The 53,827-nt window shown below is 44.9% G+C and carries 43 protein-coding genes, 5 tRNA genes and 1 pseudogene; 10 read left to right on the top strand and 39 right to left on the bottom strand.

Annotated features, from left to right (window positions below):
• Positions 1–59: 59 nt before the first annotated feature.
• The 5 genes from KUL49_RS17855 to KUL49_RS17835 all read right to left on the bottom strand — a co-directional run bounded on the left by KUL49_RS17855 (position 60) and on the right by KUL49_RS17835 (position 612).
• Positions 60–136 (bottom strand) — tRNA-Pro (locus KUL49_RS17855).
• Positions 137–178: 42 nt separating this feature from the next.
• Positions 179–263, bottom strand: a tRNA-Leu gene (locus KUL49_RS17850).
• A 7-nt stretch (positions 264–270) separates the two neighbouring features.
• Positions 271–346, bottom strand: a tRNA-His gene (locus KUL49_RS17845).
• 88 nt (positions 347–434) lie between these two features.
• Positions 435–511 (bottom strand) — tRNA-Arg (locus KUL49_RS17840).
• A 24-nt stretch (positions 512–535) separates the two neighbouring features.
• Positions 536–612 (bottom strand) — tRNA-Pro (locus KUL49_RS17835).
• A 346-nt stretch (positions 613–958) separates the two neighbouring features.
• On the opposite strand from KUL49_RS17835, the gene folD reads away from it, so the two are divergent.
• The 6 genes from folD (at position 959) to KUL49_RS17805 (ending at position 7,287) form a co-directional block, all read left to right on the top strand.
• On the top strand, positions 959–1,813 hold the full coding sequence (gene folD / locus KUL49_RS17830; protein ID WP_014950149.1) for a bifunctional methylenetetrahydrofolate dehydrogenase/methenyltetrahydrofolate cyclohydrolase FolD: 855 nt from the start codon (positions 959–961) through the stop codon (positions 1,811–1,813).
• Positions 1,814–1,919: 106 nt separating this feature from the next.
• Positions 1,920–2,498 carry a DUF1415 domain-containing protein gene (locus tag KUL49_RS17825; protein ID WP_039228338.1) on the top strand — a complete coding sequence of 193 codons (579 nt, stop codon included), beginning with the start codon at positions 1,920–1,922 and terminating at the stop codon, positions 2,496–2,498.
• 236 nt (positions 2,499–2,734) lie between these two features.
• Positions 2,735–3,454 carry a tRNA (N6-threonylcarbamoyladenosine(37)-N6)-methyltransferase TrmO gene (tsaA, locus tag KUL49_RS17820; RefSeq protein ID WP_131138152.1) on the top strand — a complete coding sequence of 240 codons (720 nt, stop codon included), beginning with the start codon at positions 2,735–2,737 and terminating at the stop codon, positions 3,452–3,454.
• Positions 3,455–3,636: 182 nt separating this feature from the next.
• Positions 3,637–5,355 (top strand): proline--tRNA ligase, encoded by a 1,719-nt coding sequence (locus KUL49_RS17815; RefSeq protein ID WP_131138151.1) that lies wholly within the window; start codon positions 3,637–3,639, stop codon positions 5,353–5,355.
• Between the two features lie 37 nt (positions 5,356–5,392).
• The gene (locus KUL49_RS17810) at positions 5,393–6,235 is read left to right on the top strand and encodes an MBL fold metallo-hydrolase (protein WP_131138150.1); all 843 of its coding nucleotides are present in this window, start codon (positions 5,393–5,395) and stop codon (positions 6,233–6,235) included.
• Between the two features lie 35 nt (positions 6,236–6,270).
• The gene (locus tag KUL49_RS17805; protein WP_075177065.1) at positions 6,271–7,287 is read left to right on the top strand and encodes a phospholipase A; all 1,017 of its coding nucleotides are present in this window, start codon (positions 6,271–6,273) and stop codon (positions 7,285–7,287) included.
• A gap of 82 nt (positions 7,288–7,369) precedes the next feature.
• On the opposite strand, the gene KUL49_RS17800 is transcribed toward KUL49_RS17805, so the two are convergent.
• From KUL49_RS17800 to guaB, 4 genes are all read right to left on the bottom strand, one after another.
• Complete coding sequence (locus tag KUL49_RS17800) at positions 7,370–8,272, bottom strand: histone deacetylase (protein ID WP_131138149.1); 903 nt, start codon at positions 8,270–8,272, stop codon at positions 7,370–7,372.
• Between the two features lie 109 nt (positions 8,273–8,381).
• Positions 8,382–10,004 (bottom strand): methyl-accepting chemotaxis protein, encoded by a 1,623-nt coding sequence (locus KUL49_RS17795; RefSeq protein ID WP_131138148.1) that lies wholly within the window; start codon positions 10,002–10,004, stop codon positions 8,382–8,384.
• 213 nt (positions 10,005–10,217) lie between these two features.
• The gene (guaA, locus tag KUL49_RS17790; RefSeq protein WP_014950157.1) at positions 10,218–11,795 is read right to left on the bottom strand and encodes a glutamine-hydrolyzing GMP synthase; all 1,578 of its coding nucleotides are present in this window, start codon (positions 11,793–11,795) and stop codon (positions 10,218–10,220) included.
• 69 nt (positions 11,796–11,864) lie between these two features.
• Positions 11,865–13,334, bottom strand: a complete 1,470-nt coding sequence (gene guaB / locus KUL49_RS17785; protein ID WP_014950158.1) for an IMP dehydrogenase — start codon at positions 13,332–13,334, stop codon at positions 11,865–11,867.
• 100 nt (positions 13,335–13,434) lie between these two features.
• Between guaB and xseA the strand changes: the two are divergent.
• Together xseA and KUL49_RS17775 are read left to right on the top strand one after the other, a co-directional pair.
• Positions 13,435–14,786, top strand: a pseudogene (gene xseA / locus KUL49_RS17780) (exodeoxyribonuclease VII large subunit).
• A gap of 147 nt (positions 14,787–14,933) precedes the next feature.
• Complete coding sequence (locus tag KUL49_RS17775; protein ID WP_242633887.1) at positions 14,934–15,959, top strand: hypothetical protein; 1,026 nt, start codon at positions 14,934–14,936, stop codon at positions 15,957–15,959.
• Here KUL49_RS17775 and KUL49_RS17770 read toward each other — a convergent pair.
• The 29 genes from KUL49_RS17770 to trmJ form a co-directional block, all read right to left on the bottom strand.
• The gene (locus KUL49_RS17770) at positions 15,956–16,147 is read right to left on the bottom strand and encodes an exodeoxyribonuclease VII large subunit (RefSeq protein ID WP_242633886.1); all 192 of its coding nucleotides are present in this window, start codon (positions 16,145–16,147) and stop codon (positions 15,956–15,958) included. The two genes, KUL49_RS17775 and KUL49_RS17770, sit on opposite strands and share 4 nt — an antisense overlap.
• A gap of 345 nt (positions 16,148–16,492) precedes the next feature.
• Positions 16,493–17,938, bottom strand: a complete 1,446-nt coding sequence (gene der, locus KUL49_RS17765; protein ID WP_014979823.1) for a ribosome biogenesis GTPase Der — start codon at positions 17,936–17,938, stop codon at positions 16,493–16,495.
• Between the two features lie 290 nt (positions 17,939–18,228).
• Positions 18,229–19,488 carry an outer membrane protein assembly factor BamB gene (gene bamB, locus KUL49_RS17760; RefSeq protein ID WP_080752359.1) on the bottom strand — a complete coding sequence of 420 codons (1,260 nt, stop codon included), beginning with the start codon at positions 19,486–19,488 and terminating at the stop codon, positions 18,229–18,231.
• 44 nt (positions 19,489–19,532) lie between these two features.
• Positions 19,533–20,153, bottom strand: a complete 621-nt coding sequence (locus KUL49_RS17755; RefSeq protein WP_014977028.1) for a tetratricopeptide repeat protein — start codon at positions 20,151–20,153, stop codon at positions 19,533–19,535.
• A 12-nt stretch (positions 20,154–20,165) separates the two neighbouring features.
• Positions 20,166–21,449: a histidine--tRNA ligase gene (gene hisS, locus KUL49_RS17750; protein ID WP_014979825.1), complete on the bottom strand. Its 1,284-nt coding sequence runs from the start codon at positions 21,447–21,449 to the stop codon at positions 20,166–20,168.
• An 82-nt stretch (positions 21,450–21,531) separates the two neighbouring features.
• The gene (ispG, locus tag KUL49_RS17745; protein ID WP_014950167.1) at positions 21,532–22,650 is read right to left on the bottom strand and encodes a flavodoxin-dependent (E)-4-hydroxy-3-methylbut-2-enyl-diphosphate synthase; all 1,119 of its coding nucleotides are present in this window, start codon (positions 22,648–22,650) and stop codon (positions 21,532–21,534) included.
• An 8-nt stretch (positions 22,651–22,658) separates the two neighbouring features.
• On the bottom strand, positions 22,659–23,696 hold the full coding sequence (locus KUL49_RS17740) for a RodZ domain-containing protein (RefSeq protein ID WP_131138146.1): 1,038 nt from the start codon (positions 23,694–23,696) through the stop codon (positions 22,659–22,661).
• A gap of 6 nt (positions 23,697–23,702) precedes the next feature.
• Positions 23,703–24,893, bottom strand: coding sequence for a type IV pilus biogenesis/stability protein PilW (gene pilW, locus KUL49_RS17735; RefSeq protein ID WP_131138145.1), 1,191 nt, complete (start codon positions 24,891–24,893; stop codon positions 23,703–23,705).
• 24 nt (positions 24,894–24,917) lie between these two features.
• Complete coding sequence (locus KUL49_RS17730) at positions 24,918–26,036, bottom strand: bifunctional tRNA (adenosine(37)-C2)-methyltransferase TrmG/ribosomal RNA large subunit methyltransferase RlmN (RefSeq protein WP_014977032.1); 1,119 nt, start codon at positions 26,034–26,036, stop codon at positions 24,918–24,920.
• Positions 26,037–26,349: 313 nt separating this feature from the next.
• Positions 26,350–26,781, bottom strand: coding sequence for a nucleoside-diphosphate kinase (ndk, locus tag KUL49_RS17725; protein ID WP_012519000.1), 432 nt, complete (start codon positions 26,779–26,781; stop codon positions 26,350–26,352).
• Positions 26,782–27,050: 269 nt separating this feature from the next.
• Positions 27,051–27,461, bottom strand: coding sequence for a SufE family protein (locus KUL49_RS17720; RefSeq protein WP_014950170.1), 411 nt, complete (start codon positions 27,459–27,461; stop codon positions 27,051–27,053).
• 59 nt (positions 27,462–27,520) lie between these two features.
• Positions 27,521–28,054, bottom strand: a complete 534-nt coding sequence (sufT, locus tag KUL49_RS17715; protein WP_014977033.1) for a putative Fe-S cluster assembly protein SufT — start codon at positions 28,052–28,054, stop codon at positions 27,521–27,523.
• 50 nt (positions 28,055–28,104) lie between these two features.
• A complete protein-coding gene (locus tag KUL49_RS17710; RefSeq protein WP_014979828.1) occupies positions 28,105–28,461 on the bottom strand; it encodes an iron-sulfur cluster assembly accessory protein in 357 nt (118 codons plus the stop codon).
• A 9-nt stretch (positions 28,462–28,470) separates the two neighbouring features.
• Positions 28,471–29,688 (bottom strand): aminotransferase class V-fold PLP-dependent enzyme, encoded by a 1,218-nt coding sequence (locus KUL49_RS17705; protein ID WP_131138144.1) that lies wholly within the window; start codon positions 29,686–29,688, stop codon positions 28,471–28,473.
• Positions 29,685–30,941: a Fe-S cluster assembly protein SufD gene (sufD, locus tag KUL49_RS17700; RefSeq protein ID WP_131138143.1), complete on the bottom strand. Its 1,257-nt coding sequence runs from the start codon at positions 30,939–30,941 to the stop codon at positions 29,685–29,687. The genes KUL49_RS17705 and sufD overlap by 4 nt, the downstream gene beginning before the upstream one ends.
• Positions 30,938–31,699 (bottom strand): Fe-S cluster assembly ATPase SufC, encoded by a 762-nt coding sequence (sufC, locus tag KUL49_RS17695; RefSeq protein ID WP_014979831.1) that lies wholly within the window; start codon positions 31,697–31,699, stop codon positions 30,938–30,940. Before sufC ends, sufD begins: the two co-directional genes overlap by 4 nt.
• 3 nt (positions 31,700–31,702) lie before the next feature.
• Positions 31,703–33,139, bottom strand: a complete 1,437-nt coding sequence (sufB, locus tag KUL49_RS17690; RefSeq protein WP_014950176.1) for a Fe-S cluster assembly protein SufB — start codon at positions 33,137–33,139, stop codon at positions 31,703–31,705.
• 394 nt (positions 33,140–33,533) lie between these two features.
• Positions 33,534–34,700, bottom strand: a complete 1,167-nt coding sequence (locus tag KUL49_RS17685) for an IscS subfamily cysteine desulfurase (protein WP_131138142.1) — start codon at positions 34,698–34,700, stop codon at positions 33,534–33,536.
• Between the two features lie 18 nt (positions 34,701–34,718).
• Positions 34,719–35,204, bottom strand: coding sequence for a Fe-S cluster assembly transcriptional regulator IscR (gene iscR / locus KUL49_RS17680; protein WP_014950178.1), 486 nt, complete (start codon positions 35,202–35,204; stop codon positions 34,719–34,721).
• Between the two features lie 491 nt (positions 35,205–35,695).
• Positions 35,696–36,658 carry a beta-agarase gene (locus KUL49_RS17675; protein ID WP_131138141.1) on the bottom strand — a complete coding sequence of 321 codons (963 nt, stop codon included), beginning with the start codon at positions 36,656–36,658 and terminating at the stop codon, positions 35,696–35,698.
• 381 nt (positions 36,659–37,039) lie between these two features.
• Positions 37,040–39,373 carry a beta-galactosidase gene (locus KUL49_RS17670; RefSeq protein ID WP_131138140.1) on the bottom strand — a complete coding sequence of 778 codons (2,334 nt, stop codon included), beginning with the start codon at positions 39,371–39,373 and terminating at the stop codon, positions 37,040–37,042.
• 48 nt (positions 39,374–39,421) lie between these two features.
• On the bottom strand, positions 39,422–41,008 hold the full coding sequence (locus KUL49_RS17665; protein ID WP_131138139.1) for a LamG-like jellyroll fold domain-containing protein: 1,587 nt from the start codon (positions 41,006–41,008) through the stop codon (positions 39,422–39,424).
• Between the two features lies 1 nt (position 41,009).
• Complete coding sequence (locus tag KUL49_RS17660; protein ID WP_131138138.1) at positions 41,010–41,567, bottom strand: RNA polymerase sigma factor; 558 nt, start codon at positions 41,565–41,567, stop codon at positions 41,010–41,012.
• 8 nt (positions 41,568–41,575) lie between these two features.
• Complete coding sequence (locus tag KUL49_RS17655) at positions 41,576–43,861, bottom strand: FAD-dependent oxidoreductase (protein ID WP_131138137.1); 2,286 nt, start codon at positions 43,859–43,861, stop codon at positions 41,576–41,578.
• Entirely contained in the window at positions 43,854–45,059 is a 1,206-nt protein-coding gene (locus tag KUL49_RS17650) for a family 43 glycosylhydrolase (protein ID WP_131138136.1), read from the bottom strand. Before KUL49_RS17650 ends, KUL49_RS17655 begins: the two co-directional genes overlap by 8 nt.
• Positions 45,052–46,740: a sodium:solute symporter family protein gene (locus KUL49_RS17645; RefSeq protein WP_131138135.1), complete on the bottom strand. Its 1,689-nt coding sequence runs from the start codon at positions 46,738–46,740 to the stop codon at positions 45,052–45,054. The genes KUL49_RS17650 and KUL49_RS17645 overlap by 8 nt, the downstream gene beginning before the upstream one ends.
• Before the next feature lie 18 nt (positions 46,741–46,758).
• On the bottom strand, positions 46,759–48,168 hold the full coding sequence (locus tag KUL49_RS17640) for a family 16 glycosylhydrolase (RefSeq protein ID WP_131138134.1): 1,410 nt from the start codon (positions 48,166–48,168) through the stop codon (positions 46,759–46,761).
• Between the two features lie 526 nt (positions 48,169–48,694).
• Positions 48,695–49,519, bottom strand: coding sequence for a serine O-acetyltransferase (gene cysE, locus KUL49_RS17635; protein ID WP_131138133.1), 825 nt, complete (start codon positions 49,517–49,519; stop codon positions 48,695–48,697).
• A 5-nt stretch (positions 49,520–49,524) separates the two neighbouring features.
• A complete protein-coding gene (gene trmJ / locus KUL49_RS17630; RefSeq protein ID WP_131138132.1) occupies positions 49,525–50,289 on the bottom strand; it encodes a tRNA (cytosine(32)/uridine(32)-2'-O)-methyltransferase TrmJ in 765 nt (254 codons plus the stop codon).
• Positions 50,290–50,544: 255 nt separating this feature from the next.
• Between trmJ and suhB the strand changes: the two genes are divergently transcribed.
• Entirely contained in the window at positions 50,545–51,321 is a 777-nt protein-coding gene (suhB, locus tag KUL49_RS17625; RefSeq protein WP_014950183.1) for an inositol-1-monophosphatase, read from the top strand.
• 157 nt (positions 51,322–51,478) lie between these two features.
• Here the strand turns inward: suhB and KUL49_RS17620 are convergent, their stop codons facing one another.
• A complete protein-coding gene (locus KUL49_RS17620; protein ID WP_242633885.1) occupies positions 51,479–52,801 on the bottom strand; it encodes an acyltransferase family protein in 1,323 nt (440 codons plus the stop codon).
• A 100-nt stretch (positions 52,802–52,901) separates the two neighbouring features.
• On the opposite strand from KUL49_RS17620, the gene KUL49_RS17615 reads away from it, so the two are divergent.
• Positions 52,902–53,798, top strand: coding sequence for a LytTR family DNA-binding domain-containing protein (locus KUL49_RS17615; protein WP_131138130.1), 897 nt, complete (start codon positions 52,902–52,904; stop codon positions 53,796–53,798).
• Positions 53,799–53,827: the final 29 nt, after the last annotated feature.

The raw sequence follows: 53,827 nt of genomic DNA, 5'->3' as shown, positions 1-53,827 counted from the left end.
GAACGTTCAAGACATAAATCACTGAACTAGGAATAGCCGCGAAATCGAAAAAGCATAAATGGTCGGTGAGACAGGATTTGAACCTGCGACCCCTTGTACCCAAAACAAGTGCGCTACCAAGCTGCGCCACTCACCGACAGGAATGCTTACTCTAAGCTTTTGATAAAGCTTGAAAATATGGTGCGGAAGGAGAGACTTGAACTCTCACGCCGTGAAGCACTGGAACCTAAATCCAGCGTGTCTACCAATTCCACCACTTCCGCAAAAAAGTGGGGTGGACGATGGGACTTGAACCCACGACAACCGGAATCACAATCCGGGGCTCTACCAACTGAGCTACGCCCACCATAGGGTGTGTTTGCAATTTACACGCTATATTTTAGCAGTGTAAATGTAAAAATTCAGCCTTGCTATCAGGACCTACCTGACTCGCATGGCGCGCCCGGCAGGATTCGAACCTGCGACCCACGGCTTAGAAGGCCGTTGCTCTATCCAGCTGAGCTACGGGCGCTTGGCGAATCTTCGCTGCAAAAAGTGGTCGGTGAGACAGGATTTGAACCTGCGACCCCTTGTACCCAAAACAAGTGCGCTACCAAGCTGCGCCACTCACCGACTGTTGTAGCGACCTAGAAGCATTAGCCTCAGTGCCTTTACGGGGTGCGAATATTACTGACATCCCCCCACCTCGTCAAACACTTTTTTAAATAAAATTATCAACCGCTCACAAAGCATCCATTCTCACGTTTTTTTGAACAATTACCCGTGTAATTGCCTGTCTTTAGCCTAGGTTTGCGCTTCTTTTAAAGGGTAAGCATCAGGCTTTCCATTAACAGTCGTTTACGTTGAACATTTGTGGCGAATAATTGCAGAGTAATAACTACTAGAGTATTAGTCCTATTTTATGAAACAATATAGGGCACTTGTTGACCACCCAACCATATAAGAATCGTACAAGACTATGACCGCCCATCTTATTGACGGCAAACTAATTGCCAAACAAGTTCGCCAACACGTAACCTCCTATGTTGAATCGCTTACGCAAGCAGGTAAAAGACAACCAGGCCTAGCCGTTGTTCTTGTTGGCAGTGATGCAGCTTCTCAAGTTTATGTTTCCAATAAACGTAAAGCGTGCGAAGAAGTGGGGTTCGTTTCTCGCTCTTTCGACCTTCCTTCTGATACCACAGAAGAAACCTTGCTAAATTTAGTGGACGAGCTAAACGAAGATAAAGAGATAGACGGAATTCTGGTACAGCTTCCTTTACCTGCAGGGTTAAATGCAGAAAAGGTACTTGAACGTATTCACCCTCATAAAGATGTCGACGGATTTCATCCATACAATATTGGCCGCCTTGCACAGCGTATTCCTGCACTACGTCCCTGCACGCCAAAAGGCATCATGACCATGATAGAGTCAACCAAGCGCCCTGTAAAAGGCTTGGACGCGGTCATTGTAGGTGCGTCGAATATTGTGGGGCGCCCTATGAGCCTGGAACTGCTTTTAGCAGGCTGCACCGTTACTACCTGTCACAAGTTTACTCAGGACCTTAAAAGTCACGTTCAACGTGCAGACCTACTGGTAGTCGCAGTAGGTAAACCGAACTTTATTCCTGGTGACTGGGTAAAGCAGGGCGCGATTGTCATTGATGTAGGTATTAATCGCGTTAATGATGGTTCACTTGTTGGCGATGTTGATTTCGAAAAAGCGAAAGAGCGCGCAGGCTGGATAACCCCCGTTCCAGGCGGAGTTGGGCCGATGACAGTAGCCAGTTTGATAGAGAATACGCTGGAAGCTTACGTAAAATATCATTCTTAAAGTACAAATAGTTCAACCTAAATGTTAGGCAGAAATCAAATTTCTGCCTTTTTGTTTTATACTCCCCCTCAAGTTGAACACAGACTCAAACTGACCTACACCTTTTATGGCAGAACCAACATCTCCTTTATGGGAACAGCACGTAATTGATGCAACGCTTAAATGGGTTGACGACATTGTTATAAAGCATAACTTTTGTCCCTTTGCGCGCTATGTAAGAACACCTCACCAAATTCGGTGTGTGGTAATTGAGGGCAATGCGGGAAATGTCGTTCAATCGCTATACGATGAGTTGCGGCATTTAGAAGAGAATGACACCACCGCTACAACACTAATTGCACTCACGCATTCAACCCTTGCTGATTTCAACGAATATCTCGATGTATTGGCTATCAGCGATAATATGCTGCACGACTGGGGATACAGCGGCACTTATCAACTTGCCAGCTTCCACCCCAATTATGTATTCGACGGTAGCGACGTAGACGATGCTGAAAACTATACCAATCGTTCACCCTACCCGCTTTTGCATTTGATTCGTGAAGCTGATATCACACGCTACATGAAGAAAGAAGAAGATGCCGAAAAGATATTCAGCCATAACATTGAAAAAGCACGGACGCTTGGGTGCCCTTATTTTGAGGGCGTATTAGACACGCTTAAAAAAGATAAGCCCGCTCGATAAAACACGGGAAGCTTACTTTTTTGTGCAATGTAAAAAACACGCACTAAAAAGAGAATAAGCTCGTGTTGCGAGCAGGCCCAAAGTATTGGATTACTCCAGGGAACCCAAATAAGCAGCGCCTTATAACAAGCAGGATGTTTATTTGGCTCAAGCTTTCACTTGAAACGTCACTTTACCTGCAAATTATGTGAGTAATATGACAACGTTACACATTTTGACTTCGTTAGGGCTAAAACGTGAATACCCACAATTCATTTTCTCTCGAGGCGATAGCGACCGTCGCTACGCCTTTCAAGCAAAAGTTTGCTATTCCAAGGCAGCCCAACTTGGCTAACGCCGAAGGTATTATTACCTTCGAAGAAGGCTTTAACGATATCAATTTGCTTAAAGGGATAGAGAATTACAGTCACCTGTGGCTGCTTTTTATCTTTCACCAAAACATTGAACGCGGTTGGAAAAATACGGTAAAAGCCCCTCGTCTAGGTGGTAATGCAACTATGGGCGTATTGGCAAGTCGCAGTACCCACCGACCTAATGGGATTGGCATGTCTGTGGTGAAAAACAAAGGTGTGGTTAGCAGTAATGGACAGACACAGTTAGTGGTTGAAGGGGTAGATTTAGTCGACGGCACACCACTTGTCGATATCAAGCCCTATATCGCGTACGCTGATAGTGTTCCTAGCGCCAGCGATAATCTTGATGACATTAACCCCATACCCAATCGCGACGTATCATTCGCCGATACAATCCAGCCCACGCTTGCTGAAATAGAGAAAAAGCACCGTGGTTTTTCTGCCTTGGTGACTGCGGTACTGTCCCAAGACCCTCGCCCAGCCTATAAACAGCATATTGAAAATGATGAGAAAACCTACCGCGTGACGCTATACGATATTGATGTAGGGTTTGAAATAAGAGATGCCGCCGTTAAGGTGACCGAACTGGTTCATTTAGGATAATTACGCTATTAGTGTTAACAGTCTGTGGCGAAATAGCTCACAGTTAATTAGAATACGCCCAAACGTGTGACACCTTATCTCGGTTCAAGCATTTCGCAATGTTTTGTTTTGCGAATTGCCGTTTGCGAAAGAGCATCACACTAACCGTCATAAATACATTTATAACAGGATACCTGCTTTACATGCGCACTAGTCAATATTTGCTTGCCACGCAGAAAGAAACACCTGCAGATGCAGAGGTTATCAGCCACCAGCTTATGCTAAGAGCTGGTATGATCAGAAAGCTTGCCTCGGGTCTATACACATGGTTGCCATCTGGTCTTCGTGTACTTAATAAAGTAGCCAATATTGTTCGTGAAGAAATGAACAAAGCAGGCGCGATTGAAGTGCTAATGCCCGTTGTTCAGCCCGCAGATTTGTGGGAAGAATCTGGACGATGGGAAGAGTACGGCCCAGAGTTACTTCGTATTAAAGACCGCCACCAGCGAGATTTCGTATTAGGTCCAACGCACGAAGAAGTTATTACCGCGCTTGTGCGTAATGAAATTAGCAGCTATAAGCAGCTTCCGCTCAATCTATACCAGATTCAGACTAAATTCCGCGACGAAGTGCGCCCCCGTTTCGGCATTATGCGTGGTCGTGAATTTACCATGAAAGATGCGTACAGCTTCCACTTAGAAGACAGCTGTTTAGAAGAAACGTATCAAAAAATGTACGACGCTTACTGCAATATATTCTCGCGTATGGGCTTAGACTTCAGAGCAGTCATTGCCGACTCTGGCTCTATTGGTGGTAATCACTCTCACGAATTCCACGTACTTGCCGCATCAGGTGAAGACGATATCGCTTTCTCAAGCGACAGTGATTACGCAGCCAATGTTGAAATGGCTGAAGCTGTTGCGCCTGAAAAAGCTGTCGCATCTGGCGCTGCAGTTGAGACTAAAGATGCCAAAGGCAAAGATTTCAATGCCATCTTAAAAAGCGTAGAAGCCGAAGTGACAAACGCGGTTAAAGTCGTAGTAGTGAAAGCCGCTAATGAAGTAGACAGTAAAGGCGAAGAAGTAGTTTCTGACAAATGGGTAGCCCTTGTACTTCGTGCTGATCATGAGCTTAATGATGTAAAAGCAGAGAAGTTAGACGGCGTTGCAAGCCCGCTTGTTGAAGCATCATTTGAACAAGCAAAAGATATTCTTGGCGTTTCACCATTGTTTGCTGATGCAACCAACCTGCCTGTACCCGCTTTTATTGACGCCAGTGCAGCTGCCCTTGCTGACTTCACTACAGGCGCAGGCGCAGGCGGTAAGGTAAATATTAACGTAAACTGGTCTGAAAATATTACTGGCGTTGATATTCGCAACGTTGTAGCAGGCGATACATCTCCTGACGGGAAAGGCACGCTAGATATTAAACGCGGCATCGAAGTGGGTCATATCTTCCAGCTTGGCAGCAAGTATTCAGAGGCCATGAACTGCGGCGTACTAAGCGAATCAGGTAAGCACCAAACCTTAACTATGGGTTGTTACGGTATAGGCGTATCTCGAATTGTTGCGGCAGCTATCGAGCAAAACCACGATAAATTTGGCATAAAGTGGCCAGATCCTATTGCACCGTTTAAAATTGCATTAATACCAATGAATATGCATAAGTCTCATCGTATTAAAGAAGCAGCGGAAGCGCTTTATGAAGAGCTTGTTGCCCTTGGCGTAGAAGTGTTGTTTGACGACAGAAAAGAGCGTCCGGGTGTCATGTTCAATGATATGGAATTAATTGGCATACCTCACAGCATTGTTATTGGTGAAAGAAACCTAGATAATCAACAGGTTGAGTATAAGAATAGACGTACTGGTGAAAAGCAGTTGTTAGATATTAGTGCAGCAAAGGACTTTGTAGCCGCACTCTAGCGCCTGATCTCGCCGATTAGATTAGAAAAGAGGGCGTATGCGGTTAACATTTTATGGCGTAAGAGGGTCAATCCCTACCCCGGGAGCAGCTTACGTCCGCTATGGTGGTAATACTGCATGCGTTCACATTGAGCTTGAGGATGGTACCGATATCATCCTCGACTCTGGCACAGGGATTCGCGTGCTTGGCGAGCGCCTTATTCAAAAAGATACACCCATTAATCTGCTGTTGAGCCACAACCATTGGGATCATATTCAAGGCTTCCCTTTTTTTGCGCCTATCTATCAGACTTCACGCGAAATCAACATATACCCGGGTCAAACCCTCCTTGATGAACCTGATCAAATTTTAAAGCAAATGGAAGGGTCGTTATTTCCAGTCCCCCGAAGTGCGCTGAAAGCTAACATTTCTATTGTCGATATTCCCAAGTCTACAAGCCGATTTTCAGTAGGAAGCGCAACCATAACTCGCTTAGCCATGAACCACCCCGGTCGTGGCAGTGCCTATTGTATTGAAGCCGATGACACAAAGGTGGCTTACATAACAGATAATGAGCTTTACCCCCCCTACAAAAAAGAAACAGACTTTATCGATTTCGCAAAATTTGCACAAAATGCCGATCTGCTAATACACGATGCACAGTATATGTTGTCTGACATGCCAGCTAAGAACGGATGGGGTCATTCGGTCGCGGAAGAAGCGGTGAAACTAGCAATGGCATGTAACGCAAAAAAATTAGCTTTATATAGTCATGATCCAAAACGGACTGATGACGATATAGATGATGTTGTAAACCATTGTAATGTATACGTCACAGTGGCAGAGTCTAATCTACAAGTATTTGCATCTTCAGAAGGCCAAGCACTGGACTTCAGTTAAGCATAACAACAACCCCACGTTACGGAGAATTAAAGGTGTCTGTGTTAAAGCCTTTTGTATTTTTAGCAGCATTTGCTGCTTGTACGCCTGTGTGCGCTCAACAATCACAAGAAGTGGTAAGCGAACAAGCGTCATCTTTAGAAAATAGTGAACAAGAGCGCACTGTTGAAAATGAAGAAAATCAATCGTCTCAGGAAGAAAGCGGTATTGAAGTTATCGATATCATCAAACGTGACACCATCACGGAAAGTGCACTGGATAACCGATTAGAAGGCGATAAAGAAGCACTGGATAATGTGTTTGCTATCACTCAGCATAGACAAAACTATCTACTTCCAATTACTTACGTTTCCAACCCAAGCTCTGTGGCAAGTGAAGAACTCACAAACGAGAACATAGACAATAAAGAAGCAAAATTTCAGGTAAGCGCAAAGCTGCCGCTTTATTTGGAAGATACTGGATTCGACGGTGTTTACTTTGGCTTTACGTTAACCTCTTTCTGGCAGCTTTATAACAGCGAAGCGTCGAAGCCGTTTCGCGAGACCAATTACGAACCAGAAGTCTTTTGGCAAGAAACAGCCGATTATTCCGTGCTTGGCTACAAATTTAATACTTTTCAAGTTGGTTTCAATCATATGTCTAACGGTCAAAGCGGGCTGCGCTCTCGAAGCTGGAACCGTATATTTGCCTCTATTGTCTTTAGCGACGATGACGATATCTACTACCTAAAGACGTGGTACCGTATTCCTGAAGACGAGAAAACAGACCCGCTTGATCCTACCGGCGACGATAACCCTGATATACAAGACTATTACGGTAGAATGGAACTTGGTTATGGAAGGAAAATTGGCGCGTTTAAAGTACTGGCGCTTTTACGAAATAACCTCGACGTAGATGAGAACCGAGGCAGCATCCAGCTAGACTTCACCTACCCTATCTCTGACCGCTATGAAGTCTTGCTTCAATACTTCAATGGCTATGGCGATTCGCTTATCGACTATAACCGCTCACAAGAACGTATTGGTATCGGTTTTCAGCTGCACTTTTTGTAATAAATAACCACGTAGACACAGGATGGGCACGCCAAACCGCTTTTGTATGGCGTGCTCTTTTCATTTTAGGCATCACTGTTTGCTAATCAATCACGCCTGCCGCGCGATAAAGCTGAATATGCACCTCTACCAGTGCTGCAATATCTCTTTGGTAGCCTCCACCAATTACCGCAGCAATCGGAACGCCTAAACGCTCGGCTAGCGCAAAAACTTGCGTATCTCTTTCGTACACGCCTTGCGTAGAAATATGCAAATGACCGAGGTCGTCGTTTACATGCACATCAACGCCTGCGTCATAGATGATGGCATCGGGTTGAAATTGTCTCATTACCATCGTTAGCGCTTGTTCTAGCGTAGTTAGATACTCATCGTCTTCGGTGCCCTTATCGAGCCCTATATCAATATCGGAGTGCTGCTTTCTGTGAGGGAAGTTCTTTTCACCATGAATAGATAAGGTAAAAATATCACGGTCGTTTTCGGCAAGTTTGGCTGTGCCATCCCCTTGATGCACATCTAGATCGACAATAAGCACATTTTCAACGGACGGGGTTTGCTGCATAGTTTTTGCTGCCAAATATAAATCGTTGAACAAGCAAAAACCTGAACCAAAATCAGCAAACGCGTGATGATACCCGCCCGTTAAATTCAATGCTTTTCCATGCTCTAGAGCTAGCTTGGCTGTTAAACAGGTCCCAGCAACGGCAGTACGGGTACGCTCAATCAGCTGCTGCGACCAGGGAAAGCCTATGCGGCGCATGGCTTTCTTATCTAATGCGCCAGTACTTAGTGCATCAACATAGTGCGGATCGTAATAGGCAGTGAGAAAAGAAATATCAACCGGTGATGGAGTAACAAAACGCGATGCTTCCACACCACGATTTAACAATTCATCGCGAATACCTACGTACTTCTCGATGGGAAATCGGTGTCGCTCAGGAAGATCTAACTGGCTATAAATAGGATGAAATACGAGTGGTGTTGTCATTATTATCAATACTAGTTTAGGGCGCGCGCATCTATAACAGATAAAAGAAAAGGAGCGTGAACATTGTTCAAACACTCCCTTTTAACGTGTTTATACTGACAAAGCACAGTTAGCGGGTCAAACTGTTCACCACCTTTTCAACATTTTCTGACATACTTTTCATTGAGCGTGACATGTCATCACGCTGAGCAAGTTGATGATATTTTTCAGATGATGTGACCACATTACTGATAATTGTTTCCACTTGCTGAAGTACAGCCTCTTGCTCATCTGCGGCTTCGTTAAGCGCCACAACTACGCTGGCAGTTTCTTGAATATCCCTCACCACGTTATTGAGTGTTTCAAGCGCTGTCGCTGCTTCTGCTGCGTTTGTGTCTGACAGCTGCTTGCCTGACGACATCGCCGCAACGGCGCCTTTTGCTTCAGCTTCAAAACTACTTAAAATGTCGTTAATCTCCTTGGTCGACTGCTGTGTTTTAGCTGCAAGTGCTCGAACCTCGTCGGCTACCACAGCAAAACCACGGCCATGCTCACCTGCCCTAGCAGCTTCAATTGCAGCGTTTAGAGCCAGTAGGTTAGTCTGGTCGGCAATTTCATTAATAACATTTACCACTTTTAGAATATTGGTACTGCGGCTTTGCAGTTCTGACACGATATTACTTGATTCGGTTACCGTTTTTGCTAGCTGCTTAAAGCCTGCATTGGCGCTTTCAAACGTGGCATAACAACTTGCCACGTTCTTTTCAGAGTTATTGGTCGCCACAGCAACTTGATCGGTGATAGCCACTAAATTTTGTACAATTTCTTTTAGCTTATCTGTGCTGCTATCAAGCGAGCGTGACGCATCTCGTTGACCATTTGCTCCTTCCATAATGGATTGGCTTACATTACCTAATGTACCAAATGCCTTCTCCATTTCCCTCTCTGCTTGTTGAAGCTGCGCAACCGAATCTTTTAATTTGTTTTGTAATGCCCTGGCAGATTCTGCCAGCATGCCCAATTCATGGTTGCTGGAATACGTTAACGCGTAGTCGTAACGGCTATGAGCCAAGTTGGATATACACGCCGCAACCTGCTTTGTTGGTTTAATAACCTGAGAGCGTAAACGAGCAATCACATAAGCAACAGAAAGCACAGAGAGCGCAATAGCCGCCAGTAGAATTATCCAGAGCATAGTGCGCGTATTGGCTTTAAGTTCAGCAATCGCATTCGCTGAATCGGCTGCAATTTCCGCCGCGATACCTGAGAGGAGCTTAGCAGGCTCTCTATCAATACCTCGAACAAAGCTATCTCCAACCTTTGGATCAAACCCTGAGTTAATAAATGCAACGTATCCTTCACGGTATTTCTCGGCCATGACTGCATGGGCTTTTTGAAATTGCCTGATATCTGACTTCACGCTTTCACTTATCACACCACTTGATAGCATCAGGTCAAACTGGCGAGTGATGTCGGCCTCTCTCTGCTTGAATCGCTCCCAGTATTTTTCTCGGTCGTCTTTTTTGTGGCCACGCAACAATACGTTCTTCCACTCTTGCACTTGAGTTTTGAAAGTACTTAGCGTGGTATTGACGTCTCGTTCTGACTGAACAAGGGTGTTTTCTAACTCATCGAATGAATTAAGTAATGAGAAAGACTTTAGAATTGAGGCACCGTTTAATAGTACAAGAATTAAAAAGCTGGCGAGAACAGGCGTCATCACCAAACGGCTGATGCTTGTGTAATTGAACACGGCTTAACCTTTAGTATAAATTTAGAGAAGGACGTCGCCATTAAATGATATTTTTATGACGGTATGGTTACTAATTTGGTATGAATCAACATACCAATATATGCGAAAATATACATTCCTTATAGTAACAGGCTTATTAACTTGCTCTTTTTTAAGTAGATACAAAAAAAGAGCCCGAAGGCTCTCTTTTCATTTCGGTAAATTTACACCCGTTTATTCCCACTCAATCGTAGCAGGCGGCTTACCAGAAATATCGTAAACCACACGACTAATGCCGTCGATTTCATTGATAATGCGATTCGACACTTTACCTAGGAAGTCGTAGGGTAAATGTGCCCAGTGAGCCGTCATAAAGTCGATAGTCTCAACTGCACGAAGGCTTACTACCCAGTCGTATTTACGCGCATCACCCATTACGCCTACTGAGCGCACTGGAAGGAATACGGTAAACGCTTGGCTTACTTTTTGGTATAGGTCAGCTGCATATAGCTCTTCAATGAAGATAGCGTCAGCACGACGCAGTAAGTCGCAATATTCTTTCTTAATTTCACCAAGTACACGAACACCTAGACCCGGACCAGGGAACGGGTGACGGTAAAGCATGTCGTACGGTAAACCTAGCTCAAGGCCGATTTTGCGTACTTCGTCTTTAAAGAGTTCACGCAGTGGCTCAACAAGACCTAGCTCCATATCTTCTGGAAGACCACCCACGTTGTGGTGCGATTTAATCACGTGCGCTTTACCCGTTGCAGAACCCGCTGATTCAATAACGTCTGGGTAAATAGTACCTTGCGCTAACCACTTCGCGTTTTCACGCTTACCCGCTTCTTCGTCAAATACACGAACGAACTCATTACCAATAGCTTTACGTTTAAGCTCAGGATCTTCAATGCCTTTTAGGCGATCAAGGAAACGCTCTTCAGCGTCTACACGGATGATGTTTAGGCCAAAATGGTCACCAAACATTTCCATAACCTGATCAGCTTCATTTAAACGAAGCAGGCCATTGTCTACAAACACACAGGTAAGTTTGTCACCTATCGCGCGGTGAAGCAGCATAGCTGTTACTGAAGAATCTACACCGCCTGAAAGGCCAAGAATAACTTCTTCATCGCCCACCTTCTCTTTTATGCGCTCAATGGCATCGTCAATAATTGCGCCAGCTGTCCAGAGCTTTTCACACTTACAGATGTCCATCACAAAGTGAGTTAATAGACGCATGCCTTGGCGAGTGTGAGTCACTTCAGGGTGGAACTGCACGCCATAGAATTGCTTCTCTGCGTTATACATTGCAGCATGTGGGCATGAAGCGGTTTGCGCGATGGTTTCAAAACCTTCGGGAATAGCTGCCACTTTATCGCCGTGGCTCATCCATACATCAAGCAGCGCCGCGCCGTTATCGCCTATCGCATCTTCAATTTTATCCAGCAGCGGGCTTGGCTTAATCACTTCTACTTGCGCATAACCAAATTCACGCTTGTCTGAACCCAGTACGCCACCACCTAGCTGTTGTGCCATGGTTTGCATGCCATAGCACACGCCTAGCACTGGCACGCCGGCTTCAAATACGTACTCGGGCGCGCGTGGTGAACCTTCTTCGGTTACTGACTCTGGGCCACCTGACAGAATAATCCCTTGAGGATTAAATTCGCGGATTTGCTCTTCGGTCACATCCCAAGCCCAAAGCTCACAGTAAACGCCTATTTCGCGAACACGACGTGCTATCAACTGCGTGTATTGCGAGCCAAAATCCAAAATAAGTATGCGTTGGTCGTGGATATTTGTGGTCATGTTTTATTTTTACCCGTTAAATAAAAAACAAAGGCTGGTGTAGTACCAGCCTCGCAGTCGTCGGTCGCCTTAACCTAAACGGTAGTTTGGCGCTTCTTTGGTAATGCTTACATCGTGAACGTGGCTCTCGCCCATTCCGGCTGAAGTTACGCGCACAAATTGTGCCTTGGTATTGAGCTCTTCAATCGTTGCGCAGCCCGTTAAGCCCATGGCTGAGCGCAAGCCGCCCATTTGCTGATGGATAATATTAGCAATTGGACCTTTGTACGCTACGCGGCCTTCAATACCTTCTGGTACTAATTTCTCAGCGTTATCAGAATCTTGGAAGTAACGGTCTGACGAACCGTGGCTTTGATCCATAGCGCCTAGTGAACCCATACCGCGATATGACTTGTAGTAACGGCCTTGGAAAAGTTCTACTTCGCCTGGCGCTTCTTCAGTACCTGCTAGCATGCTGCCAACCATTACGCAGCTTGCGCCAGCAGCCAACGCCTTAGCAATGTCACCCGAAAAACGAATACCGCCGTCAGCGATTACTGGAATGTCGGTATCTTTAAGCGCTTCTACTGCATCTGATACCGCAGTAATTTGAGGCACACCGCAACCGGTTACGATACGGGTAGTACAAATTGAACCAGGGCCAATTCCCACTTTAACAGCATCTACGCCGGCATCGGCAAGTGCTTTCGCGCCATCGCCCGTCGCAACGTTACCCGCAATAATTTGTACATCTGGATAGTCTGCACGTACCTTTTTCACGCGGTCAATAACACCTTGCGAGTGACCGTGAGAGGTATCGATAAGTAGAACGTCAACGCCTGCATCTACAAGTAGTGCAATACGTTCGTCAGTACCTGGTCCAACGCTTACCGCAGCACCAACACGTAGGCGACCAAGCGAGTCTTTACATGCGTTAGGCTTGTTTTCTGCTTTCTGGAAGTCTTTAACAGTGATCAGGCCTGTAAGCTTAAACGCGTCGTCGACGACAAGAATTTTCTCAATGCGGTGTTCGTGCATAAGATCTAACACCACATCAGAGCTTGCACCTTCTTTAACGGTAACCAGATCATCCTTACCGGTCATTACGTTTCTAATAGGCAAATTCAAACGCTTTTCAAAGCGAAGATCGCGGCCTGTCACAATACCAATTAGGTTATTATCTTTGTCAGTCACCGGGAAGCCAGAGTAACCAAGACGCTTAGAAAGCGCGATAACTTCACCAATGGTCGCATTCTCTTCAACCGTTACCGGGTCAGATACCACACCACTTTCGTATTTCTTAACTTCACGTACGTGTTTGGCTTGCTCTTCGGGCTTCATGTTTTTATGAATGAAACCAATACCACCCTCTTGGGCTAGCGCAATAGCTAGACGGGCTTCAGAAACCGTGTCCATGGCAGCAGACACCATTGGAATATTTAACGTTACGCCACGCGTAAGGCGTGTTTGTAAGTTGGCTGTGTGAGGGAGGACGGTCGAGTGGCCGGGAACCAGCAACACATCGTCGAACGTCAGGGCTTCTTGGATGATACGTAGCATGCAACAACACCTATTCAGTTGAGGGTTAATTGCGGCGCAATTGTAGTGTTTTTTAGTTTTCAGGTAAACTCTAAATGTATTAAACCCAGTGATTTTTTTTATGTTTACAAATTCGCCATCTACGTCTCGACAAATTTTAACAGTTACCAAGCTAAATCGCTTAGCCAGAACCGTGCTGGAAGGCGAAATTGGCCTTATTTGGCTATCGGCTGAAATATCCAACTTTGTGGCAGCCGCATCAGGGCATTGGTATTTCACGCTCAAAGACAACAAAGCCCAAGTTCGCGCGGCCATGTTCAAGGGATCAAACCGTAATGTTCGCATTCGCCCTAAAGAAGGCGACAAAATTTTAGTGCGAGCGTCGGTTGGCCTTTACGAAGCACGCGGCGACTATCAGCTGGTTGTCGAACACATGGAAAGCGATGGCGAAGGTGCGCTTAAGCAAGCGTTCGAAGCCTTAAAGTTCAAACTCAACAATGAAGACTTGTTCGATACTGCTAACAAGCGTGCGCTACCTGAACGTATTAATCGCATCGGCGTAATAACTTCATCAAGCGGTGCAGCGCTTCATGATGTATTGAGTGTATTAAAACGACGCAGCCCACAAACCGAAATCATTGTTTATCCGTCGATGGTTCAGGGTGAAACCGCACCTTTACAGTTAATTAATGCGTTAAGAACGGCTAACCGCCGCGCAGAAGTGGATGTGCTGTTACTTACGCGAGGCGGAGGTTCATTAGAAGACTTGTGGTGTTTTAATGATGAAAGCTTGGCAAGAGAAGTCGCTGCAAGTGCCCTTCCCATAGTTAGCGCCGTAGGCCATGAGGTAGACTTCACCATTAGTGACTTCGTCGCTGATGTTCGCGCCCCTACCCCATCTGCTGCTGCCGAAATCTTAAGTCAGGATTCTGCCGCTCTCTACCAAACGCTAAGTCAGCAAAAACAACGCTTAGCAAGGGCAATACATCAGTACCTTCAAACGAGTAAACAACAGCTTATTTTAAAGAAACAACGGCTAAATGCGTTGCATCCACAAAGCCGCATTCAATCGCAGTGGCAAACGTTAGACAGACTACAACTTCGTTTAGCGCATAAGATGCAAAACGACTTGGCAAAAGCAGAGAAGCGATTACAAGGTCTTGATTACAGGCTAAACAAACAATCGCCATCAGCAAACGTGGCGCGTGCAAAAGACAAACTGAATTACGCTAGCACCAAGCTCTTATCAAGCATGAATACACTCATTAGAAGCAAAAAAATGAACTTGGTGGTAAAGTTAGCCTCTTACAATCCGTAAGTCCTCTTTCAACGCTCGCCCGTGGTTACAGCATTACTTTGTCCGACAAAGCAGCCATTAATAGCGTTAATAAAGTAAATGTAGGTGATGAGATAAAATCTCGGGTGACTGACGGAGAAATAACCAGTACAGTGACACACATTCAACGGCAATAGGTAGCCTTAAGTATTATGCCCGTTCATGTAAACGCGTTTTCCTTTTCCAGTATTTACCAGCGGGCCTGTGCATTTTGGAGCCTAAAGTCACAGCGGTTCGCTGTACCAAAATTTTTGACACCTTTGTGCGTTTTTGTTCTGTTACTAGTGCCTGACTTCACCTTTGCTTCTATGGTCAATCAACCTGTCTCTGTTTTTTCTACCTACCCAAGCGAGACGTTACTCAGGGCTTGTGGAGCCCAGCGAGCATTAAGCGAAACTAATGCTTCTCAATCCACCAATTTGTGTTTTGAAGATGCTATTTCGCCCGACAGCTTTATTAAACTCCTAAGCGAATCAGGAGAGTTCAGTCATTTGTTCCCTTATGGCGAAGGAAACGACTACGAACTATTGATCGCTAATGTTGGCGCAGCGCCTGGCATGCATCGACAGCACGCAAAACAATTTGCAGAATTCACTTTACAATGGCGAGGGATAGAAATTGACTCATCTTCATTTGATGCGAGTGCCGCAGAAAACACAGATGTGAAAACGGAAACCGCTTTAGCCGAAGAAGAAGCTCAATCGTTGATTGCCCGCTGGATTCAACATGCCAAACATTCTGGATTATTTACCAGCCAGTTTTTGTTCGATGCGCTAGAAGCTAGCGACTATAAGGGTGGATTACAGGTACCAAACGCCATTGGCGACTTCACTAAATTAGATACTCAGTTATATCCAGACCCGTTTAACGGTGCAATTACTCGCTATATACACCCTGAGTTTGAAGATGCGCTCGTTGATGTCACCGTATATCCCTTTTTAGATCAGCTTTCTTCAGATGAAAACGAGCTACTTCCTAAGCAACTAGAAAGTGATCTGCAACGAGCTAGTGCTACAGCCGATTTACAGCAGTTAACTTTGTCTCAAATCAGCCCAGCCTCACGCTACGAGGTAAACAGCGCATTAAGAGGATGGAGATTGGGGCTGAGCGCGGCATCTGAAACATCACCAACAATTTACGCAACAACCTATGTCTTTAAGCTACAAGATAAAATCGTAAAAGTGTCTACGACTTTTCCTCCTGACTTTTCAGACAATATTGTCAATCAATTGATTGTTAACGTAGAAGTTCCGCAAGAGTCTGAAATGATGAAAAAGGTTCGCTCTCTGCTTTTGGAAAGCGCGCGTTAAGCTTTTTTCGCAGAACGTCGTTTAACTAGCGGCAAACTCAACGTTGGCTTTTCTTCTGTTTTGGCGGTGAGAATATATACTTTTTGCTGCGCTTTTGGTTTATACCTATCAAACCAGTTATACATTTGATTTTTTTGAAGTGGTGAGGCGACTTTAACCAATTTTTCTACTGAAACTTTATCTCCCAAAACGCTGCTGGCTGTCTGCTAAACAGGTAGTGTCTGCAAAAACAGCTCCAAATTTCACATTCGTGGTAACCTCCCGAATTCAAAGGTACGTACCTATAAATGACTGAATGTATGAACAAAGAGAAAGTGGGAATAGCAGGAAAAGAATACAATCTAAGTGTAATAATGACCTAGCAGATTAAATCAAGAAAACCGTAGAGTTGAATACGAGTGGCAAAATGCAATTCACGCTAAAGCGAGTCTAATTGGGGATTTCATCATGCCACAATAGTGGGGAAATTGAGTAATGCAAAAGCATGGACGCTATCGCCACTTGGTCAGAAATAGCGCCCTATCCTTAAAAGGCTACTTTTTATCTTTGTAATAAGACATCATACGACGGCGCTTGCGCTGCTGCGCCAAGGTCAAATTAGCCTTTTTACCTTCAAACGGGTTGTTGCCTTCTCTGAATTCTATCTTGATAGGCGTACCCATAATTTCTAGCGCTTTTCTGAAATAGTTCATCAAGAAACGCTTATAAGAGCTTGGTAAGTCATCCACTTGATTACCGTGAATAACAATAACCGGTGGGTTGTAACCACCTGCGTGAGCATACTTCATTTTAACTCGGCGACCACGCACCAGCGGAGGTTGATGGTCATCCTGAGCCATTTCCATAATTTGTGTAAGCAGCGCGGTATTAATACGCTTGGTCGCGCTCATATACGCTTCTTGTACAGACTCAAATAAATTACCAACACCCGAACCATGAAGCGCAGAAATAAAATGAATTCGAGCGAAGTCTATAAAGCCTAAACGACGGTCCATCTCGCGCTTTATGTCGTCTTTCACGTCAGTACTTAATCCGTCCCATTTGTTCACGGCAACTACTAATGAACGACCTGAATTAAGCACAAAGCCTAATAGGCTAAGATCTTGGTCGGTAATACCTTCTCTGGCATCAATAACCAATAGCACTACGTTAGCTTCTTCAATTGCCTGAAGAGTTTTAACAATAGAGAACTTCTCTACGGCTTCACTAATTTTCTTGCGCTTTCTCACGCCCGCGGTATCGATTAGGATATATTCACGCTCATCCCTTTCCATTGGAATGTACACGCTGTCACGGGTGGTGCCTGGCATGTCAAATACCACCACGCGCTCTTCACCTAAAATGCGGTTTGTCAGTGTCGACTTACCCACGTTGGGCTTACCTACGATAGCAAGTTTGATAGGTAACTCTTGAAGACGTTGACGCTGCGTTTCAGCATCCTCTTCTTCTTCAGGCTCCTCATCGACAATTTCCATGTCCGGGAAATCAGATTCAAGTGGCTTTAAGGCGTCCTGCAGCAATTGGCTAACACCGCGACCGTGCGCCGCAGCAATTTGCTTAATATCACCTAAGCCTAAGGAATAAAATTCCGCACTTTCGCTATCGCCGTCAATTCCATCAACCTTGTTCGCCACAACAAACACTTTTTTGTTTATGCGTCGAAGATGATCAGCAATACCTTGGTCGGCTGGCAGCATACCTGCTCTGGCGTCAACCAAAAACAATACGACATCAGCCTCTTCTATAGCTAACAAAGACTGTTGTGCCATTTCAGCATCAATGCCCTCTTCATCGCCCGTAATACCGCCGGTATCCACTACTATGAACTGGCGCTTTTCAAATTTCGCTTGGCCGTATTTACGGTCGCGAGTTAGCCCCGGGTAGTCAGCAACTAGTGCATCACGGGTATTTGTAAGGCGATTAAACAAGGTTGACTTACCAACATTAGGGCGGCCAACCAAAGCAACAACGGGTAACATTTATCAGATCCTAGGGGTCATGAAAGCTAAAAAAGCACAAGCCGCATACACCATCTATTACAACTAACGTTCGGGAGCTGTATTCTCTAACGAGAGGTGAATTACTATGAGGCTTTTGAGAATGGGCGCATTATACCTTGTTCACTACCTAATACCAATGGCGTTCAATAACACGAAGAGAAACCGTCTACCCATTGATAATTCCCAAGTTTAGGCCCGAAAAAACCGCGGGGTATAAAAAAAGGCGCTTTACGCACCTTTTCTGTTTAAATATTAGCGAAACGTTCCCGTTACTTTGGAACTTGCACCGACGCTATTACGCCATTACGTGTTACCGCTATAATCTTATCATCAACCTTCAACGGCGCAGCATAGATTGAATCATCTTCGTCATCGCCGCCAACATCTAGGCGTGCAACAACTTCACCTGTTTCTTGTTCAATCCAGTGTAGAAAGCCCCAGTTATCACCAACAACCACATGGTCGCCTACTGGAGTAGCAGCCGTTAATGAGCGATGCTTAAGTGAACCTTGAGACCAAAGCTCTACGCCGTTTCGTCTATCAAGGGCATAAACGTTAGAGTTGTTGTCTACAACAAAGATTTTATTGCCGTCGATATTCAAATTGCGAAACGATGCATATTCACGTTTCCAAATTACACGACCTGAACGTAACTCTACAGCAGCTAATGTTCCGTTGTAAGAAACCGTGTAAACCGTGCCGCCAAATAAAACAGGCGTTGTGTCGATATCAACAATACGCTCTAACTCTGTTGCACCAGAAGGCGTTGCAATTACCGTTTCCCACGCAAGTACACCTGTTTCGATAAGATTAACCTGAATTTTACCTGTAGGTGTGCCGATGATAGCACCGCCGTTAGATGCGATTGGGCCAGAAATACCACGTAGTGTTAGCGGAGGAGTATCACCTTCGTGTCTCCACAACTGTTCACCAGTGCGGGTATTGAAACCAAATAAGCTACCAGCACCCGTGTTAACCACTAAGATGCCCTCATCAGCAGCCGGAGCCGCTAAAACCTCACCGGGAACAGACGCATCCCAAACCAACTCTCCGGTTTCTGCATCCATTGCAGCTACATAGCCGTTTTCTGTACCAATGAATACGTGTCTGTCTGCTACGGCGATACCACCAATACGTGCAGTCTCTCCGCTACGCCACAAATTAGTGACTGAGCTTAGCATGCCCTCAGAGCGAAACTGTGCGAAATCTTTCTCCCACAACACCTTACCCGACTCAGGGTCCATCGCGACAACGGCGCCATGGCGATCGGCAGCATAAAGCTTGTCATAGGCATAAACAGGGCGAAGACGAGAGAAGTAATGATTAACGCCATCACCAATATCGCGATCCCACACTAATTTAGGTGTGAATTTAGCCTCAATAGGCTTTAAACGACGAATCTCTAATTCTTCATCATCTGCAAACCAGTCTGAAATAGTTGAGCAGCCAGACATTGTGATAGACACCGCGAGTGCCATACCTATCGTGCGAGCAAATCGACCTTTACGGCCACACGTGTTGTGAAACAAATTGCGTACCTCTTTATTATTTATACCAGCCCTAAGGCTTTCGCTTATTGCGCAGCAGATACCGATAGGTTATCTAACTTCATTTGTAAAAGCGGATTGTTGGCATTTTTTTCTAACGCATTTGAATAAGCTAAGCGAGCATCATCAAACTTGCCTTGTTTTTGATACACATCGCCTTTTAATTCAGAAACTTCTGCTGAAAATGCGTCATTTGTTACATTGCTAAGCGTAGACAACGCCGCGTCCAGCTGGTTCATTTCAATTTGCACACGCGACAAACGAAGTGAGGCAAGCACTTTCAATTCATCATTTTCGGCAAAGGTTACTACGCTATTTAGGTGAGAAGCTGCAGCGTCTAAATCACCGGCATCTACCGCTTGCTTAGCAGCAAGAAGGCTGGCAATACTCGCATAACCACTGTCTTTGTTCTCTTCGATAAAAGCTTTAACTTTTGCGTCGCTGCCTTCTGTACCGAATGTTTCTACGGCATTTTGATAGGCAACCGATGCCGCTTCTTTAGTTTCAATTTGCGCTTCTGAATACGCTCTCCAGCCCCAAAGGCCACCTAGACCAAGCGCTGCACCGACAATAATTGCAGTACCGTGCTCTTTCCAAAAACGTTTAATCGCTTCTACTTGTTGTTCTTCTGTTGCGAACTGTTCCATGATGTCCTCTTTTTATTTTGCGCTCAGCATCTCTGCAACCTTATCAGATAAGGTATCGAAGCTGACTGTAACTTGTTCTTGACCATCGCGCAGTGGTTTAACACCTACTTCGCGAGACTGCATTTCGTCATTGCCTAAAAGCAGCGCTAAACGTGCGCCTGTTTTATCTGCACGCTTTAATTGTTTTTTAAAGTTGCCGCCGCCACAGTGCATCATTATGCGTGTATTAGGAAGCGTATTTCGAAGATGCTCTGCTACCTCAATAGCGTATGACTGTGCCTCTTCGCCCATCGCCGTTACGTAAACGTCTGCGAAACTTGAGTCCTGACCTTCTTCGGTTAACGTGGTTAGCAACAGTACCAAACGTTCAATACCCATAGCAAAACCAACCGCAGGCGTTGCTTTGCCCCCGAGTTGCTCTACCAAGCCATCGTAACGGCCTCCAGCACACACTGTACCTTGGGCTCCCAAGCTATCTGTCACCCACTCAAACACAGTACGGTTGTAGTAATCTAATCCGCGCACTAGTCGAGGATTTATTTCAAACTCAATACCTGCTTGCGTTAAGCGCGAACACAAGGTTTCAAAATGCACTTTAGATTCTTCATCAAGATGATCGATTAACGCTGGCGCATCGGCAATCGCAGCTTGAACATCAGGGTTCTTTGAATCGAGTACGCGAAGTGGATTCGTTTCAAGTCGACGCAGGGAATCTTCATCGAGCTGGTCTGCGCGCTGTTTTAAGAAATCAACCAGCGTATCGCGATATGCAGCACGCGCTTCATTTGAACCTAACGTATTTATTTGAAGTTTTACGTGTTGCTCAATACCAAAAGCTTTCCAAAAGCGTGCACTAAGAAGAATAACTTCTAAGTCGATGTCAGGGCCGTCCATACCGTAGGTCTCTACACCGAACTGATGGAACTGGCGATAACGCCCTTTTTGTGGACGTTCATGACGGAACATTGGCCCCATGTACCACAGGCGTTGCTGCTGGTTGTACAATAAGCCGTGCTCGTTTCCTGCGCGCACGCAACTTGCCGTACCTTCTGGACGTAGCGTTAAGCTGTCGCCATTTCTATCTTCGAAGGTATACATTTCTTTTTCAACGATATCGGTAACTTCACCGATAGAACGTTTGAACAAGTCGGTGCTTTCAACGATGGGAGTACGTATTTCTTGGTAACCATAACTCGCCACAACCTGACGAAGTACAGATTCTACCTTCTGCCATGTACCGGAAATCTCCGGTAGGCAGTCATTCATGCCTCGAATTGCCTGAATAGTCTTAGCCACGTGAAATTCTCATACTGCTAAATAGTGAAAAGCCCCGCATTATAGGGGCTTTGGGAGTAAACAACAATGAACAAAAAATGTCTTAGTCTTTAACCGAGACCTGAATTTTATTTTGTTCACTCATACGCGATGCTTTGGCGCGAATCTTAGCTTCAAGCTTATCCACTAGATCGTCGTTAGGAAGACGTTCTTTAACGCGCTTACCGTCTTCGTATAAGCCACTCATGTTACGTGCGCCAGTAAGGCCCAAATCAGACACTTCTGCTTCGCCTGGGCCGTTAACCACGCAACCGATGATAGAGACATCCATTGGCGTAAGAATATCTTCCAATCGCTGCTCAAGAGCATTCACTGTGCCGATTACATCGAACTCTTGTCGTGAACAACTCGGGCAAGCAATAAAGTTTATACCGCGCGAGCGAATACGCAGTGACTTCAGAATATCAAAGCCTACTTTGATTTCTTCCACCGGGTCAGCGGCTAACGATACACGCAACGTATCACCAATACCTTCAGCCAATAGCATACCTAAGCCAACTGCACTCTTCACGGCGCCGGCGCGCTGACCACCGGCTTCGGTAATACCTAAGTGAAGCGGCTGGTCTATTTTTTGTGCCAATAAACGATAGGCGCCAACAGCTAAGAAAACATCTGACGCTTTAACGCTGACTTTGAATTGATCAAAGTTAAGCTTGTCGAGAATATCCACATGACGCATTGCGGATTCAACCAGCGCTTCTGGCGTTGGCTCACCGTACTTCTCTTGTAAGTCTTTTTCTAACGAGCCACCGTTCACACCAATGCGGATAGGAATATTTTTGTCTTTTGCACAATCGACCACAGAGCGCACACGCTCCATATTACCTATGTTACCTGGGTTAATACGCAGACAATCTACGCCGTATTCAGCAACCTTAAGTGCGATACGGTAGTCGAAATGAATGTCTGCAACGAGTGGCACACTCACCTGCTTTTTAATTTCTTTAAATGCTTCAGCCGCTTCCATCGTGGGCACAGATACTCGAACGATCTCGCCACCCACAGCAACAATACGGTTTATTTGATCGACGGTCGCTGCCACATCAGTGGTCCGCGTATTCGTCATAGATTGAACAGCAATGGGAGCGCCATCACCAATGGGGACGTTACCTACATTAATACGCGTAGACTTTCTGCGCTTAATAGGGCTTTCTGCAAACATCTAATTACCTATAAAGGAAGTGCGAAGCGAGCTGTTTTACCGTTTTGGTATGAAGAAATATCAACAGACTCGCCGTTAACTGATATGCGCACATTATCCGGTGCACCGAGCGTAACTTCAACAGGAGGAACGCCTTGAATTTCCATAACTCGTCCTTTTAGCTTTACCCCATAGGCAATAGCTTCTCCAGACGCGTCTTTTATATTAACCCAACAGTCATCGTCGAAAGTGAAAACCATAGCAATTGGCGCTGCATCAGACTGACTATTCACATTAAGGTTGGGTTGGGGTTCGTAACTATTCGCAGAATCAACCAGAGCGGTTAGGTTATTGCTATCATTCACCTCTGTATCGGGTGCTGAGATTGCACCATCATTCAAGCTACCATCTTGGTTAAAACCGCTATCTTGGTCGCTGAACGCACCGCTGGTTTCTGAGTTTGAACTATTACTCACGCCCGTGTCTAGCTGATTGTTTCCAGCCGTATCACCCTGCGACGACGAGGCATCAGTAGTTACATTGTCGGTATCTGTGCCCGCCGATGGTACAGGCGTATTAGCGGCTTCTCGCTTAACAGCCTCACTAAGTGGCAGTTCAGCTACCGTGTCGTCACTAGGCTGTTGATACCACCACACGACAACGGCGGCAATAATAAGAAGTAAAATAACATAAGTTACCATCATCCACCTGTCATCGTGTGTCTGTTTTGCGACACGCTTTGAAAAGCTCTGTAATTTCTCGGAAGATGGTACAGATGTTTGATTGTGGAAGCGTTCGAATGCCTCAATAACTTCTTGAGAATTCATGCCTAATTGCTTGGCATAATTTCTCACGTATCCTTTTGTAAAAGTCACCGAAGACTTTTCATCAATGACATCATTTTCTAAATCATTGATTTGTTTAGCTTTCAAAAATAATTTATCAGCAATATCTTGTTGAGACAAACCTAGCGTTTCACGGCGCGCTTTTAGCATTGCCCCTGGACTTGGCGTGTTTTCTTGTTGTTGCGAAGTAACTTCTTGATTCGCTTTTTCTTCCGACACCATTAAACCTTATTCCTCCTGCATACTCGGTGGTACTAACCAAAGCGTCTGACCAGCAATAATAGCGCCAGTATTTTCAAGGTTATTCCACTCTTGCAGTGTTGCCATTTTGATATTGTGCAATAAAGAAATACGATATAAGTTTTCACCTTCTTTTACTACATGGAATTTATCACTTTGCACAGATAATTCAGTATTTTGTACTTTTTCCGGTGTGTTAGCTGTGGCTGTAGGAGCGTTGTCGGAGTTATTGCTCTGAGATTGACGCTGAGCGTCGTTGTCTTGGGCGACGCTCTTTTCATTTTCTTTATCGTTTGATGATGTTTGTGCAAGCCCGTCGGTATTTGTTTGGTTTGCGCTTATTTCTGTTTCAGAATCGTTTGGCTGTGTAGATTTGACGGTTTTAACCACTCTGTTTTGCATACTTTCACGTTGCACTAAGTAACGTTTAGTAAGCTCACTTTCAGGGAACAATGACATCATCATTTCGCCATAACCCTTTGCAGTCTCTAGGTCCCCTTTCCCTTTGGCTATTTCATAAGCTAACCACAATGAATCAGGCGTAACTTTGGCAACACGTTCGTATTTTCGTAACGTAGATTCAGCAAGTCCCCATTGTTCTGAAACCGTGTAAAGTTCACTGAGTAAGAACAGACTTTTGCCCCGGGCAGGCTGATGTTTTAATGCGTCTTGAAAATAGCCGATCGCTTCATCTAGCTTACCTTGACTTTGCGCGCACAAAGCCAAGTTCTCGTAGGTTTGCGCTGCGTTAGCGTAAAGCCTGTTATTTATAGCATCAAAGAAATACGCTTTGGCTTTTTCGTATTCGCCGTTTTGGCACTTAAACGCGCCATAACTGTTGGCAATATCGCCATTGTTAGGCGCTAGGTCGATAGCAGTTTCATAGTACTCTTCCGCTCGAAGGTTATCGCCCACCAGCTGATAGTAATATGCCATCGCAAACTGAACATCTGCAGAGCGTGGATTAAACTCAAGCGCTTTATCGAGGTTCTTTTTTGCCTGTGTGTAGTTGTTATTTTGAAGGTAGGTAAGACCAAGGGACATGCGTGTTTTGGCGGCTTCTTCGTGATCGAAGTTACCGCCATACAACCCTGACTGGCTATTACTGACACAGCCAGAAGTGAAAATAATCGCGCTTAAAAAGCCAATTTTAAGTGACGTTCGCAATCCCGCAACCATAGTCTTACCCTAATATCTTAATGATTATTGGGCCATTTTTACTGAAATTGCTTCGCCCTTCACCTGTTTTTTTAACATTCTTTTCGTTCTGTCTACCACATCACCCACTAATTGACCGCATGCTGCGTCGATATCATCACCTCGCGTTTTACGCACAACGGTTGTAAACCCATATTCCATAAGCACTTTTGCGAATCTATCAATACGCGAATTGCTTGAACATGTATAAGGCGAACCTGGGTAAGGGTTAAATGGTATTAAGTTTATTTTACTAGGTGTGTCTTTCAATACCTTTGCCAACTGGTGCGCTTGTTCAGTGCTGTCATTGATGTTTGAAAGCATAACGTATTCTACCGTCACACGGCCTTGGTTCGCTTTAGATTTGGCCAGATAACGACGTACGCCTGCTAAGAAGGCTTCGATATTGTACTTCTTATTGATAGGCACGATCTCGTTGCGCAACTCATCGGTGGGTGCGTGTAATGAAATAGCTAACGCTACGTCTATTTGGTCACCCAACATATCTAGCGCAGGTACTACACCAGATGTACTTAGCGTAACGCGGCGTTTAGACAGGCCGAAACCGAAATCGTCCAGCATAATATCCATTGCTGGTACAACGTTTTTAAGGTTAAGCAGTGGCTCACCCATACCCATCATTACTACGTTAGTGATAGGGCGTTTGCTTGAGTCTTTTGAAAGACCAAGGAAAGTAGCTACACGCCATACCTGACCAATAATTTCACTTACACTTAGGTTACGGTTGAACCCCTGCTGCGCCGTTGAACAGAAAGTACACTCTAGCGCGCAACCTACCTGTGATGACACGCAAAGCGTCGCACGGTCAGTTTCTGGGATCCAAACAGATTCAACTTCCTGACCACCTTCAAGGGTAAGTGCAAACTTAATAGTGCCGTCGCTCGCTTCTTGAAAGTATGCAATTTCAGGCGCTTTAATTTCGCAATTTTCAATGAGCATCGCGCGAAGGTTTTTATTGAGGTTACTCATTTCCTCGAAATCGCTGATACCGTGCTGGTAAATCCATTTCATCACCTGATCGGCACGAAACGGTTTCTCGCCCATTTCTTTGAAGAAATTGCGCAAGCCTTCGCGATTTAAGTTTAATAAGTTAGTTTTTGCCATGAATAAGATGACCCTTTTACCTTCGAGGGATGCCCCTCTTACTACTGAATACGGTGTAAAAACCAGCGATTCGACTATGTCTTGAACGACATTTAAGAAAAAGAAAAGCGCTGATTAAAATTTGCGCGGATTTTACCACAGATGAGATTTGAGAAAAAGCCGATTTAACGCAGAGAAACGTTAAGTTTGACGATGCGCGAGAAGCATGGTTTAGCTCGTCTAAATGAGCGCCGAGCAAAGCAGCATAAAGCGTGCTCAGACGCTCAGAAACAAAAAACGGGGCTTATAGCCCCGTTTATCTACCTACGTAATCTTAGCGAGTACGTGGGCAGATTTCTTCTTCAGAGAAGAAGTAAGCAATTTCACGTGCTGCTGACTCAGGTGCGTCAGAACCGTGAACTGCGTTTTCGTCGATTGACGCAGCGTAGTCTGAACGTAGTGTACCTGCAGCTGCATCAGCTGGGTTAGTTGCGCCCATGATTTCACGGTTAGCTAGAACTGCGTTTTCGCCTTCTAGTACTTGAACCATAACAGGACCAGACGTCATGAAGTCTACAAGTGCGCCGAAGAAAGGACGCTCTTTGTGTTCTGCATAGAAGCCTTCTGCTTGCTCTTTGCTCATGTGGATCATCTTAGATGCCACGATGCGAAGACCTGCAGATTCGAAACGGTTGTAAATTGCACCGATTACGTTTTTAGCTACCGCATCAGGCTTGATAATCGAAAAAGTACGCTCAAGAGCCATGTTCTCTCTCCAAACAAATAGTGTGTATCTTTAAAATTTTGGCCGCGAATTATAGGCAATAAATAGCAGCTTGACCAGAGCCTTTATCAAATCAGATATAAAGTACTGTTTTTATGCGCAAATGTAGAGAAAGGTTAGCCTGTTGGCGATGACAATATGATGACAGCGTACAGATTATTTTGCACAGAACTAATTATCGAGGACTCACCTGCCCCACTGCCTTTACTACGAAACCCTAAAACGGCTTAAAGAAACCAACGCTTAAAAAATTAAGCGTTGGCTTTTGCTAATTCTTGAATTTTACCTACGATGGCGCGTAAGCCATTACCGCGGGTTGGCGTGATATGACGCTCTAGGTCTAGTGCTTCAAAATAGCCGTCGATATCAAACGCTAAAATATCTGTTGGCGTTTTGTCATTATAAGCGGCAAGTACTAACGCAAGCAGTCCTTGAACGATAACTGCATCGCTGTCTACGTCAAAGTTGATTTTATTGCCGTCGTAAGACTCCACCAGCCAAACGCTGCTCTGACACCCTTTGACCAAACGCTCGGGTGTTTTAGCATCTTCAGGCAAGCCCGGAATAGATTTCCCTAAATCAATGATGTACTGATAACGCTGTTCCCAATCGTCGAAGAACGCTAAATCATCAATAATTTCGTCACTGCTAGGTAGTTGCATTACTATTTCCGCTTAATTTGTTTGAAAAGTTGTGTGATTAAATTTCACTGCGTGGATGATTAGAAGAACAGACCTGCTTCAAGCTGTGCTTCTTCACTCATCATATCACGGGACCATGCAGGGTCGAATACAAGCTCTACGTTGACGTTTTTAACATGGGGAACCATGGCAACTCGGTATTCAACGTCGCCAACCAATACTGGGCCCATGCCACAGCCTGGTGCGGTCAGGGTCATATCAATATTAACGCTGCTAGTATCTTGATCAATTTCCACTTTGTAGATAAGACCAAGGGATACGAGATTAATAGGGATCTCAGGGTCAAAAATAGTTTCTAACGCGTCCCACACTTGCTGTTCGCTAATATTGCCATCTTCTGGCGCGTCAAAGCTCAATGTCATCGCTTTTCGGCCAATAGCACCTGCATCAGTACCATCGATGCGGTACATGTTGCCACGCCACGTTACCGTGTAGTTACCACCGAGCTCTTGGGTGATATTCACAAACTCGCCTTCAGGGATCACGGTAGGATTGCCCGCTGGAACCAAGCGCGCTTTACAGTCGCGCTCGGTGGTCACCATTTTTTGCTTCATAAACTACTTAGTACTCTTTGTTCTACCACTGATGGCCTTTGACGTGGCACTTAGCCTACGTTAAAGCTTTCACCGCATCCGCACTCATCAACCACGTTGGGGTTGTTGTATTTAATGACGCCGTTAACACCTTCTGTAACGTAATCAATTTCTGTATTACGCAGTAGGTCGGTGGCATCTGCAGCCACGGCTACGTTAAGTACTGGCGAAATTTCAACAATTTCGTCATCGGCTTGCGCACTATCTGCGAAATCAAGCACATAGGCGTAACCTGTACAGCCGCTTACTTTTGTCGATAAACGAATTAACTGACCTGGCTTGTCTTTAAGCTTACTTTCGAAATGCTTAACGGCACTGTCAGTTAGCGAAATGAGTTTTGTACTAGGTACGAAAGTTTCAACACTCATAATGCCTCCTTAGGCCAACATCATTTTTGCTTTTTTAAGCGCAGCAAATAGGCTGTCTACTTCTTCAAGCGTATTGTAAATTGAGAACGACGCACGGGCAGTACCCGGAATACCAAAGCGCTTCATTAGCGGCTGTGCACAGTTATCACCGGTACGGATCGCAACGCCTTGTCTATCTAGAATAAAGCCCACGTCCGCCGGGTGCGCGCCTTCCAGTAGAAAGCTCAGCACGCCAACCTTGTTAGGTGCCGTACCGATTATCCGCATACCGTCAAACGCTTCGGCCTGCTCGGTAGCATAGGCAAGCAGCTTTTGTTCATGTTCATGCAAAGCATTAACATCAAGGGCACTAAACCAATCTACTGCAGCGCCCATACCAATGGCACCTGCGATGTTTGGCGTACCGGCTTCTAAACGATTTGGCAATGCACCCCATGTGGCTTCATGGTAGGTCACGTCTTTAATCATCTCGCCGCCTACCTGCCAAACAGGCCAGGTTTCTAGCACCTCTTTTTTGCCCCACAGACAGCCAATGCCTGTTGGACCGAATAGCTTGTGTCCCGAAAATGCGTAAAAATCACAGCCAATGTCTTGTACGTCAACACCGCCGTGAGCAATGCCCTGTGCGCCATCAACCAGCACCCATGCACCTACCTCTTTCGCTTTTTCAGTAAGCAGTTTAATTGGGTTAACCGTTCCTAATGCATTCGATACGTGAGGAAACGCCACCAGCTTAGTGTTTTCAGACAGCAGCCTATCGAAAGCATCTACGTCTAACTCTCCGCTGTCGAAAATAGGTACAACATTTAGCGTTGCACCAGAACGGCGACACGCTTGTTGCCAAGTCACCAAGTTTGCGTGGTGCTCAAGCTCAGTCACCATCACTTCGTCACCTTCGCTTAGTAGCTGTCCAAGACCATTGGCGACTATATTAATGGCTTCTGTGGTGCCCGACGTCCAGATAACTTCTTCACGCGCTTTCGCGTTAATGAACTTTGCAACGCTGGTACGTGCATTTTCGTAACGGCGCGTGGCTTCATCCGATAAATGGTGCGCACCGCGGTGCACGTTTGCATTCGTCCCCGTGTAAAAATCTACTAAGGCGTCGATAACGGCCTGAGGTTTTTGTGTTGTTGCCGCATTATCTAGGTAGACCAGCGGCTTGCCGTCTACCGTTTTAGATAAAATAGGAAACTGGGCACGAAGCGCTGCAACGTCTAAGCTCATTTCACCTCCATTTGGGCGAAGCGCTCACTTAAAATTGGTGCTAGCCATTCACGGACTGCCGCATTAGGCACGTCATTTATAAGCTCTTGAATGAAGCCAAAGTTGAGCATTACCAGTGCTTTACTGCGAGAAACGCCGCGGGTAAGCATGTAATACAAGGCTTCTTCTTCAATTTCAGCAACCGTTGCACCGTGAGCACATTTTACGTCATCAGCATAAATTTCAAGCTCAGGCTTGGTGTTGATAACGCCACGGCGAGATAGCAACAAGTTGCGGTTATTAAGTTCAGCCAATGTCTTTTGCGCATCACGATGAATATGAATGCGACCATTGAACACGGCACGTGCTTTATCGCCTACAATCCCACGCGCGTTTTCTTCTGTTGTGCCATTAGGCATCGCGTGCTCAATGGTGGAGTGAAGGTCAAATAACTCGCCTTCCGCCAGAAGATAAATCGCATTCATTTTTGCATCGGCAAATTCGCCGGCGTGATGAATGTCTACATCTAAACGGGAAAGCTCACTTCCATAGCCCACCATGGTGCTGTTAAGCGTGGTGCGGTTATGAAGTTTGAAGTGGCTGCCGCCTAATTGCTTGGCTTTGCCAGTAAACATAGCAAAACGATAGTGCTCTAGGTGTGCATCATCAGCAAGGTCATATTCAGCAAACGCTGTGGTTAAACTTTCAGTATCGCCAAAACCTTGCTCGATAACAGTAGCACTTGCGCCTTCAGCGACCTTCACCACCACACGCGTATGAGCATCAACATTTTGCGACGCCATGTTCACAATGCGCACTGGCGTGTCGATTTTCGCGCCTGCTTCAACATTAATAAATATACCGTGTTGGCACAGCGCATCGTTAACTAGGCCAAACATATGACGGGTTGGTTTAACCTGACCGTATACACTGCTGATCGCTTGCTGCGTGGCAGTATCATCATTATTAAGCGACGTGATGCTCATGCCCGCTGGCACATTTAGCGTGTTAACCTGCGTGACCAAGACACCGTCTACAAATACAAGGTCGATAGCATTTAGGTTATCGATAGCGGGTACTGGTAGACTATCTGCCTGAACCGCTTGCTTAGCTTCACGCTTCTCAAGTGGCGTTAGCGGCGTAAAACGCCAGCTCTCGTTTCTACGGGCTGGCCAACCATCAGCTTTTAACTTTTCTAAGGCCTGCTGACGCACGGGCGCTAAGTAATCGGAGATTTGCGCCGCATCAATGACCTGTTCTAGCCATTGACTCATGCTTCAGCCTCCTCGTACGCTTTACCTAGGAATGCGTATCCGCTCTTCTCAACTTCTAGCGCTAGTGACGCGTCACCGCTTTTCACGATTTTGCCGTCGGCAAGAATGTGAACGAAGTCAGGCTTGATGTAGTCTAGAAGACGCTGGTAGTGGGTAACAACGATGAAGCTACGCTCACCGTCGCGCTGGCTATTAACACCATCGGCAACAACCTGAAGTGCATCAACGTCAAGGCCTGAGTCTGATTCATCTAGAATACAAAGCTTTGGCTCTAGCAAAATCATTTGCATGATTTCGTTACGCTTCTTCTCACCACCAGAGAAACCTTCGTTTACACCGCGCTTCAAGAAATCCAATGGAAGCTGTACCTGCTTGCACGCTTCTTTTGCTTTCTTTAAAAACTCAGCAGCTGTTAATGGCGCTTCGCCGCGCTGTTCGCGCATAGCGTTAACTGACTCTTTCATGAATTCCATATTGCTTACGCCAGGAATTTCAACTGGGTATTGGAACGCAAGGAAAAGGCCTTCACGGGCACGCTCTTCTACTTCAAGCTCTAATAGGTCTTTACCGTTAAGCGTGGCTTCGCCTTCGCTTACTTCGTAACCATCACGACCAGATAGGACGTAGCCTAGTGTACTTTTACCGGCTCCGTTGGGGCCCATGATAGCGTGTACTTCACCAGGTTTAACTTCAAGGTTAAGACCTTTAATGATGTTTTTCTCTTCCACGCTGGCATGTAAATTCTTGATACTAAGCATTGATTACCCCACTGAACCTTCAAGACTAATTTCGAGCAGCTTGCCGGCTTCTACGGCAAATTCCATTGGCAGCTCTTTGAATACTTCTTTACAGAAACCGTTAACAATCATAGAAACGGCCTTTTCTGTGTCTAAGCCACGTTGCTGACACAGGAATAATTGTTCGTCGCTCACCTTCGATGTTGTTGCTTCGTGCTCAACAATGGCTGAAGGGTTGCGGCTTTCGATATACGGGAATGTGTGCGCGCCACATTTGTCACCGATAAGTAGCGAGTCACACTCGGTGAAGTTACGTGCTCCGTCTGCGCGAGGGCCCATTTGAACCAGCCCGCGATAGGCGTTGTTACTGTTACCCGCTGAGATACCTTTAGAGATAATGGTCGACTTGGTATTTTTACCCACGTGGATCATCTTAGTACCGGTATCAGCCTGCTGGCGACCCCGCGTTAGCGCTACTGAGTAGAATTCACCTACACTGTTATCGCCTTTAAGTACACAGCTTGGGTACTTCCACGTAACCGCAGAGCCGGTTTCAACCTGCGTCCACGAGATTTTGGCATTAGTATGCGCTACACCACGTTTTGTCACGAAGTTGTAGATACCGCCTTTACCGTTCTCGTCACCTGGGTACCAGTTCTGTACCGTTGAGTATTTAATTTGCGCATCGTCCATTGCCACTAGCTCAACCACTGCCGCATGCAGCTGGTTTTCATCGCGCTGTGGCGCGGTACAACCTTCAAGGTAGCTTACATAGCTGCCTTCATCAGCAACAATCAAGGTACGCTCGAACTGACCGGTGTTCATTTCGTTAATACGGAAATAAGTAGAAAGCTCCATTGGGCAACGTGTGCCTTTTGGAATATAAACAAATGAACCGTCAGTAAATACAGCGCTATTAAGCGCAGCAAAATAGTTATCTGTGCGCGGCACTACCGAACCGATGTATTTCTTTACAAGGTCTGGGTACTTCTGTACTGCCTCAGAAATTGGGCAAAAGATCACTCCCGCTTCTTCAAGCTTATCGCGGAACGTAGTTACAACCGATACCGAGTCGAATACCGCATCTACCGCAACGCCTGCCAGCATTTCCTGCTCGTGTAGAGGAATGCCCAGCTTTTCATAGGTGCGAAGTAGCTCAGGGTCAACTTCATCTAGCGACTTAGGCTTATCTTTCATACTCTTTGGTGCCGAGTAATAAGAAATGGCCTGATAATCGATTTTCGGATAGTCGACATGCGCCCAATCAGGCTCTTCCATTTCTAGCCATGCATGATAAGACTTCAAACGCCATTCAAGCATCCATTCAGGCTCGTTTTTCATTGCTGATATGCGGCGGATAACCGACTCGTCCAGGCCGCTTTCAAACGTTTCCGATTCGATTTCTGAATAGAAACCCGCATCGTACTTTCTTTCTAACGCCTGTTCGATCTGTTCACTCATGTTGGGATCTCACTTGTTTGCCTGCATTTGCTGCCACTAACCTTTCTATTTAACTGGCAAATAAATCACCCCACGGTCTTGGTAATTTATATCGACTTTCAACTTCAACAACGTCATTTATTTGGGTTTACGCCCAAAAGAGTTGCCAAAACTGCCAGTTACATTGCGGACAGCCTAAAATTTTGGTGCCGTAGTATATAATACCCGACTATTTCACTCAAATATTCAGCCATTAATTTATGGCCACTTACGCGTTTTAAACGCTGCTTAAAGGTCAATTTCCTTCAAACGCGCATTAATTTTCTTCCACATTCACTAAAATAAAAAAGAATGCGCCAACACTAACTACGCCTTGCCTACTACAAGAACCCGCGCTCAACGACGGTATAGGCGTTTATGCTGAAACCGCTTGGCGTAGTCTTGTGGTTACATCCACTACTTTTTGTATTACGTAATCGATGTCTTCTTGGGTCGTAAAACGCCCCACGCTGAATCTAATTCCTGCATGTGCCAATTCGTTGCTGCGGCCAATCGCTTTTAACACATACGAAGGCTCTAAACTCGCTGACGTACATGCCGACCCTGAAGATACGGCAATATCATTTAAGCCCATCATCAAGCTTTCGCCGTCTACACCCGCAAAACTCACATTTAGAATCCCTGGGATTCGCTGTGTGGCGTGGCCGTTTAAATAGACATCGTCGAGCTGTTGAAGGCCCTGCCACAGCGATTCACGCAGCGCTAATGTGCGCGCACTATCCTCTTCTATTTTTGAAGAAGCTAGCGCGATGGCTTCACCCATTCCAACAATTTGGTGGGTGGCTAATGTACCCGACCGCATGCCGCGCTCGTGGCCCCCGCCATGAATTTGTGCAACCAGATTGATTTTAGGACGGCGACGCACATATAGTGCCCCCATACCTTTCGGGCCGTATATCTTGTGCGCCGATATAGACAGCAAATCTATAGGAAGCTCAGCTAAATCAATGGCAATTTTGCCCACACTTTGCGCACCATCCACATGAAAAAGAATGCCTTTGTCACGACAAAGCTGGCCAATAGCTTGAATGTCTTGGATAACCCCAAGTTCATTGTTAACGTGCATCACCGACACCAAAATAGTGTCGTCGCGCAACGCGCTTTCGAGATCATTTAAATCAATTAAACCGTTTGGCAATACTTCAAGATAGGTAACCTCAAAGCCTTGGCTTTGTAAGAACTCACAGGTATCCAACACCGCTTTATGTTCGGTGTTAACGGTAATGATATGTTTGCCTTTATTGGCATAACCTTGGGCGACGCCTTTTATAGCAAGATTGTTCGATTCAGTGGCCCCCGAAGTAAAAACAATTTCTCTCGGGTCGCAATTAAGCGCGTCGCTGATTTGATTTCTAGCAACATCAACCGCTTCTTCTGCCATCCAGCCGAAGCGATAACTACGAGAAGCTGGGTTACCAAAGTTGCCATCCAGGGTTAGGCATTTTGCCATTGCCTCGGCCACATTCGGGTCTACCGGTGTTGTTGCTGCGTAATCTAAATAAATGGGTGTTGATAAAGCCATGCGTTACTCAATACCAATTTAAAGTTGAATACTAACTTCAATATCTTTGGTGATATGACGAAGTGATGCATTACCGTCTTGGCGGTCGGCTACTTCTTGCACATCACGCTTTGCCATTAATTCGCCAAGCGTGATTGAATTTAGAAACGCCGCAATACGGTCACTTAAATCTTGCCACAAGCTGTGCGTGAGACAGCGATCACCACCTTGGCAGTCTGCTTGTCCTTGGCAACGTGTCGCATCAATGGACTCGTCGACGGCGCGAATGACTTCGCCTATCGCAATTTTGCTTGCTTCACGACCTAATAAATAGCCGCCGCCAGGCCCGCGGACGCTGTCTACCAATTGCTCTTTACGCAATCGAGAAAAAAGCTGTTCAAGGTAAGATAAAGAAATTTCTTGTCGTTCTGAAATGTCGGCAAGAGGCACTGGACCACGCTTTGAATGCAAAGCGACATCAAGCATTGCGGTAACCGCATAGCGCCCTTTAGAAGTGAGTTTCATCGGATTCTCCCGCCGTTTTGTAGTACGGGAATTTTCACATACCCGACTAAAATGGTCAAGTATAAGACCCAGTAAATTAGTCAGGTATTGTTTTGTTTTGTACGTTCCCGAATTGTCTATACTCTTCTATACATATTTCCGTGTAAATTACTCAAGATTTGACACTCACTGGAGGCATATTGGTCACTTCACCATACTTAGACCTAGCGATACAAACGCTTCGTTGTAATCGATTATATTGACGCTTACGCATTCAAATATTGAATGAATTTCACTCAATCTGTTTTAGCTTGACTAGCTAGAAGAATCTCTCTGAAAACACATTATAATGGCAGTGTTCTAGGCGAAGTCATTCGGTTAATGGTAAGCTGTCCGCTAGTAAAACTATGTCCGAATCTGGGAAGCCTCTAAGACTAATAAAAACATCCTGACCAACATTTTTGGAATGCCAGCCGAAACCTCACAGTTGCGGCTGTTCATTACTAATCCATTTAATTTGCCACGGGCTTGTATATCCGAACCCAGTCCACCCAGTAAACGTTTTTATTGTTCGCATCAGAAAGTTCAGCAGCGTTTGGCACAACCCCGGCATCTGTCCGCCAAGATTGTTGCTCCATATTAATGATTAGGTGCATCGGCTTACTGAGGCCGGTATTGTTAGTATAGTTATACTTATCTATCACATTAAAGTTTGTGTTGTAGCTCTCTACCACACCCATTTCATTGCGATAGGAGTAAGAGTACTTATCCAGCGTTCTGACCCAATTCCCATTGATATAATATTCAAGATGCCAAGGATCACGCCAATAAACACCTATAGTGACAAAATCACTTCTCCAGTCGTCTCTTCCGTTTTCCCAATACCAAGTCCCGAAAACGTTTTCCTCATCACGAGGTTGATAGTCTAGAAACGGATCATAGCTATGATCTAGGGCGTGGTGACTTAAATGGATTCGCTGGTCGAACCACTCTTGACCGTTGCGGCTACTAGGGTAGGCTTCTAGAATATCAATTTCTTCATTAGAATCTGCACTCAGCATCCATACATTATTCGCCGTCGTAAGATCAGACATCTTAACCTTCGCCTCAACATAGACAGGATATTGTAGTGTTTGTTTTGAGGTAATACTTCCCATTAAGATATTATCACTGTTAGGTTTTTGATGTGCTTGGATTCCCAGATATTCGCCATTTGTCCATGCGTGCCCTGCATCCCATTCTGTCAGAGACGGGCCTTTCCAAGCGTTAATGAACCCTTCCTTCCAACGGCTGGTAAATTCGGTCGGGCGGTTGTTATAGGTAGAATTATAATTAAAGTCGTCAGATAACGTTTGTAGTTGCCAAGAATAGCCTTGGCCTGGATTAGCTGGTACAGGAATTCCATCCCACTCAGCGGCATGCATTGCTGAACACATAACGGTACAGGTTGCAAAAAGCAGTAATGATAGTTTCATAGCACTTCCTAATTGATTAAAAGTTAAGCTCAAACAACACTGACCCTGTCGTCTTACGAAAATTTCTGACACCTATAATCCACTTAGGCGAAAAACATCTTAAATTTTACCGCTTAGTAATACGAAAACTTCTTGTGGTCACTTCAGTGTGAAACAGAGATATTGACAACACACCAATGTTAACAATTGTCATCAACAATGTTGCCACACTTTTAAATGAAAGATAAGCTATTTTACATTTACAGAGAACGCATTTTTAGGAGAAAAGACTTTTTCGTTAAAAAAGAGCTAGATTTCAATTAGATATCGAATTCCTTAGAGGATATGTCTAGCGTATAAGGCTAATTATTATTTGAGGGCTCGCTACTAAGCAATAAAACGCTACTCCATATTTTTATATCGACGTTCATACATGTTTTTATGAGTTTCTTTAGCTTCCCTGACCATATGCGGATAAGGAATGTCCGTTGTTGTGACAAAGCCTACATTGTAATTTTCGCCATCGTGTGCCCGTCCGGTAATGGGGGAATCGATGTATTGAAACCAATGGACGCCAACGATATATGGGTTGTCGATAGCACTATTTAAATAGTTTCTGAACATTTCCGCCCGGCGTTTTTGATTCGGCGCAAAAATCTTACCGGATTTAGGATGGCCCGAATCCTCTGAACCAATATGGTATTCGCCGATAATGACTGGCGCATCTAATTCATCTAAAAATCCGAAGGTCGCTTGGTCAATGCCCTCCTGATAATAGTTATAACTAACCACGTCTGCATACTCTTTAGAGACATCACGTACTTCAGGCGCTGTGCCCCATGTAGTGAACCGATTGCCCATGTACATATGATTAGGCATCACTTTTTTAATCGCGTCTCTAACGACACTAAAGTACTCACTTGCATAAACTGTCAGTAACCAAGAGGCATCGGCAAGGAGCGACTCACTGTACGACTCGTCCTCTTTATAGTCGACACCACTGCTAAACTCACCCCATGAAGCATGATTTTTCTGCCACTGGGCATTCAGGCGGTCGATATCGTCGTATTTTTCTTTTAGCAATCGCATAAAAACTGCTTTGGTTGGACTGTCTTTGGCGTCTCTTGACAAGGCATCAAATACAATTCCGTACTGTCTGATAGCAGGGCCTGAGCCGCCCCAACTCATTTCGTTGTCAATGAAAATACCAATACACCATGGGCTGTTATTAATTTCCTTTGCTATAACTTCAGTGGTGATATTTGCTCTTCGAACAAATTCAGGGTCGAAGACATCTGGCATTTTCCCCCAAATGTCGAAACCAGAGCTAAGTGTTTTAAAATCCCCGATAATCCACCCGTTCGCAAAATACGGCATTTGCTCATTATCATAGAACATAGGATCGGTCCAATTTCCAAACGAAGTAAAGCCCCAATCTGACATGCGATTAAGAGTAACTTCTCGCCAATCATCAAGATAAGAGCCTTTTGAGGTTTCACCATATCGACGTTCTAAATTTGCCTGATAGAAGCTAAACACCTCCCCATGGGGCATGGGGCCTTTGTGTGCTTTGCGTCGATAACCGTAGTGATTTGCCAACGGGTGGTCGTAGTCGGGTAACCACTCAAACATGCTTCGTCTTTGTTGGTTGGCAACATAATGGGTCTGTTGCGCTGCGCGATAATCACCGACAATTTGTTGAGAATCTTCCGGCGTTACATCGTCCGGGTTAATATAACGAACTGACTCATCGCGATAGTCGACGCCAGTAAACGTTGACGTGTTCGACATTCGGGCATTGGCAATTGCACTTGAGAAAAATAAATAGCCTTGAGGATCAACTAAGCTCCAAACACCATTTACTTTTTCGGTACGAAAAAAACCGGTTGCTTCTCGTTTCGGCCCACTTTTCCAACCGCCAAATTTGCTGCGTTCCTGCCACCCTTGACTATTGGCTAGCTGCTCAAGCTCTTTTTCAGCTGCAGCTTTAAGCTCAGTCTCAGACGATATTTTTAACTCAAAATCCATATCGGCTCGCTGACCAAACTTATCAACCATATTCTTCAGATAGTCTTTGTTTGGCTCAGGCGTTGACTCAAAGCGCAAATTATCAACTACGATTTCTGTCGGTCTGATTTGCTTTTCGGCATATATTTTGACGCCGTAAACCTTACTGTAATCTAGCTTTAAATTACTGCCCCGTTGTAACATTTTCAACGCATCGATTTTTAAGCTCGACGGCGTATCAGACATACCTGTATCTTCGTTTAACTGATAGCCCTCTAATTCAAAATACAACGTCGTCGTTTGCCCTTCATCAAGACCAATAGCTCTTCTTTGATACTGGTTACCTGAGCCCCCCACTGCTGCTACCAACATCACTGGACCTTGCCCGGTGTTTTTTACATCAAACATGAATGCGCGATTACCCAGATGACTGGTTTCCCATGGAGTTTCGGGCTTAATGTAAATCCCAGATAAAAATGTCTGCGTGGTAAACTCAATTTTTAATGCTTGGCTTTCAAGCGCGGTATTATCTAACGTTACAGTAGCATTGATGGGCGTTATGGTTTTGAGCGATTCTCTTGTATCAAACCTGTTAACGATTATGCTATCCGGTTCTTCCGTCGGTACTTCTTCCCTACTTGTGTTCTCTGCGCCACAAGCACATAACCCCCCGATAATGGTGCCAAGTAATAGAAAACGTTTTGTTGACTTAAAATGTCTATTCTTCATGAGGTTAGTTAATAAGCGTTTAAACAATACTTCTTATTGTTTTGGCAATCATAAGTTGACACTATTTTCTTTCATAAGAGCTTGGATCTGAGCCTGAGTAAGTGCCGCCTCAAAAATGTACAGCTCATCTATCGCACCTTTAAAATAGTTTTGTGTTTCATGGTCGGCATGGGGATGATAGCCGATATTTCTCCCCACACTCAGTGGCCTGGAATCTGGATGGTTTAATTGGGTATTCACTTTTGCGATTGATTTATTTTGCGTTTTCTCTAATTTACCATCAACAAACAGCAATACATGAGTAGATATGTTTGATGATTCTCCTCCGTATAAAACAACCGCAACATGGTGCCATTTGCCATCACGTAAATCAGTCGAGCCTACTACTTGCGCGTTATATGTTCCTATTCTAAGCCGCCCTATTTCTCCGTTTGATAACTCTGGGTTAGGAGATATTTGCCACGAAGCGTAGTTTTGTTGAAGCCCCCAACTGACTATTCCATAAGCATTATCTATCGAAAAATCCTGTGGTACTTTGACCCAGAAACTGACAGTCCTCGGGTTATCATTGGCGACTCCTGGATATTCAGTAGAAAGCCAGTTTCCTTCCCCGTTTAGGGCTATCGCATTACCAAAAACACCATTAATCTGCATAACGGGCTCAAATTCCGATTCATCTTTAGCCGGATAGGATTTAGCTGACATCCCCCGACCACGAGAGGCAAAAAGCTGACTCTCACGTTCATCAAAAGACCAATGCAAAAAATTGGGGCGCACTGCGGAATTGCCTGGCAACACTCTCATAAACGCTTTGGGCTGATTAGCGATCTGTTCAATTTTATCTGCTAAATTGAATGCTAAGGCTTCATCTTTCTTAACATGTTGAAAACTCTGACTTCTATCCGCTCGGGCTTTAATTTCTCCTTCTAGGACATGAACTTGAGAATCTCCTGACTGACTAACGTCCACGCCAAATTCCGTACCCAAATCCACTATTTCGGCGCTGGGCGTGTCAATTCGAAAACCAATTGCATTTTTGGGAACTCGGGCAACTAGTCGGCCCTGACTTACCGTAACCCTGTCAGGTGAGTTCAGCGTTAAGCTAACGGGAGCTTCCAGCACCAGCACGACACCATTTTCAAGGGTCACTTCCGAATACCCTTCTGATAAGTGCAACTCTCCTGCGCCGAACGCTTTTCCTAAGGAGAAGAATGGATCTATAGTCGAAGTCGCAGCAACTTTAGTCACCGTCGCAATTCCTCGCTGTCCTTCAATGAAAGACATCGTGAACACTGCCCCCATTAGTAGAAATATACTGGCAGCCATCAACCAGGGTTTGTTTACCCAATTATTGGCATTTTGGCGCTCCAACAGCCTTTCGTTAATGACGTTAGACAACGATGTAGTATTGGCAGACTCAATATTTTCTTGTACTTCACGGCAAAATAATTGACTACTCTCAGCTGTGTCCACTTCGCCAGCGAGCAGACGATCCTGGGCTACCAAAGTTGCGATGTAGGGCAAGAGTTCAGGCTCACGCTTTATTTCTTTCAATAGCCGCTCGCTTACATCCTCACCTGCCAGATAAGCTGCAATCAACGCTTGCTGCTGTTTAGTTGGTTCAAAAGTCTGCATTTTAAGCACTCATCTTGTTTTCAACACATTCTTTCAATTTTTGGCGTAACCTGAACATTCGCATGGTCATAGTGGAATGCGCTATCTGATACTTCTTACACAACTCCGTCAACGAATAACCCGATGAAAAATGTTCCATCAGTAGTGTTCGCATGTCGGTGTTTAATTTAGCTAAACAAAGTCTCAATAAATCTAAATGCGTAGTCTCAATATCCGAGTTAAAGTCGTGCTCTATCTGAGCATTGATTAAGTCATCAAGTTCGGCATTGCCCCCTACCGCCACGGCCTTGTGTTTGCGTTGATAGTTCCTAAGCAAATTTATTGCGATACCGCGCAGCCAGGCGCCAAAGGACGTCCCAATGTCAAACTGAGACAATTTATTAAATGCCAGTATAAAGGTCTCTTGAGCAAGGTCTTCTGCTTCGTGAATATTACTCAACCGGACTCGCAAACAGGAACGAATTGGCGACTCGTAACGCTTCACTAATTCAGCGAAAGCAGAATGGTTACCCGATACAGCCAGTTTGATCAGATCAGACTCTTCTGTTTGCTCAAACATATTTCCCCTTACCAGACCTGAACTTCATAGATGGCTGCAGGAACATCTTCTGAGGGGTGCTCCACTTGCAGCACTAGCGCTGAAGTACGAACAGGCCGCGCTAATTCTATCCTATTTACAGTTTGATAATTGTCTTTAACCTCTGCAATCACTTCACCTTGAAACGTCATAATACGATAACTCTTAATACAAAAAGGTATGCGAGACTCCGGGTGCTCCATCAATACCGTTTCCAAAGCATGGTCATAATCACAGTCAAAGAAAAGTGTTATCCCATTAATTACTATGTCGTGATCCCATTCAAGCCTCAACATCGGATTTTTGTCAACGTAATCTGCAACCCAGGCATTGCTTCTTAGCCATGGCCTTAAGTGGCCATTAACCACCTGATCTTTGCTAAATATTTTTAAGGGGGGAGAAAAAGACATAGCCATGTTGTAACCGGCCGGCCTGCGAGTTGGTGTCCAGAACTCAAAGCTATCAATCCCAGAGCCCGATGGTGCCTCTTGAGCGCCATTGTTCGATACCGCTTTATGTACCTTATTATAAACTGTCATAACCCCTGTTACGCGCTGGTTAGACGTCTGTATTTCTATATTTTCATTGGCTAAAAAGCAAAAAAACGCATATTGCTCACTGACGTTAGACTCAGAGAAATCAAATTCTACGGTATGAAGACCCGCGGCTATCTGTTTTGATGAAGACTGCAAAACAACTTCTGGGGTATAGTTTTCGGTTTTTTGGCTTGTGCGCAATTCACAGGTTAGACTTGTGTCTTTAAGTGCCTTAACACTAACTGTAATTTTCGGTGCCGCGCCTGCTTCAAGCGGCACTAATTGAGCCGCAGACTGGTTGAGCAATAAATAATCATCTTGGGGCGTAAACTGCTCAAGGGCAAGTTCACTACTCACACAGATGTTTGCGTTAGTGGCTTCGTTTGATTCGGGATTAATTGGCACACCGGGAATACCATGGCCAGACAGGTTTAAACGTTGTTGCAGTTTCGTCATTTGTTCAGTTGCAAGCAAAGCTTTTGGTTTAAGCGCGAATTGCTTACACATGGCTGCGGCTTCGCCAACCGCTTGGCCACCATGGGCACAGGTGATCATCACCCGCGTCGATCCATAAGCAATATGACTTGCACTGATATTGCGCCCAGCAAAGAACAAATTGTCAATATCTTTGCTTAAAAAGCAACGATAGGGAATTTGATAGACACCTTTAGAATGAAACTGTGAACAGGCAGGTTTATCGCTGAAGACACCTTCAGAAGGATGGATGTCAATGGCCCAGCCTCCGAACGAAACTGCATCAAAAAAGAGTTTTTGCTCAACAATATCCTGTTGTTTAAGCATGTATTCGCCATTGAAGCGACGGCTTTCACGCTTGCCCGGTACAGTGCCAACCCATTCCAATGTCAAATTTTCTGTATCCTCGAATTTACCGCTGTTTTTGATGTAGTCCCAGATGCCGTATACAATTTTCCATAATTCCCATTTAATCTCTTCTGTTTCGTAGATGGTATCCCGGACGCCACCATATTCAACCCACCAGAATTTTATTCCGGAATCATCGCCTTGGATATTTTTTGAACGGGGAAGCGCACCGATTTGCTCATGTGTGTAAGCAAAAGCAGGTGCTGTATATTTCACAGGGTGGTCTACTTTCTTGCTGTAAAAAAATAGCGTATGACCGAGCAATTGATTAGATTCTACTTCTCCAGCTAATTGTTCATTAAACTCATTAGACGACTCAGCACCAATGCGAAAACTGGCGCCGGCATTAAAGCCTACAATGCCGTCACCGGTGGCATCGCAAAACAAGTCAGCGGAGATGACATATTGGGTCGAACTTTGGCTACAGAAAGCGTGAATACTGCTGATGGTAGTGTCACTGGATTTATTGACCTGGTATGCAGCTGTATTTAACAACAGCGTGATATTTGGCTCGGCAACAACTTTATCCAGTAAGATAATATCAAAATAGATAGGGTTGCCGTCTTTATTGGTATAAAGGTTTTCCAGCATGATTTCATCAATCACGCCACCTTCCCTAGACCAACGATTATTGTTACCCATGTGAGATGTTGCGCCCAGTGCCCATACCCGGACCTCACTGGAAGCATTGCCCCCCAACACAGGTCTATCTTGAACCAGCACAACCTTGGTTCCTGCTCTTGCGGCGGTAATCGCAGCGCATACACCGGCTAATCCGCCCCCTGCAACGACGAAGTCTGTTTCTAAATTTATAACTTTATTTGTTCGGGGCTTACTGCTGAATTCTTGTTTAATCATAGTGCTTATCTATCGAAAATTGTTCTTCGCGGCATGCTCGCTCGTCAGACGTTAGAGCTTGTGCAAAAAAAACGTCAGGAGAATGAATGACATCGGTTTCTTTTAGTTCTTTATTCGAACCATTTCGCATTAAATTGCAGTCGAAGCGAGCGATGAAACTGTGTTTGGTAGTGGGGTCGGCTTTATCTGAAAAATGACACATTCCCCATTGAATACCCTCAGAATTCTGCGCGTTGTTAAACGCATTTGGAATAAAAGGGCCTGCGGCAACAGGCATCATTGACGTTACGGACGCAATTGAAAACTGTACTCCGTCGGGCGAGAACTGAATGGTGTTGTTCTCGTTGCCATTGCGTGTAGCTAAAGCCGCAATTCCGTTTTCAAAAGGAAAAAATGCAGTCTCATGGCCGGAATTTAAGACGGGATTCAACGGGTGTTTCTTAAACGGCCCCAGTGGATGTTCGGCAATGGCTAAGCCATTCCCCACAAGATACTCAGGCCGTTCACCAAAAGCTGCTTTGTAATAGAGATAAATTTTACCCTGGTAAACCAAAGGATAGGGATCATGAATTGAAAACTGATCCCAGGCACCAGCTTCACCATTGGGAACGGTTTGTTCGTGGGTTGGCGCCCACGGGCCATCAGGGCTATCAGACACTGATACGGTTACTGGGCAATGATCGCCTTTTAAACCGCTAGCCTCCATAAAGGCCTGGTAATAAAGATAATATTTGCCTTCCCAAACCAGGATGTCTGGCGTAGAAACTGAACGCCACCCCAATAATGGTTTTTCAGGACGTTTGATAGCAACGCCCTGCTCTTCCCATGTAAACCCGTCTTTACTAGTGGCAAACCAGATTTCGGCCAAGTCCCAGTCAGTAGAAGGTACGGTATCTGAGCAATGCTCTGCCCCACGTGGCGGACTTATGGTATCTCGCTTGGTATACCACATGTAATAGCAACCATTTACTTTGATGATTTTCGAAGGGTCACGTCGTGATACCGTGCCATCGTTATTGCGATAATCTAAGCCTTCAACTTTGGTGTATTTAAAGCTGCTAAATAACGGGTTATCTTCCGGTCTCGGCGCTGCATAATTTTCGTAGAGTCTCTGCATAGCGAGACTCAAAGGCCTGTCTGGTTTAGTCGCCGGAATATTCCACGGAAAACTAGATAACGGTTGTTTACTTTTAGTCATCGTATACTGCTCCATTGATGCTCGCTTGACGAAATTTTGATAGTAAAAACAAACCGATGATAAATATAACAGCGCCCATGACGGCCACGGCAAGTTGACCACTCTTGGCAATTAAAGAAAGTGTGAGCATAATTGCCCCGGTAGCGGTAATACCAAACCCAATAACGCGCCCCCCTTTTTTATTTTCACTTTGGTGCTCTTGTGTAGTGACAGTGCTCGCAATCACATTTCGTTGTTCAGTTGCAGCCAACAATACTTGATAACCTGGAGCTTCCAGGTTGCGAGAGCGAAGTAAAACCTCAAACATAGATAAAACCGCGAGAGGCAGAAAGACACCAAGCATCATTTCTGCGCTACGAGACAAAGAAATATCAAGGGCCATTGGCGTGATAAATTTAAACGCAAAATTGACGATTAACGTAATTGCAGTGGTGGCCAAAATGGTTTTGCCGGTTTGATATCGAGAAAACAACAGCCAGATGGGCGGCAGAAATAAGGCCCCTCCGGTGAGAGCAGCTAAGGTCATCACCACTTCCACTACGCCCCCCAACTTGGGTACCATGAGGGCAAATGTGATAGTAGCTAACCCCAGGGCCGCTGTAGCTATACGACCGACTTTTACCAGAGACGCTTCAGAGGATTCAGGCTTAAAATGTTTGTAAATATCGTTAGTAATAACTCCTGCCGCTATGTTCAATGAGGTATTTATTGAACTGGACGTAGCAAAAACCATGGCCCCTATCATTAATCCTAACATGCCGGCCGGCAGAACTTCCTTACTCATTAAAAGATAGGCGCCTTCGTCTTCAAAACCGTTCAATTCAGGGTTCATTACTCGGTAGACCATGGGCGCAATCATCCAGACTATAGGGCTTATGAGATAAAGCCCGCCGAATAGTAGCCCCACTTTCTTCGCGTCGGAAGGACGTCTGACGCTGGTAAAACGCTGTATGTAAGCCCAATTTCCAGCGATCAAAAATACGTTGTAAACACCAAAGGAAAAGATAAACCCCCAACTGTACTCGCCGCTCGTAAGCGCAAAATAATTATCTGGTGCCATTTCAATGAAGTTGCTCAACCCACCAATTTTATCCAAGGACAGGGGTACGACAATAAGCACGGCGGTAGTCAGTACCACAAACTGTAAGATGTCAGTAACAACGACAGCCCATAAACCACCTACTGTGGTGTAAAACAAAATGATGAGACCTAGAACCACTATGGTGACTTCGATATTGATACCGGTAGAGACTTCGACGATTTTCGCTACCGGATACAAAAAGGCCCCCGTGGAGAAACTGGCGATACCTAAAAATATATAGGTATACACTTTTTGAACCCGACTGCCTAAGCGGTCCTTTATAAACTCGGCAGCAGTCAACACCCGGGTTTTCTGCCATTTTGGCGCAATAAACAAAGCGATGAGCACGCCTGCCAGACACATTGTCCATTGAATTGTCACGGCAACCCATCCATGTTTATAAGCAATGGACCCCCATACAACAAAGGTGCCTGCGGAAAAAAAGCTCATAAACAACGACAAGCCACTCATCCACCAAGGTAAAGCGCCTCCGGCGGAAAAGAAGGTTTTGGTATTTTTGCCTGAACTTGAGAAGCTAAGTCCACAGCCAACCACAAGCAAAGTAAAAATGATAACAACACTTATATCTATCATATTCATGTTTTCATTTACCTACGCTTACATGGAGCTCTTTTTCTGATAGTAACGAACGTAATCGATCGTCATTGCCGTGCCGTCTAAATCCTCAGTGATTTCACCAGAATAGTTTTGTTTAAGGATCGCCAGGCTAAGTAATATTGCCGTATCACTGAAGCAAACATCGTTTCTAACGGTGTAAAACAACTTCCCATCAAAATAGAAGCGCAGGTAGTCCTCATCCCATGCCACCCCATAGGTATGAAACTCTTCGCCAAAGTTAGCAATTTCACTGGATTGATATTCGTGCACTACCTGCCAATTGCCATTGGCAAAATATTCAATGGTAAAGTCGGTCATCAAATTTCTGTTTGCTAAACCGTCCTCGAGCCAGCCATTATTAATGCCATCGTCTTTTAACAAACCATTAACCAGTTGTATGCCGGACACATCCTGCTCAAAGGGAAAGTCGAACTGAATCCACTTAGTTCCTTGAGAATTTGACACCCAACGGGAAGCGAGTATGTCGTCAGTCATAAAGCTCTCTTTGGCATTCTCAGTCCAGGAACTGCCACTATGAGTGATCTGTACATCGTCCTGTGCTGCTAAATTGACAACAGAATCCGGTAGTTTTTCCATGGCGATAGGCAATTCGTTAACGCTGGGGCCAAATAACCTGAACTCTCGTAAATATACAGATTTTGGATTCTTCGACGTCAATCTAATTTTTGTTGTTTTTACTGGCTCATCGAGCTGTATAGAATGGACGGGTTCACCGTAGAACGTATGTGCTATTTGATTGTTGTAATGCTTTAGACCGCCGCTGGCGGTTGTCCATTTATCAGTCCAGTTATGTACATTTGAATTGACTACATTTGGGAAGTGACCTTCGTTTATATCTATCTCGCAGCGTTTTTCACCTTTTGGAGAGCCATGTGCTGGCCACAGCCAAAATGAATTATTGGTTGCTGGAGCAGCGGCATATTTGTAACGCGCTTCAAAATACCCATAACCAAAACTCTCTTTACTCCACACATTACCCGTTGTCCATTCCTGCCCTGCGCGCGTTTCCTTCCTGGCTTGAAGTTCCAAATTTCCATCCACAACCACGGCGTTTTCCCGCCAACGACTGCTGGCAACTAACGGGTGAGCAGTAGGCCCGTTTTGCGATATCCAATTATTTTCAAGTTCGTCGTTGGGATAATCAAACTCGTCTTGCCAAACTAGCGTCCATTGTGAATAATCAAACGTACCTCCCGACACTTTGCTCTCAGGCTTCATAGTGTCGTCTCCTGGTGGAAAAAGGTTGTCACCTTTGTAACTGACAGATTGCGTACTCGATTGTGTAACTTTGTCACCAGTATCGTCTTGCATTACATTTAATTGCTCTGTTGAACCACATGCCCCAAGTATCAAACTTGTTGCCAACACTATTATCAATGATTTATTCATTACAATGAGTTACCTTTAAAAATGCAGCTATTGTCATTAGAGGAAAAATACAGGCGTAAACTTTCACTTTTCTTGAGCGCTCTTCCCGTTGCGCTGAAAAAACTTGATCTTATTAATAATGTCTTGAACGCTCGGATTTGACACATACACAGATAAATTAGTGTAATTAAGTGTTTATGGGGTAAGGTAGGTAATCGTTAACTACTTCGTTGTAGCGTCTATCGTGAGACGCTTACGCAAAGTTAAGGATTCGAAATATATCGGCTATTGCAGTACAGAAACATGAGAAAACTTTGATGTTTTTTTCAAGAAAATGTAGCGTGGACTCACAATTTTAGGCTAGGTGCATATAAATGTTCTCACTATTTGTTTGATACGTGAAATTACACGTCTTTCACAATGTGATGTTGGAGTGTTACGCGAGTCAATACAAATATTAACTCATTGTAAAAGAAGCCTTTTGGCTAGTGTTGCTGTGTAGAGGCAGAATATCGGTAGCCCTATAAAAACAAATAGGGCTTTTGCTTTAAATTGCTGGATCGAAGGAAGAATGGGCTTTTTCGCGCTCTTGAGTCTCTGTTAAATCAAAGCCCGTTTCTGCGAAATCTTCAGCGCTAATATTGTGTAAATTATCGGTACACACATCGCCACCTAGCGACTGAATGACCTTGCACATCTCTTCCACTTTGGTGTCCATTTGGTGCATGTGCTCTAGCATTATGCCCATCGCATTGGCCACAGGATCAGGGTTATCTGGCGCGACAGCATAGGCATCAAAGCCGTATTTCTGGGCAATTTTATCTCGCTCGGGGTTTACCGACGCATTCATCTCTTTTTGCTTAGATATTATAATGCGACCGGGGATCCCCACCGCCGTAGCGCCATCTGGAATATCTTTAACGACCACAGAGTTAGACCCTACTTTAGCATTTTCACCTATAACAATAGGCCCCAACACTTTGGCTCCAGCCCCAACAACTGCGCCTTTTTTAAGGGTTGGGTGGCGCTTACCTGCTCTCCAGCTAGTGCCTCCAAGAGTAACGCCGTGGTAAAGGGTGACATCATCGCCAACTTCTGCTGTTTCACCAATAACCACACCCATACCGTGGTCGATAAATACCCGTCGTCCTAACGTGGCACCGGGATGAATTTCAATCCCCGTAAGCCAGCGGCTAAAAGTTGATAAACTGCGTGCCAACCATTTCCATTCAGCTTTCCATAGTTTGTGACTAATGCGATGCAGCCACACTGCATGAAGGCCTGGATAGTTGGTTAGCACTTCAAAGGTATTTCTTGCCGCTGGGTCGCGATGAAATACACCTTGAATATCATCTTTTATACGGGCGAACATAATATTTACTCTTTTTCTTCTATCGTTGGTGCAGGGTCTGCATCGCCTGAGTTAGCATTCTTCACCGATTTATCGATAGACGCCAATATACCGCGTAATATATTAAGCTCTTGAGACTCAGGACGTGCTCGGTTAAACAAGCGGCGCAGCTTAGTCATAACCACACCCGGGTGACTTTTACGAATGAATGACGTGCCTTCCAGCGTGGTTTCCAAATGCGTATAAAAACGCTCTAAATCGTCATTCAGTGGATATTCTTCCTCAATGCTTGGATAGGTTTCGCGATTTAGATAGGCCATGCGAATTTCATAACAAAGAGTTTGCACTGCTGCTGCTAAATTAAGTGAGCTGTATTCAGGGTTAGCTGGAATACACATATGGAAGTGACACTGCTGCAGCTCTTCATTAGTTAAACCACTGTTCTCACGCCCAAACACCAAGGCTACCGGGTACTTTTCTACTTCTTGGACCAGCTTCTCGCCACAGTCGCGCGGGCCTAACATAGGCCATGAATGAGTGCGAGAGCGTGCTGACGTCCCTACTACCAAGCCACAGTCTTTAACTGCCTCTTCCAGCGTGCTTACAATTTTCGCGTTAGCAAGCACATCACCTGCCCCTGCCGCCAATGCACTGGCTTGACCGTCTGGCTCATTTACTGGGTCGACAAGATATAAGCTGCTCAGCCCCATGGTTTTCATAGCTCTTGCTGTCGAGCCGATGTTTCCCGTGTGAGACGTGTTAACTAAAATAATGCGAATATTCTCGAGCATGCGTGTAATACCTACGTACTTATTTGGATAGCGTCTTTAATTCGATAATACGCGCTTTTGGCGTACTATCTTACAGACCTTAATAGCGCGAAGTTTAACACAGCGGCAGTATAGATGGCTATTCACGCTATTGTGCTGGGATTTCATTTGCATCGCGCATAGATTCTGGTAGACTCCGCCCGTTTTCGAAAACAACTAGCTATTTTTTGTACAGTTAGTTTGTTTCATTGGTCTTTTACAATTGGTGGTTTATCTATGCATCCTATGCTGAATATTGCGGTGCGCGCTGCGCGTGCGGCTGGAACAGTTATTGTTCGTGGTTTTGAAAAACATAATGAAGTAGCGACAGAGTCAAAAGGCTTAAACGACTTCGTTACTCAAGTTGATAAAGAAGCGGAACAAGCAATTATTGCCAAAATTCAGCAGTCTTACCCGAACCATTGCTTCCTAGGTGAAGAATCGGGTGAAGTTTTGGGCACAGAAACTGATTATCAGTGGATCATCGATCCACTAGATGGCACCACTAACTTTGTAAAAGGCATTCCTCACTTTGCCGTTTCAATTGCACTTCTTCACAAAGGTCGCTTAGATCAAGCGGTTGTTTTCGACCCAATTCGCAGCGAACTATTCACCGCGAGCCGTGGTCAAGGCGCGCAACTTAACGGTTATCGTATTCGTGCTTCTAAGCCTCGTGATCTTTCTGAAACCATTATTGCTACTGGCTTACCGTTTAAGAACAAGTCTCAATTTGGCGAGTATGCACTAAGCCTTAACAAAATTTTCCACGAAGTGGGCGACATTCGCCGCGCAGGTAGTGCAGCGCTAGACCTTGCTTACGTTGCAGCTGGCCGCCACGACGGTTACTGGGAGCGCGGCATTAAATCTTGGGATATCGCAGCAGGTGAGCTTATTGTTCGTGAAGCTGGCGGTTTGGTAACAGACTTTAAAGGCGGAAACGACCCTCTTCACAAAGGTGAAATTGTTGCTGGTAGCGTGAAGGTTGTTCAAGGCCTAGTTAAGCATCTTAAGTAAGAAGCACCTTAAGTAAATCGCTCGTAAGCACATAAACTGAGCCGATAAACCAAGCACAGTTAAACAGTAAAGGCGCTATGACACGAATGACGTGACATAGCGCCTTTTTCTTTTTCTCACTTATTGGTTTCGTTATACCTGCGGTATCACACCGCGATTACGAAAATTTTAAATTTCGCTGAGTGGGTAATGAGCTATGCGGACTGGTGTTTAACTTTAGGCCAAACAAAAATCTAAGTATTAAAAAGCGCTTGGCGACTTCGTATGTCAGTGCGCACCCCACAACGGTTATTAGCATTATTAAAATAAATTCTCCGAGTGTCGACGATACACTGGAGCTCAAAAAGAACGCCGCCACCACAATTATCGTTTGATGCACCATATAGTAAGGCAACACGCCTTTGTTCAAATAGCTCACCACCTTACTCGGGTTAGACAAATATTTTCGACCAAACCCCAATATTGCTGCCAACCATGCCCAGTGATTAAGTACAACGATTACACCAACCAAAACACGAAACCCATGAGACGACTCCATCAACTGCCCTGTAGGGCCTAGCAAGTCGTGCCGAACTAAAATTATGACGCTGTAAAGTGCTATCGCAATGGTTAAGCTTACGTAACGGGACCTCATAATTGCAGCATACAATGCGGGTCTAAGCACAATCACAATACCTACCAACATCACAAAAAAGTACTTTGCATGACTATACCAATCATTAAGTAAGTCGTGAGACGTGGGATATGCTACTCGTAGCTCCAGCCATATGGCAGTCATGCTCGTAACTACTAACACGCTAAACAGCGCCAAACTATCGAGTACTCTCAACGCCCTTACTTCCACAAATCTGATAAGCGGGAAAAACAGCAATATGAAAGCGCTATACACAAAAAGGTAAGGTAAAAACCAAAGGTGATTCCACGTCAGTAAGCCAATTACCGATTGTTTGTCGATAAACAAGTCAGTATTTGGATTAATGTAAGCAACGTAGAACTCGCTAAACGGCATGGCTAGTGCTCCGCTTACTGTCCACTCTACATAAACTTGTGGCGCGACGATAACAAACATACCGAATACAAGTGGAATTAATATCCGCAACGCCCTCTTCCCCAGTAGTGAAAGGGATACACGCCAGCGAGAGGTCGTTTGGCCATAAGCGCGGCGCAGCACGACGGTAAATACCATGGCAGAGATCAGAAATAATAAAGACATACGCCATTGGTTGGTCAATATCATCACATCTTGTAGTAGTGGAAATTGCACGTCGCTTGTTATATGCCAGCCCCACTCTAAAACGTAATACATTCCGATGTGATAAAAAATGAGTACACCAAACGCGATGACTCGCAGTGCATCCAACTCGAAATAACGCTGAGCGACAGGACTCTCGACCACGGCCTTCTCTCTCGCCTCCCCCTTTGAAGTTCTGTTAACAAACGTTGCTTCCTGATCAACATATGCTTGCGTCAATGTCCTCACTCCTATTCAATAGTGCTTAACTAACATGTTGCATCTAATGTGATAGACGTCCGACAGCAAACGCCTAAGTGACAAGAATTAAAGGAAAAAGGGTTAAGCGGTGAATAACTGGGATGAAAAATGGAGTCAGTTTCTTAGGGATTCTGAATCAAAACATAAATACGCTGCATTTGTTTTGCTTACAGCCTATTTGTTTATAAACAATTCAATCAATGCTGCGTCTAGTTGGACTGAATTTTCTCGAAGCGACAATAACAACGTAGCACTTTGGGAGCCGTACGTTTGGGAATACTCGAGTGCTTTGAGCACCGCTTTGCTCGTCATCCCATTAATTATCGCTATACGTATACTCGATCAGAAGGTAAAAGTGGGAACGACATGGCTTGGGTGGCATTTTGCCTTCGCCAGTTTATTTTCAGTAGCCCATGTATCATTAATGGTAGCATTTCGAAAGCTCGTCTATTTATTCTCTGAACGCAATTATGACTTTGGGATATGGCTCAATGAGTTCATCTACGAATATCGAAAGGATGTATGGGGCTATATTACTCTGATTACTTTTTACTATATTGCACGGTTTGGCTATCAACGCTTAATTGGTGAAGCATCACCTATTGCACGCGACACATCACAGATAACGAATGACAACGTGGCCAGCACCTTACCTGACTATTTATTGGTGAAAAAGCTCAATAAGGAGTTTTTGGTTCAAGTCACTGACATACAGCGAGTAGAAGCCTCAGGAAATTACATTAACCTTCATACTCACGTGGGCGTTTACCCCTTGCGTTATACCCTTGGCCGGTTTTGTGAAGAAGGAGCGCATCAAGGCTTTATGCGAGTGCACCGGTCGCACGCAGTGCGAATACCTGCCATTGTGTCTATAAGTTATGAAGAAACAGGGGATGGAACAATAATGCTCAATAACGGTCAATCAGTAGCGCTTTCCAGGCGATATAAAGATGATCTGAAACAAGCATTAGCCCCCAATCAATAGTAAATTCCACTTTTGATAAAGCATAAAAA

The sequence above is a fragment of the Alteromonas sp. KUL17 genome, from assembly GCF_006538305.1.
GTDB lineage: Bacteria > Pseudomonadota > Gammaproteobacteria > Enterobacterales > Alteromonadaceae > Alteromonas > Alteromonas macleodii.
This window is presented reverse-complemented; position numbering and strand designations above follow the sequence as displayed.

Coding starts and splice junctions, on each gene's coding strand:
- folD (WP_014950149.1), top strand. CDS start 959: ATGACCGCCCATCTTATTGACGGCAAACTAATTGCCAAACAAGTTCGC.
- KUL49_RS17825 (WP_039228338.1), top strand. CDS start 1,920: ATGGCAGAACCAACATCTCCTTTATGGGAACAGCACGTAATTGATGCA.
- KUL49_RS17815 (WP_131138151.1), top strand. CDS start 3,637: ATGCGCACTAGTCAATATTTGCTTGCCACGCAGAAAGAAACACCTGCA.
- KUL49_RS17810 (WP_131138150.1), top strand. CDS start 5,393: ATGCGGTTAACATTTTATGGCGTAAGAGGGTCAATCCCTACCCCGGGA.
- KUL49_RS17800 (WP_131138149.1), bottom strand. CDS start 8,272: ATGACAACACCACTCGTATTTCATCCTATTTATAGCCAGTTAGATCTT.
- guaA (WP_014950157.1), bottom strand. CDS start 11,795: ATGACCACAAATATCCACGACCAACGCATACTTATTTTGGATTTTGGC.
- guaB (WP_014950158.1), bottom strand. CDS start 13,334: ATGCTACGTATCATCCAAGAAGCCCTGACGTTCGACGATGTGTTGCTG.
- der (WP_014979823.1), bottom strand. CDS start 17,938: ATGTTACCCGTTGTTGCTTTGGTTGGCCGCCCTAATGTTGGTAAGTCA.
- KUL49_RS17755 (WP_014977028.1), bottom strand. CDS start 20,153: ATGGAACAGTTCGCAACAGAAGAACAACAAGTAGAAGCGATTAAACGT.
- ispG (WP_014950167.1), bottom strand. CDS start 22,650: ATGTTTGCAGAAAGCCCTATTAAGCGCAGAAAGTCTACGCGTATTAAT.
- KUL49_RS17740 (WP_131138146.1), bottom strand. CDS start 23,696: ATGGTGTCGGAAGAAAAAGCGAATCAAGAAGTTACTTCGCAACAACAA.
- pilW (WP_131138145.1), bottom strand. CDS start 24,893: ATGGTTGCGGGATTGCGAACGTCACTTAAAATTGGCTTTTTAAGCGCG.
- KUL49_RS17730 (WP_014977032.1), bottom strand. CDS start 26,036: ATGGCAAAAACTAACTTATTAAACTTAAATCGCGAAGGCTTGCGCAAT.
- ndk (WP_012519000.1), bottom strand. CDS start 26,781: ATGGCTCTTGAGCGTACTTTTTCGATTATCAAGCCTGATGCGGTAGCT.
- KUL49_RS17720 (WP_014950170.1), bottom strand. CDS start 27,461: ATGCAACTACCTAGCAGTGACGAAATTATTGATGATTTAGCGTTCTTC.
- sufT (WP_014977033.1), bottom strand. CDS start 28,054: ATGAAGCAAAAAATGGTGACCACCGAGCGCGACTGTAAAGCGCGCTTG.
- KUL49_RS17710 (WP_014979828.1), bottom strand. CDS start 28,461: ATGAGTGTTGAAACTTTCGTACCTAGTACAAAACTCATTTCGCTAACT.
- KUL49_RS17705 (WP_131138144.1), bottom strand. CDS start 29,688: ATGAGCTTAGACGTTGCAGCGCTTCGTGCCCAGTTTCCTATTTTATCT.
- sufD (WP_131138143.1), bottom strand. CDS start 30,941: ATGAGTCAATGGCTAGAACAGGTCATTGATGCGGCGCAAATCTCCGAT.
- sufC (WP_014979831.1), bottom strand. CDS start 31,699: ATGCTTAGTATCAAGAATTTACATGCCAGCGTGGAAGAGAAAAACATC.
- sufB (WP_014950176.1), bottom strand. CDS start 33,139: ATGAGTGAACAGATCGAACAGGCGTTAGAAAGAAAGTACGATGCGGGT.
- KUL49_RS17685 (WP_131138142.1), bottom strand. CDS start 34,700: ATGGCTTTATCAACACCCATTTATTTAGATTACGCAGCAACAACACCG.
- iscR (WP_014950178.1), bottom strand. CDS start 35,204: ATGAAACTCACTTCTAAAGGGCGCTATGCGGTTACCGCAATGCTTGAT.
- KUL49_RS17675 (WP_131138141.1), bottom strand. CDS start 36,658: ATGAAACTATCATTACTGCTTTTTGCAACCTGTACCGTTATGTGTTCA.
- KUL49_RS17670 (WP_131138140.1), bottom strand. CDS start 39,373: ATGAAGAATAGACATTTTAAGTCAACAAAACGTTTTCTATTACTTGGC.
- KUL49_RS17665 (WP_131138139.1), bottom strand. CDS start 41,008: ATGCAGACTTTTGAACCAACTAAACAGCAGCAAGCGTTGATTGCAGCT.
- KUL49_RS17660 (WP_131138138.1), bottom strand. CDS start 41,567: ATGTTTGAGCAAACAGAAGAGTCTGATCTGATCAAACTGGCTGTATCG.
- KUL49_RS17655 (WP_131138137.1), bottom strand. CDS start 43,861: ATGATTAAACAAGAATTCAGCAGTAAGCCCCGAACAAATAAAGTTATA.
- KUL49_RS17650 (WP_131138136.1), bottom strand. CDS start 45,059: ATGACTAAAAGTAAACAACCGTTATCTAGTTTTCCGTGGAATATTCCG.
- KUL49_RS17645 (WP_131138135.1), bottom strand. CDS start 46,740: ATGAATATGATAGATATAAGTGTTGTTATCATTTTTACTTTGCTTGTG.
- KUL49_RS17640 (WP_131138134.1), bottom strand. CDS start 48,168: ATGAATAAATCATTGATAATAGTGTTGGCAACAAGTTTGATACTTGGG.
- cysE (WP_131138133.1), bottom strand. CDS start 49,519: ATGTTCGCCCGTATAAAAGATGATATTCAAGGTGTATTTCATCGCGAC.
- trmJ (WP_131138132.1), bottom strand. CDS start 50,289: ATGCTCGAGAATATTCGCATTATTTTAGTTAACACGTCTCACACGGGA.
- suhB (WP_014950183.1), top strand. CDS start 50,545: ATGCATCCTATGCTGAATATTGCGGTGCGCGCTGCGCGTGCGGCTGGA.